Annotated in this window: 52 protein-coding genes, 5 tRNA genes and 1 pseudogene (2 of these 58 cut by a window edge); 38 read left to right on the forward strand and 20 right to left on the reverse strand. The window is 62.8% G+C overall.

All coding sequences use genetic code 11. The features are described from left to right. The 7 genes from ACIPZB_RS16985 to mgtE form a co-directional block, all read left to right on the forward strand. Nucleotides 1–294, forward strand: partial view of an aspartate kinase gene (locus ACIPZB_RS16985; protein ID WP_008098658.1) — the final stretch only. It extends 942 nt beyond the left edge of the window; the window shows 294 of its 1,236 coding nt (coding positions 943–1,236); the start codon falls outside the window, past its left edge; the stop codon is at nt 292–294. Nucleotides 295–462: 168 nt separating this feature from the next. Then, nucleotides 463–651 (forward strand): carbon storage regulator CsrA, encoded by a 189-nt coding sequence (csrA, locus tag ACIPZB_RS16990; RefSeq protein ID WP_003254503.1) that lies wholly within the window; start codon nt 463–465, stop codon nt 649–651. A 72-nt stretch (nt 652–723) separates the two neighbouring features. Further along, nucleotides 724–814, forward strand: a tRNA-Ser gene (locus ACIPZB_RS16995). A 107-nt stretch (nt 815–921) separates the two neighbouring features. Further along, nucleotides 922–998, forward strand: a tRNA-Arg gene (locus tag ACIPZB_RS17000). Nucleotides 999–1,071: 73 nt separating this feature from the next. Next, nucleotides 1,072–1,148, forward strand: a tRNA-Arg gene (locus ACIPZB_RS17005). A 72-nt stretch (nt 1,149–1,220) separates the two neighbouring features. Further along, a tRNA-Arg gene (locus tag ACIPZB_RS17010) sits at nt 1,221–1,297 on the forward strand. A gap of 377 nt (nt 1,298–1,674) precedes the next feature. After that, entirely contained in the window at nt 1,675–3,117 is a 1,443-nt protein-coding gene (gene mgtE / locus ACIPZB_RS17015; RefSeq protein ID WP_008098671.1) for a magnesium transporter, read from the forward strand. Between the two features lie 139 nt (nt 3,118–3,256). Here mgtE and ACIPZB_RS17020 read toward each other — a convergent pair whose 3' ends face one another. Beyond that, complete coding sequence (locus tag ACIPZB_RS17020; RefSeq protein WP_400641747.1) at nt 3,257–3,493, reverse strand: hypothetical protein; 237 nt, start codon at nt 3,491–3,493, stop codon at nt 3,257–3,259. Nucleotides 3,494–3,670: 177 nt separating this feature from the next. Next, nucleotides 3,671–3,997, reverse strand: coding sequence for an Arc family DNA-binding protein (locus ACIPZB_RS17025; RefSeq protein WP_003254499.1), 327 nt, complete (start codon nt 3,995–3,997; stop codon nt 3,671–3,673). A gap of 344 nt (nt 3,998–4,341) precedes the next feature. On the opposite strand from ACIPZB_RS17025, the gene phnN reads away from it, so the two are divergent. Both phnN and ACIPZB_RS17035 read left to right on the forward strand, forming a co-directional pair. Further along, the gene (gene phnN / locus ACIPZB_RS17030; RefSeq protein ID WP_400641748.1) at nt 4,342–4,929 is read left to right on the forward strand and encodes a phosphonate metabolism protein/1,5-bisphosphokinase (PRPP-forming) PhnN; all 588 of its coding nucleotides are present in this window, start codon (nt 4,342–4,344) and stop codon (nt 4,927–4,929) included. A gap of 109 nt (nt 4,930–5,038) precedes the next feature. Beyond that, a tRNA-Arg gene (locus ACIPZB_RS17035) sits at nt 5,039–5,115 on the forward strand. Nucleotides 5,116–5,307: 192 nt separating this feature from the next. Here ACIPZB_RS17035 and ACIPZB_RS17040 read toward each other — a convergent pair. Then, nucleotides 5,308–6,069: a cyclase family protein gene (locus ACIPZB_RS17040; RefSeq protein ID WP_400641749.1), complete on the reverse strand. Its 762-nt coding sequence runs from the start codon at nt 6,067–6,069 to the stop codon at nt 5,308–5,310. 227 nt (nt 6,070–6,296) lie between these two features. Between ACIPZB_RS17040 and ACIPZB_RS17045 the strand changes: the two genes are divergently transcribed. Continuing rightward, nucleotides 6,297–7,613, forward strand: a complete 1,317-nt coding sequence (locus tag ACIPZB_RS17045; RefSeq protein ID WP_400641750.1) for a nitrate/nitrite transporter — start codon at nt 6,297–6,299, stop codon at nt 7,611–7,613. A 110-nt stretch (nt 7,614–7,723) separates the two neighbouring features. On the opposite strand, the gene ACIPZB_RS17050 is transcribed toward ACIPZB_RS17045, so the two are convergent. The 6 genes from ACIPZB_RS17050 to ACIPZB_RS17075 all read right to left on the reverse strand — a co-directional run bounded on the left by ACIPZB_RS17050 (nt 7,724) and on the right by ACIPZB_RS17075 (nt 13,858). Further along, nucleotides 7,724–9,034 (reverse strand): MFS transporter, encoded by a 1,311-nt coding sequence (locus ACIPZB_RS17050; protein ID WP_400641751.1) that lies wholly within the window; start codon nt 9,032–9,034, stop codon nt 7,724–7,726. A 110-nt stretch (nt 9,035–9,144) separates the two neighbouring features. Further along, a complete protein-coding gene (locus ACIPZB_RS17055; RefSeq protein ID WP_400641752.1) occupies nt 9,145–10,125 on the reverse strand; it encodes a transketolase family protein in 981 nt (326 codons plus the stop codon). 2 nt (nt 10,126–10,127) lie between these two features. Continuing rightward, nucleotides 10,128–11,015: a transketolase gene (locus tag ACIPZB_RS17060; RefSeq protein ID WP_400641753.1), complete on the reverse strand. Its 888-nt coding sequence runs from the start codon at nt 11,013–11,015 to the stop codon at nt 10,128–10,130. A gap of 106 nt (nt 11,016–11,121) precedes the next feature. Further along, nucleotides 11,122–12,213: a glycerol dehydrogenase gene (locus tag ACIPZB_RS17065; RefSeq protein ID WP_400641754.1), complete on the reverse strand. Its 1,092-nt coding sequence runs from the start codon at nt 12,211–12,213 to the stop codon at nt 11,122–11,124. A 124-nt stretch (nt 12,214–12,337) separates the two neighbouring features. Further along, nucleotides 12,338–13,030, reverse strand: a complete 693-nt coding sequence (locus ACIPZB_RS17070; protein ID WP_400641755.1) for an SDR family NAD(P)-dependent oxidoreductase — start codon at nt 13,028–13,030, stop codon at nt 12,338–12,340. A 39-nt stretch (nt 13,031–13,069) separates the two neighbouring features. After that, on the reverse strand, nt 13,070–13,858 hold the full coding sequence (locus ACIPZB_RS17075; protein WP_400641756.1) for a shikimate dehydrogenase family protein: 789 nt from the start codon (nt 13,856–13,858) through the stop codon (nt 13,070–13,072). 112 nt (nt 13,859–13,970) lie between these two features. On the opposite strand from ACIPZB_RS17075, the gene ACIPZB_RS17080 reads away from it, so the two are divergent. Then, nucleotides 13,971–14,732 carry a GntR family transcriptional regulator gene (locus tag ACIPZB_RS17080; protein ID WP_400641757.1) on the forward strand — a complete coding sequence of 254 codons (762 nt, stop codon included), beginning with the start codon at nt 13,971–13,973 and terminating at the stop codon, nt 14,730–14,732. Between the two features lie 91 nt (nt 14,733–14,823). Here the strand turns inward: ACIPZB_RS17080 and ACIPZB_RS17085 are convergent. Beyond that, nucleotides 14,824–15,174, reverse strand: a pseudogene (locus tag ACIPZB_RS17085) (type 1 glutamine amidotransferase domain-containing protein); the annotation flags it as partial. 473 nt (nt 15,175–15,647) lie between these two features. Here ACIPZB_RS17085 and ACIPZB_RS17090 point away from each other — a divergent pair. The 10 genes from ACIPZB_RS17090 to ACIPZB_RS17135 all read left to right on the forward strand — a co-directional run bounded on the left by ACIPZB_RS17090 (nt 15,648) and on the right by ACIPZB_RS17135 (nt 28,239). Next, on the forward strand, nt 15,648–16,823 hold the full coding sequence (locus ACIPZB_RS17090) for a glycerol dehydrogenase (RefSeq protein ID WP_400641758.1): 1,176 nt from the start codon (nt 15,648–15,650) through the stop codon (nt 16,821–16,823). Nucleotides 16,824–16,828: 5 nt separating this feature from the next. Continuing rightward, nucleotides 16,829–18,001, forward strand: coding sequence for an iron-containing alcohol dehydrogenase (locus tag ACIPZB_RS17095; RefSeq protein WP_400641759.1), 1,173 nt, complete (start codon nt 16,829–16,831; stop codon nt 17,999–18,001). A gap of 125 nt (nt 18,002–18,126) precedes the next feature. Next, nucleotides 18,127–19,401: a carbohydrate porin gene (locus tag ACIPZB_RS17100; protein WP_400641760.1), complete on the forward strand. Its 1,275-nt coding sequence runs from the start codon at nt 18,127–18,129 to the stop codon at nt 19,399–19,401. Nucleotides 19,402–19,470: 69 nt separating this feature from the next. Beyond that, nucleotides 19,471–20,979 (forward strand): aldehyde dehydrogenase, encoded by a 1,509-nt coding sequence (locus ACIPZB_RS17105; RefSeq protein WP_400641761.1) that lies wholly within the window; start codon nt 19,471–19,473, stop codon nt 20,977–20,979. Nucleotides 20,980–21,010: 31 nt separating this feature from the next. Next, nucleotides 21,011–22,252: a sugar ABC transporter substrate-binding protein gene (locus ACIPZB_RS17110; RefSeq protein ID WP_400641762.1), complete on the forward strand. Its 1,242-nt coding sequence runs from the start codon at nt 21,011–21,013 to the stop codon at nt 22,250–22,252. A 10-nt stretch (nt 22,253–22,262) separates the two neighbouring features. Continuing rightward, nucleotides 22,263–23,774, forward strand: coding sequence for a sugar ABC transporter ATP-binding protein (locus tag ACIPZB_RS17115; protein WP_400641763.1), 1,512 nt, complete (start codon nt 22,263–22,265; stop codon nt 23,772–23,774). After that, nucleotides 23,767–24,807 (forward strand): ABC transporter permease, encoded by a 1,041-nt coding sequence (locus tag ACIPZB_RS17120; protein WP_400641764.1) that lies wholly within the window; start codon nt 23,767–23,769, stop codon nt 24,805–24,807. Before ACIPZB_RS17115 ends, ACIPZB_RS17120 begins: the two co-directional genes overlap by 8 nt. 87 nt (nt 24,808–24,894) lie before the next feature. Next, nucleotides 24,895–25,686 carry an L-iditol 2-dehydrogenase gene (locus ACIPZB_RS17125; RefSeq protein ID WP_400641765.1) on the forward strand — a complete coding sequence of 264 codons (792 nt, stop codon included), beginning with the start codon at nt 24,895–24,897 and terminating at the stop codon, nt 25,684–25,686. Nucleotides 25,687–25,761: 75 nt separating this feature from the next. Beyond that, nucleotides 25,762–26,580: an alpha/beta fold hydrolase gene (locus tag ACIPZB_RS17130; protein ID WP_400641766.1), complete on the forward strand. Its 819-nt coding sequence runs from the start codon at nt 25,762–25,764 to the stop codon at nt 26,578–26,580. A 54-nt stretch (nt 26,581–26,634) separates the two neighbouring features. Beyond that, nucleotides 26,635–28,239 (forward strand): GMC family oxidoreductase, encoded by a 1,605-nt coding sequence (locus ACIPZB_RS17135; protein WP_400641767.1) that lies wholly within the window; start codon nt 26,635–26,637, stop codon nt 28,237–28,239. A gap of 81 nt (nt 28,240–28,320) precedes the next feature. Here the strand turns inward: ACIPZB_RS17135 and ACIPZB_RS17140 are convergent, their stop codons facing one another. Beyond that, nucleotides 28,321–29,310, reverse strand: a complete 990-nt coding sequence (locus ACIPZB_RS17140; RefSeq protein WP_400641768.1) for a zinc-binding dehydrogenase — start codon at nt 29,308–29,310, stop codon at nt 28,321–28,323. A gap of 217 nt (nt 29,311–29,527) precedes the next feature. Then, a complete protein-coding gene (locus ACIPZB_RS17145; RefSeq protein ID WP_400641769.1) occupies nt 29,528–30,499 on the reverse strand; it encodes an endonuclease in 972 nt (323 codons plus the stop codon). A 290-nt stretch (nt 30,500–30,789) separates the two neighbouring features. Between ACIPZB_RS17145 and ACIPZB_RS17150 the strand changes: the two genes are divergently transcribed. Continuing rightward, nucleotides 30,790–31,788, forward strand: a complete 999-nt coding sequence (locus ACIPZB_RS17150; RefSeq protein WP_400641770.1) for a sensor domain-containing diguanylate cyclase — start codon at nt 30,790–30,792, stop codon at nt 31,786–31,788. A gap of 197 nt (nt 31,789–31,985) precedes the next feature. On the opposite strand, the gene lpdA is transcribed toward ACIPZB_RS17150, so the two are convergent. Genes lpdA through ACIPZB_RS17170 form a run of 4 tightly spaced genes read right to left on the reverse strand, consistent with a single transcriptional unit; the run spans nt 31,986 to nt 36,932 of the window. Continuing rightward, entirely contained in the window at nt 31,986–33,365 is a 1,380-nt protein-coding gene (lpdA, locus tag ACIPZB_RS17155) for a dihydrolipoyl dehydrogenase (RefSeq protein WP_400641771.1), read from the reverse strand. 2 nt (nt 33,366–33,367) lie between these two features. Further along, nucleotides 33,368–34,639 (reverse strand): dihydrolipoamide acetyltransferase family protein, encoded by a 1,272-nt coding sequence (locus ACIPZB_RS17160; RefSeq protein ID WP_400641772.1) that lies wholly within the window; start codon nt 34,637–34,639, stop codon nt 33,368–33,370. Next, complete coding sequence (locus tag ACIPZB_RS17165; protein ID WP_008098685.1) at nt 34,640–35,698, reverse strand: alpha-ketoacid dehydrogenase subunit beta; 1,059 nt, start codon at nt 35,696–35,698, stop codon at nt 34,640–34,642. It abuts the gene before it with no gap. A 1-nt stretch (nt 35,699) separates the two neighbouring features. Then, nucleotides 35,700–36,932, reverse strand: coding sequence for a 3-methyl-2-oxobutanoate dehydrogenase (2-methylpropanoyl-transferring) subunit alpha (locus tag ACIPZB_RS17170; protein ID WP_400641773.1), 1,233 nt, complete (start codon nt 36,930–36,932; stop codon nt 35,700–35,702). Between the two features lie 197 nt (nt 36,933–37,129). On the opposite strand from ACIPZB_RS17170, the gene bkdR reads away from it, so the two are divergent. From bkdR to ACIPZB_RS17185, 3 genes are all read left to right on the forward strand, one after another. Continuing rightward, complete coding sequence (gene bkdR, locus ACIPZB_RS17175) at nt 37,130–37,615, forward strand: Bkd operon transcriptional regulator BkdR (protein WP_012315571.1); 486 nt, start codon at nt 37,130–37,132, stop codon at nt 37,613–37,615. 253 nt (nt 37,616–37,868) lie between these two features. Further along, nucleotides 37,869–39,110, forward strand: a complete 1,242-nt coding sequence (locus tag ACIPZB_RS17180; protein WP_400641874.1) for a glutamine synthetase family protein — start codon at nt 37,869–37,871, stop codon at nt 39,108–39,110. 127 nt (nt 39,111–39,237) lie between these two features. Continuing rightward, the gene (locus tag ACIPZB_RS17185) at nt 39,238–40,575 is read left to right on the forward strand and encodes an MFS transporter (RefSeq protein WP_400641774.1); all 1,338 of its coding nucleotides are present in this window, start codon (nt 39,238–39,240) and stop codon (nt 40,573–40,575) included. A 159-nt stretch (nt 40,576–40,734) separates the two neighbouring features. Here the strand turns inward: ACIPZB_RS17185 and ACIPZB_RS17190 are convergent, their stop codons facing one another. From ACIPZB_RS17190 to flgA, 4 genes are all read right to left on the reverse strand, one after another. Beyond that, nucleotides 40,735–41,478 carry a flagellar brake protein gene (locus tag ACIPZB_RS17190; RefSeq protein WP_400641775.1) on the reverse strand — a complete coding sequence of 248 codons (744 nt, stop codon included), beginning with the start codon at nt 41,476–41,478 and terminating at the stop codon, nt 40,735–40,737. An 81-nt stretch (nt 41,479–41,559) separates the two neighbouring features. After that, nucleotides 41,560–42,027 (reverse strand): flagella synthesis protein FlgN, encoded by a 468-nt coding sequence (locus tag ACIPZB_RS17195; protein WP_008098697.1) that lies wholly within the window; start codon nt 42,025–42,027, stop codon nt 41,560–41,562. 49 nt (nt 42,028–42,076) lie between these two features. Beyond that, nucleotides 42,077–42,385: a flagellar biosynthesis anti-sigma factor FlgM gene (gene flgM, locus ACIPZB_RS17200; RefSeq protein WP_008098699.1), complete on the reverse strand. Its 309-nt coding sequence runs from the start codon at nt 42,383–42,385 to the stop codon at nt 42,077–42,079. Nucleotides 42,386–42,535: 150 nt separating this feature from the next. Continuing rightward, complete coding sequence (gene flgA, locus ACIPZB_RS17205) at nt 42,536–43,288, reverse strand: flagellar basal body P-ring formation chaperone FlgA (RefSeq protein WP_400641776.1); 753 nt, start codon at nt 43,286–43,288, stop codon at nt 42,536–42,538. Nucleotides 43,289–43,366: 78 nt separating this feature from the next. Between flgA and ACIPZB_RS17210 the strand changes: the two genes are divergently transcribed. The 13 genes from ACIPZB_RS17210 to flgK form a co-directional block, all read left to right on the forward strand. Next, on the forward strand, nt 43,367–44,296 hold the full coding sequence (locus ACIPZB_RS17210; protein WP_008098703.1) for a chemotaxis protein CheV: 930 nt from the start codon (nt 43,367–43,369) through the stop codon (nt 44,294–44,296). A 51-nt stretch (nt 44,297–44,347) separates the two neighbouring features. Beyond that, nucleotides 44,348–45,175, forward strand: coding sequence for a protein-glutamate O-methyltransferase CheR (cheR, locus tag ACIPZB_RS17215; RefSeq protein WP_008098705.1), 828 nt, complete (start codon nt 44,348–44,350; stop codon nt 45,173–45,175). A 369-nt stretch (nt 45,176–45,544) separates the two neighbouring features. After that, the gene (flgB, locus tag ACIPZB_RS17220; RefSeq protein ID WP_008098707.1) at nt 45,545–45,955 is read left to right on the forward strand and encodes a flagellar basal body rod protein FlgB; all 411 of its coding nucleotides are present in this window, start codon (nt 45,545–45,547) and stop codon (nt 45,953–45,955) included. 2 nt (nt 45,956–45,957) lie between these two features. After that, complete coding sequence (flgC, locus tag ACIPZB_RS17225) at nt 45,958–46,401, forward strand: flagellar basal body rod protein FlgC (protein ID WP_008098709.1); 444 nt, start codon at nt 45,958–45,960, stop codon at nt 46,399–46,401. A gap of 15 nt (nt 46,402–46,416) precedes the next feature. After that, on the forward strand, nt 46,417–47,124 hold the full coding sequence (gene flgD / locus ACIPZB_RS17230) for a flagellar hook assembly protein FlgD (protein WP_400641777.1): 708 nt from the start codon (nt 46,417–46,419) through the stop codon (nt 47,122–47,124). A 30-nt stretch (nt 47,125–47,154) separates the two neighbouring features. After that, the gene (gene flgE / locus ACIPZB_RS17235; RefSeq protein WP_400641778.1) at nt 47,155–48,510 is read left to right on the forward strand and encodes a flagellar hook protein FlgE; all 1,356 of its coding nucleotides are present in this window, start codon (nt 47,155–47,157) and stop codon (nt 48,508–48,510) included. Between the two features lie 72 nt (nt 48,511–48,582). Then, a complete protein-coding gene (locus tag ACIPZB_RS17240) occupies nt 48,583–48,768 on the forward strand; it encodes a hypothetical protein (RefSeq protein WP_400641779.1) in 186 nt (61 codons plus the stop codon). Between the two features lie 291 nt (nt 48,769–49,059). Beyond that, nucleotides 49,060–49,800, forward strand: a complete 741-nt coding sequence (flgF, locus tag ACIPZB_RS17245; protein WP_400641780.1) for a flagellar basal-body rod protein FlgF — start codon at nt 49,060–49,062, stop codon at nt 49,798–49,800. 47 nt (nt 49,801–49,847) lie between these two features. Further along, entirely contained in the window at nt 49,848–50,633 is a 786-nt protein-coding gene (flgG, locus tag ACIPZB_RS17250; protein ID WP_400641781.1) for a flagellar basal-body rod protein FlgG, read from the forward strand. A gap of 41 nt (nt 50,634–50,674) precedes the next feature. Further along, nucleotides 50,675–51,370, forward strand: coding sequence for a flagellar basal body L-ring protein FlgH (gene flgH / locus ACIPZB_RS17255; protein WP_008098722.1), 696 nt, complete (start codon nt 50,675–50,677; stop codon nt 51,368–51,370). 12 nt (nt 51,371–51,382) lie between these two features. Continuing rightward, nucleotides 51,383–52,492 carry a flagellar basal body P-ring protein FlgI gene (locus ACIPZB_RS17260; protein ID WP_008098724.1) on the forward strand — a complete coding sequence of 370 codons (1,110 nt, stop codon included), beginning with the start codon at nt 51,383–51,385 and terminating at the stop codon, nt 52,490–52,492. A gap of 11 nt (nt 52,493–52,503) precedes the next feature. Then, complete coding sequence (gene flgJ / locus ACIPZB_RS17265) at nt 52,504–53,667, forward strand: flagellar assembly peptidoglycan hydrolase FlgJ (RefSeq protein WP_400641782.1); 1,164 nt, start codon at nt 52,504–52,506, stop codon at nt 53,665–53,667. A gap of 12 nt (nt 53,668–53,679) precedes the next feature. Further along, a protein-coding gene (gene flgK / locus ACIPZB_RS17270; RefSeq protein ID WP_400641783.1) for a flagellar hook-associated protein FlgK crosses the window boundary here: on the forward strand, nt 53,680–55,569 show its 5' portion. The gene runs 141 nt beyond the window's last position; only the first 1,890 of its 2,031 coding nucleotides appear in the window; it begins with the start codon at nt 53,680–53,682; the stop codon falls past the right edge of the window.

Raw genomic sequence — 55,569 nt, forward strand, 5'->3', positions numbered from 1 at the left:
TACGAGAAGGCCCACGCCGTGCTGGAAAACACTGCACGTGAAATCGGTGCCCGCGAAGTGGTCGGCGACATCAAGATCGCCAAGGTGTCGATCGTCGGCGTTGGCATGCGCTCCCACGCAGGTGTTGCCAGCCGCATGTTCGAAGCCCTGGCCAAGGAGAGCATCAACATCCAGATGATCTCCACCTCCGAGATCAAGGTTTCGGTAGTGATCGAAGAGAAGTACCTGGAGCTGGCCGTTCGCGCGCTGCACACCGCGTTCGAGCTCGATGCCCCTGCCCGACAGGGTGAGTAAGGCTTTGCCAGAAGGGCGCGGCTAAGCCGCGCCCTTCGCGTTTCTGCTCGCCACGCAGGCCCTGTCCTGTCGGCGTGGCGAGCATCCAGGCCTTGTGCGGTTGTCCGCGGCCAGGGCCTGGCATTCCAAGACTGTTATCCCTGAATTGTTTTGCGTAAGGAGAAAGCTATGTTGATTCTGACTCGTCGGTGCGCCGAGAGCCTGATCATTGGAGACGGCGAGATCACCGTGACGGTGCTCGGCGTAAAAGGCAACCAGGTGCGTATTGGCGTCAGCGCGCCCAAGGAAGTGGCCGTTCACCGCGAGGAAATCTACCTGCGGATCAAGAAAGAGAAGGATGAAGAGCCAAGCCTTTAATTTTTTTGAAGTTTTTTTAAAAAAAAGGGTTGCAAACGAGGAAGAGCCTGTTTAATATTCGCCTCGTGTTGCGGTGAGGTGGCCGAGTGGCCGAAGGCGCTCCCCTGCTAAGGGAGTATACCTCATAAGGGTATCGGGGGTTCGAATCCCCCCTTCACCGCCATTATTCGCTTAGGGCGCTGTAGTCGGTAAGAACGCTAAGTCGTTGAAATTAAACGAAAAAAGTTCTTGCTAAAATGATTTAGCGACCTATAATGCGCGGCAAGACACGGACTCATAGCTCAGCTGGATAGAGTACTCGGCTACGAACCGAGCGGTCGGAGGTTCGAATCCTCCTGAGTCCGCCACTTTTGAAGTGGCTTTGCTTAAGAAGCTGCTTCAAGCCAACCAGTGGTAACCTGGTCTAAAACTACCAACTACGGACTCATAGCTCAGCTGGATAGAGTACTCGGCTACGAACCGAGCGGTCGGAGGTTCGAATCCTCCTGAGTCCGCCACTTTTGAAGTGGCTCTGCTTGCAAAGGCACTTCAACAAACCAGTGGTAATCTGGTCTAAAACTACCAACCACGGACTCATAGCTCAGCTGGATAGAGTACTCGGCTACGAACCGAGCGGTCGCAGGTTCGAATCCTGCTGAGTCCGCCATACATCAAGAAGCCCGCTCATTTGAGCGGGCTTTTTGTTTTCTGATTTCACCGCTTTGTCGGTGATGCCTGACTAGACTGCAAAGAAACCGGTCCGACATTCTTTTGTGCGGCGGATGTGTTCTTTGTTCCGCGCCCGCCGTCGCACTGATGGCTTCGAGCGTTGTCCTAGCTTTATCGCGCAAACGATTGTTCTGGCCAAAATTTTAAGCGATCTGACAGCTTAGGCAGTGTATGATTGCGCCCGTCAGCCCCGCCGGGGCTTGTGGAATACCACCATGGACTTACCCAGTAGTTACTCCTTAACAAGCTACATACAGATTGATCTGACCGATTGATTCTCCCGGCGTGCTCCGCTGCTGGGAGTGGAGTTCGCCTATGACCGAAGTAGAAGTAAAGAAAGCGCAAGAGAGCCTGCAGGATCGCCTGGCCCAGGTGGTCGAACTGCTGCAGCGCCAGCGCGTGGTAGAGGACCTGACCCACCGTCAGGAAGGTCATCACCATGACCTGGTGGAAAACCTCGTCCATCGCCAGAATCTGGTCGAGCTGCAACGCAAGCTCGACGACCTGCACCCTGCAGACATCGCCTACATCCTCGAAGCCTTGCCCCTGGAAGACCGCCTGACGGTCTGGCAGCTGGTGCGCTCGGATCGTGACGGCGACATTCTCCTTGAAGTATCCGACGCCGTTCGCCAATCGCTGATCGCCGACATGGACGATCACGAAATCCTCGCTGCGGCGAAGGAGATGGACGCCGACGAACTGGCCGACCTGGCGCCTGAGCTGCCACGTGATGTGGTTCACGAGCTCATGGAGAGCCTCGACGCCCAGCAGCGTGAGCGTGTTCGCTCGGCGTTGAGCTACGACGAGGAGCAGGTGGGTGCGCTGATGGACTTCGAGATGGTCACCATCCGCGAAGACGTCAGCCTGGAAGTGGTGTTGCGTTACCTGCGCCGCCTGAAAGAGCTGCCCAACCATACCGACAAACTGTTCGTGGTCGACTATGACGGCATTCTCAAGGGCGTGTTGCCGATCAAGCGTCTGCTGGTCAACGACCCGGAGAAGAAGGTGGCGGAGGTCATGGCGACTGACCCTGTGTCCTTCCATCCCGAGGAAGATGCCTACGACGCTGCCCAGGCCTTCGAGCGTTACGACCTGGTCTCGGCGCCGGTAGTGGACAAGAGCGATCGCCTGATCGGTCGTCTGACCATCGACGAGATGGTCGACCTGATCCGTGAGGAAAGCGAGAGCGAAGTTCTCAACATGGCCGGTCTGCGCGAAGAGGAAGATATCTTCGCCTCGGTCTGGCGCTCGCTGCGCAACCGTTGGGCCTGGCTTGCCATCAACCTGATCACGGCCTTTGTCGCATCGCGGGTGATTGGCCTGTTCGAGGGCTCGATCGAGAAATTGGTGGCACTGGCGGCGCTGATGCCGATCGTTGCGGGTATTGGCGGCAACTCCGGCAACCAGACCATCACCATGATCGTTCGCGCCATGGCGCTGGACCAAGTCTCGCCGGGCAATACCAGCCGCCTGATGCGCAAGGAGCTGGCGGTGTCGCTGCTCAATGGCCTGATCTGGGGCGGTGTGATCGGTGCGGTGGCGTTCTGGTTGTATGGCAGCTGGTCGCTGGGCCTGGTGATGACGGCTGCGATGACCTTGAACCTGCTGTTGGCGGCATTGATGGGCGTGTTGATCCCGATGACCCTGACGCGGCTGGGGCGCGACCCGGCGATGGGTTCCAGCGTGATGATCACGGCAGTGACCGACAGTGGCGGCTTCTTCATCTTCCTGGGGTTGGCAACGGTGTTCCTGCTGTAAGCCAGGCCAGGCCAGCTCCCACAGGTATCGAGTTGAGTTCAAGCACGACGCCGTACCTGTGGGAGCCGGCTTGCCGGCGATAGGGTCGGAACAGACAAAACAAAACAGCCAGCTTACGCTGGCTGTTTTGTGTCCGCAGTCACTGGGTAAAGCCAAAGCCAGTAATCATGCGGTCTTTATCGGTGTGGATATACAACTGATAAGTCATTGCTGCAGCGTCGTCAGGACCAATGACATTGTCGATTTCGAAGTGGCTGACGGCAGCAACGGTGTCCTTCACCCCAGTGCTGTATTCAGTGCCAACGAGATGCTGTAGAGCATCGAGAATTTCCTTTTCCCTGGCGAGGGTCGAAGCGTCTTTCTGTAGGTTCTGCATGCTGTTTCTCCTGAGCAACTGTGCGAACGAGTCGTCCATTCTGTTGCCGAGAGAAAAGGCAATGTGGTGCAGGGTTACGGGTGCTGGAAAAAGAAACGCCCGATGCGGGGCATCGGGCGTTTCTTTCAAAGGCCTGCTGCAGGGCAGGGCCTTGGGTGTGCTGGCCGTGAGTTAGCCTCAGGAGGCGTCGGCAGCCATCTCCACATCGTGAGCGATGAGGGCCACCAGTGCGTTCTGCTGTCGATGGGACAACTGGCGGAAGCGCTGCAGCAACTCGCGCTCGTGCAGCGACAGCTCAGGGCTGTCCAGGCGCATGCTCAGCTCGTCACCCAGCGCGCCTTCCTGGATAAGGCTCTGCTCCAGGCGTGCGATGATCTCGGAGTTCATGCTGCGGTGATGGTTGCGCGCTACTTCGGCAATGCGCTCACGCATCCCGTCTGGCAGGCGGACGACGAACTTGTCAGCGGTACGGCTCGAATAAATAGCCTGTTTCATTGGGCGCATATAAATTGACCGGTTTTTGGTTCAGGGGAAGCGGTTCTCAAATTGGCCGCACGGGATGGTGGTACGACCGTGGCGACGACAAAATGTTCAACCGACAGGAAAATTTGGTGCTCATTTTTGCCCATGGTCGCCGTTTCCTTGGCGTCAATTCTGTGACAAATAGTGGGCCGGATACAGGCTTTTTGCCAGTACCAATTATCAGAAATGAGTACTGGTTTGAAAAGTTTTACATATTCCGGCACGCCTACGCGTCAGCCCCTTGCCGTCAAAAACCCGTAAAACACGGCAAAGGGTAGAGAAAACACCTAAAATGCGCGGGTTTCCTTCCATAGAGCATAGTGGCTATGCAACATGACGCAAGCGCCCAAGGCAAAGCCTCAGGCCGCCTGATATTTCTGATAGGACCGTCCGGATCGGGAAAAGATTCCCTGATCGAACAATCGCGTGAGCCACTGGCCGCGGCGGGGGTGGAAATTGCCCGTCGGGTGATCACCCGTTCTGCCGAAGCCAAGGGTGAAGCCGCCCAAGGCGTCACGCCCGAGCGCTTCGAAGCGATGCGTGCAGCCGGCGAATTTGCCATGCATTGGCGGGCCAATGGGTTGGAATACGGCATTCCGGCGCAAGTGGACCAGTGGCTTGCGCAGGGGCATTCGGTGCTGGTCAATGGTTCTCGTGCTTATCTACCCCAGGCGCGCCTGCGTTACCCTGACTTGCTGGCCGTGTGCCTGGTGGTAAAGCCCGAGGTATTGCGCGAACGCCTGCTCGCAAGAGGGCGGGAGACGCCGCAGGAAATCGACGAACGCCTGGCGCGCAGTGCCGGGATGCGGCTTGACCAGGATTCGACGGTACACCTGTTGGACAACTCGGGATCGTTGACTACTGCGGTGACCGGGCTGCTCCAGCTACTGCGTGAGGAAAAGCTGATCGTTTGAAGGGTAGAAAAAACCTACGTGCAAAAGGCCCGATTAAGGCTGACAAACGGCAGCCCGCTGGTTAACATGCTCGCCGTCCTACCGTGCAGCGTTCGCTGCCGGTTCTTGTGTCTCAGTAGCTCAATTGGATAGAGCATCCCCCTCCTAAGGGGAAGGTTGGCAGTTCGAACCTGCCCTGGGACGCCATCTAAACCAAAGGCTCCAGCGATTCAAGCCCGTGTGGTTTGAGTCGATAGTCGAGCCTGGTAATCGCTGGTCACTCCTCCTTACCTGGTTTAAACCGATCGCTTGTCGGCGGTGCGCCGCCGACCTGCAGGTGCGGCGGCCAGACATTGATCTCCTCTACTGGCCGCCACGAAGAAACCCTCGCGAGTCCTTTCAGTGGTTTTCGCCGTCCACCACCGCTATCGCCCGCAAGGGCGAGCCCGACCCGTTCTTGATTTTCAACGGCAATGCCATGAAGTAGAACTCGCCGGGAAGCTGATCCAGTCCATACAACCCCTCCAGAATCAGAATGTCTCGCGGCAGAAAATAAGTGTCGTGCCCGAATGCGCTGAGAATTTTCCCGTCGACTACAGCGATATCGCACCCGGCAGTATCGGTCCCCACCGCAGTCACCTTCTGCTCGGCAAACCAGGCGCAAAGCTCTTCGGTAAAGCCGGGTGCATTGCCTCCCCACCAGGAGCCGACACCCTGCGGGTTGTGTTCAGGGTCCGTCAGGTAGATGTCCCAGCCAAACTGGACCAGCGCGATATCCCCCGGCGTGATGGTGATGCCTTGCTCATCCGCCAGGCGGGTGTATTGGGCCAGGCTCAAGGTCTCGCCGGGTTGCAGGTCGAGCGCTCGGGCATCGACTTTCTTGCCCGGCTTCAATAGCCGGTCGACCGCATAGGTGTCGATGGTGCGATCCATGAGATGGCGATGGACATGGGCTGGCGCATCGACATGGCTGCCGGAGTGTTCAGGCATGACCAGCATTTGCAGGTAGTAACCGTGCTGATCGTGGTTACGTGCGTCCGTAATGATGTTGACGTCGGGATGAGCTGGCCAGCGGTGCATGTGCGAGCAGATCTGTGGGGAAAGGTCGACGAATCGTGCGCGGGACAACAAGCGATCGAGCGAAGCGCTGATTGCACTCATGGAGGCTCCTGTTCTTGTGTTCTGGAGGGGTGAGGTCGAATTGAGTTTAATATCATATATGATATAACACCAGCAGACCTGGTCTGGACAGGCCCGTGTCCCAACCCTGAACAAAAACAACAAGAGCAACGTCTATGTCCTCTAAAAGCGGTGTATTGACGGGTTCGCCCGTCATCGGTGCGGGTTTGGGCAAGGTAGGGCCCATCAACAGATATTCATGGATTGCAATGACCCTGTTGTGGCTGTTGCTGGCCATGAACGACAACATGCGATATTGGACGACCGGCGTGTTGCAGCCTTCGATCATCGGCGAGTTCAAGGTGGGCCCTGAGCTTATCGGGCTCTTCGCCGGCGCCATGACAGTCGCTCAGGGCCTGCTGGCGCTCCCCCTGACGATCTGGTCCGATCGAGCGGGTCACGGCTGGGCCAGAAAGTACCGATACATGATCATCCTCGCGGCCTATACCTTGTTCACGCTGTTGACGGGTATCTCGATATTGACGACCACCTTCGCCGCCTTCTTCGTGTTCCAGGCCTTGAATAAAGTGTTCAGTGGGGCAGGGGAAGCCATTGAAGTCACGGCCGTTGCGGAGTGGTGGCCGATCGAGAAACGCGGGTTCGCCGTGGGCCTGCACCACACCGCTGTGCCGTGGGGCACGTTTCTCGGCGGGCTTGCCGTGGCGGGTGTCTTTACCCTGTTCGGCCCGGAGCAGTGGCGGCTCACGCTGCTGATCCCGGTGATTCTGATCGTGCCGATTGCCCTGGTTTTCTGGAAGTTTTCCACGCGAGAACGCTATGAAAAATTCGAGCATGCCGTCATCGCTGCGGGGCAGACTCCGCCGTTGCTCGAGGGTGGCAAGGTCAAGGCGGCACCAGGCGCCTTTGGCAGGGCCCTGAAAAACCCCAATCTGATGGTCACGCCAGTGCTTGCCGGGCTGGCCCTGGCTGTCTATACCGGCATCTCGTTGTGGCTGCCGCTGTATCTCGCATTCGTCGCGCAATATTCGCTGGCAGAAACCGCTGCCTATGGCGTGCTCTTCACCCTCACCGGTGGAATCGGGCAGATCATCTGGGGCGGTGTGTCGGATCGGATCGGGCGCAAACCCACGTTGGTGATCACGTTCCTTTGGGTAGCCATCGGCGTTTTAATGCTGCAGTTCGTTGGCGGGAATCTGCTTTGGCTGATCCTGGTCCAGTTGTTCCTGGGGCTGGCAACCAATGGCATCTACCCCGTGCTGTACGCCTTGTCCTCCGATTCAAGCGAGCCTGGTGCGATCGGGCTCGGCAACGGTCTCAACATGACGGGGCAGATGATCGGGGGGATCGGCCCCATCGTCATCGGCATGTTGATAGCCGCAGGTGGCGGGTTCTCGGCCGTTGCCGGGTTCCAGTGGAGTCTGTATTTCATGGCCGGCCTGATGTTGCTTGGGGTGGCGATGATTGTATTGCTCACCCGTGAAAGCGTCGGCTCGTTCAAGAAGCATGACTGGGCACTGGTTTCCCGCGATGCCTGTTTGCCCGATCCGCAGATTCGCAACAAATGACCTGACGGTTGGCACGTCGCCGGCAACGCTTACGATTTTCCAGATCTGGAGAATGAATAGGCCCGTACCCGAGAACCGGGACGGGCCTTTCAAGTCAGTGATCGAGAGGGTCAGATTCTGTCGATTGGCACGCCGTGGTTGTTCTTCCACATCAGCACCATGGCACTGGCAATGATGGCCACCACGATCAGGTAGATGTTGAACATCCAGCCGATGTTCTGCGAATACAGCCAGGTCGTCAGGTAGGAGGCCGTGCCGCCGAACACCGCCACACCCAGTGAGATGCAGACACCGAACATGCGGGTGCGATAGCGGGTGGGAATTTGCTCGGAAATCGACGCCGGTTTGCAGCCGGTGATGAAGCCCACCAGCAACAGGCCTGCGGTTTGAGCCGCCATCAAGGTCCAGGGCTCATTGGAAATCAGGTTCCACAACGGGAACAGCGTGGCGGCAATCCCGAGCAGGGAGATCAGGGCGGAAATCTTGCGCCCCCACTGGTCGGAGATCCAGCCCGAGATCGGCAGGAACACAAGGTAGATCACCTGCGCAATGCAGCTCATGGTGAACGCACTACGTGGGTCCATGCCCTGGACGCTGATGGCATAGATCGAGGCCGACGTGACCCAGGTGTAGTAGGTCAGGGTGGCGCCGGCTTCATACAGAAACAGGCGAACGCCATGCCGAATGATCTTGCCGCGGCTCCAGGCCGGTTCCGTCGAGGCTTCTGCGGTGCTCGGGCTGTGCTCGCTCTCCATCATGTTGCGCCGCAGCCATAGGGCAAATACCGCCAGCAGGCCGCCCGTGGCAAAGGGAATGCGCCAACCCCATTCCTGCATTTCGCTCACGGACAACAGGGACGTCAGCAGCGCCAGGTAGAACGTGGCCAACAACGATCCCGAACCGACCGCGAAGAACACGGTGCTCGACCACAGGCCACGACGTTTGGGTGGGGCGATTTCGGCGATGTAGGCATAGGACGTCGTGGTCTCGCCGCCATGGGCAAAACCCTGTACCAGGCGGGCCAGCAACAGCAGCGCCGAGGCCCAGCTGCCAATGCTGTCGTAGGAGGGGATAAACGCAATCAGCAAACTGGCACCGGCCATCAACAGCATGGTGCTGAGCAAAACCGCACGCCGGCCCATCTTGTCCGCCAGGATGCCGAAGCAGATTCCGCCGATGGGCCGTAGCAGAAAGCCTGCGGCAAACACGGCCAGGGTATTGAGCAGGGCAGAGGTGGCGTTGCTTTTATCGAAAAGCGCCGCGGCGATGTAGACCGAGGCGACGGTGTAGATTGTCCAGTCGAACCACTCCAGCAAGTTGCCAATGCCAGTGGCTATCAATGACTTTCTACGCAGCGATACACGGGTTGTCTTGGCCTGTCCGGTGGTGAAGTCGGACAGGGTCTCGGTGATGTTATTCATTGTTGGCTCCGAGATGCTTCATGGGCCACGGGATAGGGTGGCTGGCCATGTCGAACGACGAGCCCGTATGGAGGCGAGCAAACCCGCGCCCACACGGGGGGTGGGGTGCGTCAGGCGTTGAGGTGCGCCAATGCCACTTCCTCGATCCCGGCCGCATCGAGCTTGTAGTGGGCGTACAGGTGAGTCGGCGGGGCGATCAGGCTGTATTCGTCGTAGATACCGTGACGCTTGAGCTTGATGCCAACGCCTTCGTCCGCCAGCACTTCCGCTACCGCCGCGCCCAGTCCACCTAGCACGTTGTGCTCTTCGACCGTCATCATGCGTTTGCTGCGGGCGGCAGCGCGCAGGATGGCGTCCCGGTCGATCGGTTTGATCGAGGCCATGTCGATGACCCCCACCGAGCGACCCTCGGCGTTCATCTTGCGGGCTGCCGCCAAGGCCGGGTGCACGGTGATGCCGCAGGCGATGATGGTCAGCTCTTCGCCCTCGAAGTGCTCATGGGCCTTGCCGAATTCGAACTCGACACCGTTTTCGTAAATGATCGGGTCGCGACCACGGCCGATACGGAAATACACCGGTTTGTCGTAGGTGGCCGAAGCCTTGATGGCGGCGACCAGTTGCGGCCCGTCCGAGGGCGACACGACCGCCAGGTCGGCGATCGAGCGCATGGTGGCGATGTCTTCGGTGGCATGGTGCGAGGTGCCATAGAAGCCCAGGGAGATACCAGTGTGGTGCCCGATCAGGCGCACCGGTTGAGCCGAGTAGGCAACGTCCATGCGGATCTGTTCGCAGCACAGAAGCCCCAGGAAGGAGGCGAAGGTCGCCACGAACGGCATGACCCCACAGGTGGCCAGGCCCGCGGCGGCGGTGACCATGTTCTGTTCCGAGATACCGAACTGGATGTAACGCTCAGGGAATTGGCTGGCGAACTTGTTCAGGCCGTTGGAGTACTGCAGGTCGGCGGAACCGGCCATCACCGGATAACCGGCCTCGGTCAGTTCGATCAGTGCGTCGGACAGATACGACAGGCCTGGGTTGAGGGCATTGAGGCCACGGTACTGCCAGGAGTTCGGTGAAAGAGGGGCGTTCATGTTCAGATCTCCTTGGCTTCAATTTCTGCGATGGCACGTTTGGCGTCTTCCGGGTCGAGGTACCCGAGGTGCCAGCCGGGTTCGGTTTCCATGTAGGAAACGCCTTTGCCCTTGACGGTCTTGGCGATGATGCAGACCGGTTTTTCGCGGCGTTCGTCAGCCTTCACCCGGCGCAGGGTCTCGGTGACTTCGGCGATGTTGTGCCCATCGATGACATGCACTTCCCAGCCGAAAGCCCGCCATTTCTCATCCAGCGGTTCGATGCCGATCACGTCGTCCACCTGGCCGTCGAGCTGGAAGCCGTTGCGGTCGACGATGGCGATCAGGTGCTTGGCGTTATGGTGGGCCGCGCTCATGGCCGCCTCCCAGACCTGGCCTTCCTGCATCTCGCCGTCGCCCAGCATGACGAACACGTCATAGACCTCGCCGGTGAAACGCTGGGCCAGGCACATGCCCAGGCCGCCAGAAAGGGCATGGCCAATGGAGCCTGAAGAGAAGTCGATGCCAGGCACTTTGCGCATGTCCGGGTGATCGCCCAGCGGACTGCCCAGGCGGGTGTAGTCGTCCAGCCATTCGCTGGGGAATACGCCCAGGTCAGCCAGGATCGGGAACTGGCCCACGGCGGCATGGCCCTTGCCCATCAGGAAGCGGTCGCGACCTGGCCATTTCGGTTCTGCGGGGCGGATATTCATCACGTCGTAGTACAGCGCCGAGAACAGCTCGGCGGCGGAAAACACCGAGGTGTAATGGCCGGTCTTGGCGATTTCGATCAGGCGGATGGTTTCAAGGCGAACGAACTTCGCCCTGTCCCGGAGCATCCTGACGGTCTCGGCGCTGGGCACATAGTTGCTGGCTTTCCACTGTTCTAGCGTTTTGCGGGGTGCAGACATCTCTACCTCCAATCACAGGCATGAATTTTCTGGTGTTGAAACTCAGTGGCGGGGGATGAACGTCAACCGGGTGGTTGTCTGCTCAACAGGTGTGCCGGGGGGGCTTTCAATGGGTCCGGTCCTCCAGTGCGCGCATGGCACTGATCAGGTCGTTGCAGGTCAAGGGACCGCCTGAAAGCGAGGCGAAGTTGCGGGCGTGGGGGGCGTTGAGCGTGGGCTCGGCGATTTGCATCAGCACGCCGTCGTCGATGGCGGTTACGCCCAGTTCGGCCAGGCTGCGCGGCAGGCCGATCCGTTGATAGAAGCTCAGCAGGTCGCCCATGAGATCGGCGTCGCGGTCCTCCAGAACCAGTTGCACCAGTAGCCCATAAGCCACCTGGAAACCATGCACCTGTTGCTGGGCACCGGGGACTTTCGACAAGCCACGGGTCATCGCGTGGGCAATGGACAGGCCGCCGCTTTCGAACCCCAGGCCGCTCATCAGCAGCACGGCTTCGACCAACTGATCGAAGGCTGGCGTGACGCTTCCTGAACCTGCCTCAGCCAGCGCCACCTCGGCATGTTGGCGAATGACCTGGTAGCACTCGCGCGCCAGGACCACGCCGCTCAGCGCGGGACGTGCGCCAAACATGTTGACGCCGCCGGACGCGAAGCACTGTTCGGCTTCGAATTTCTTGGTCAGGGCGTCGGCAATGCCTGCCAGCAGAAACTGGCGCGGCGCCTGGGCGATCAGGCCGGTATCCACCAGCACGTAGCGCGGGCTGCTGAGCAGGTGACCGACTTCGCTCAATTGGTGATGGGCGTCGTAGACCACATAGTTTTTCGAGGTGGGGGCATCGTTGGACGCCACGGTCGGCATGGTGATCAGTGCGCGACCGCTGCTGTGGGCGAGGGCTTTGCCGGCATCGATGCACTTGCCGCCACCCACGGCCAGGATCATGTCGAAGTCCACTTGCCCGGCTGCCGCTCTCAGGTCAGCGATGCCGTCGGCGGTGATCTCGCCATCGAAGGTGATGTAGTGCAACTCGACCTCTGACCGGGAGCAGGTGTCGTCGAGTCGCGACTTGATCAGGCCCAGGACATAACTGTCGATGACGACGACGGCCTTACGACCGCAGTGCGCCAGCCAGGTGCCTGCCTGGGCGAGTACTTCAGTGCCTTGGACATAACGGCCGGGTGAGCCGAAAACCAGATTCATGCTGTACCTCACTTCACTGCTTATTGTTGTTCGAGGCCCGGTAGCGAGTGCCGGGATTTCGCGCTATTTGATGCATCATATATCATGCATTTTTACGGTCAAGCACTCTATGGACGGCCGCCGATCAGGCGATCGAATAGCCGCCGTCTACAGGCAAGGTCGTGCCGGTCACATAGCGCGCGTTTTCCGAAACCAGGAAGGCAATCACATTCGCCACGTCCTCGGGCATGCCCCAGGCCTTCATTGGAATGCGCGCCATGATGCCTTGCGAGCGCTCCGGGTCCTCGAATGCGCGGCGCGACAGGTTGGTCAGAATCCAGCCCGGAGCCACCGCATTGACCCTGACCCCATCGGTCGCCCAGGCCACGGCCATGCAACGCGTCAATTCGGCAATGGCCGCCTTGCTCGAAGCGTATGCCGGCGTCTTGGCCGAGCCGAAAATGCTCCACATCGAGGCGAAGTTCACTACTGCACCGCGCGCGGCTTTGAGGCCGGGAAGGGCGGCATTGGTGACGCGCAGTACCGCCGTGAGGTTGACGTCCATGACGCGGCTGAAGCCTTCGGGCTCCCATTCGCGGCTGTGATCAATGATGCCGGCGGCGTTGACGATGGCATCGATGCGCTCGAAGCGGGCGAAGAAGCTGTTCACGGCGTCATCGTCGGTGACGTCCAGTTCTTGATAGTGAATGCCCGCCACCCGCTGCTCGGGTTCGCCCAGGCCCAGGGTGAACACCTCATGGCCATCTGCGTGCAGGCGCTGTGCCGCGGCCAGGCCAATGCCCGAACCGCCACCGGTTACGATTGCAATCTTTTTCATGGTTTTCCTCTGCGGGTTCGAAGGTGCCTGCACGCCCGATCAGGCAAACAGAAACTCGGCCAAAAGATCGATCTGGCCGGTAATCATGTGTGAGCCCTTGTGAATGACACAGCCGCGCTCGGCTGCAGCGCTCAGCAAAGGGGTGATATCCGGATTCATCACCACTTCGCCGACGACCGTGCCGGGTGCCAGGGTTTCGACCGGCAAGGGCAGCGGGTCGTCGGCCTTGAGGCCCAGCGCGGTGCCGTTGATCACGACGTCGAACCCGCTGGCGTCGGCGCTGCCGGCATGGATTTGCCGTGTTGGAAATAGCGGACGCAATTCGGCGACCAGGTCTTCGGCCTTGGCCGGCGTGCGGTTGCTGATCACCAACTCCCGGATGTCTTCAGCCAGCAAGGCATGGGCGATGCCGGTGGCCGCGCCTCCGGCACCGAGCAGCAGCACGCGTCGGTCACGCAGGTCGTGGCCCTGCTTTTTCAAACCGACGACAAAACCGTCGCCATCGAACATGCGCCCGCTGAAGCGTCCGTCAGGCAGGCGTTTGGCGACGTTGCACACATTCAACGAACGGGCGGTGCCTTTGAGCTCATCGCAAAGTTTAGCCACCTCCAGTTTGTGCGGCACGGTGACGATCACGCCGGCCAGGTTTTCAATGCCGCGCAACCCTTCCCAGGCGCTGGCCAGATTGGCGGGTGACACTTCCCAGGGCACCAGGACGCCGTCATGGCCGAGCTGCTCCAGCAGCGGGTTGAAGAATTCAGGCGTGCGCAGGTGTTTGGCGGGGTAACACAGATGAACCACAACCCGTGTTTTACCGGTGATAGGCATGGGCATGTTCCTTGACGTATGCTGTAGTGATGTATGATATATCTTCGTTCGGATCGCACGTCAACAGCCGGATCACGCCTTGATTGCGCTGGCGATGAAAAGGTCGTGATGTATGATGCGTTATCTTCGCCGCCCGGTGCCGTCGTATCAGCCCGCCCGGCGCATCCTTATTGACCCTGGAGACCATGTAACCGTGACCGTGCATAAGCCTATCGACAAAGGCAACTTGAGCGAGCGGGTCTACGCCATCATCCGCACCGCGCTGATGGACGGGCAGTACCAGCCCGGGGACCGTTTGCGGATCAGTGCGCTGGCCGAAGAGTTCGGCGTGTCGATCACTCCCGTGCGTGAAGCGATATTCCGCCTGGTCAGCGACCACGCGCTGGATATGAAGGCCGCGACCTCCATTTATGTCCCGGAGCTGACGGTCAGTCAGTTGCGGGAAATCCAGTTGATCCGGCACCTGCTCGAAGGTGAGGCTGCGGGCATGGCTGCGCTGCGGGTGACCGCGGCGGAGCTGGAAAAGCTTGAAGCCATTCAGGATGCCTTCCAGAAAGCGGTTTCGGTCGACTACAAACAGGCATCGTTGCTCAACAGAGAATTCCACTTCGGCCTGATTTCCGCTGCGCGCATGCCCGTAGTGGCCAAGACCCTGGAGAACATGTGGGTCATCATGGGCCCATTGTTGAGTCGCTTTCACGCAGAAGTCCCCAAGCGCGAGCTCGCCAGCTCCAAGCACAAGCATTTCGAAGTGCTGGAAGCTTTGCGCAACCGCGATTCGGCCAAGGCCAAGGCGGCCATGCAAGCCGACATCGCCTGGGGCGAGCTGATGATCAAATGGCTGGAGGAGAAGGAAAGCCTGGTCGGCGCGTGATCCTTTCGCAGCTTGCGGATAATGCTGACGACGTCGCCCGAACGCCTTGAATGCGTATCGGGCGATTTCGTTTTCCCCCTGCGCAGGCGCGTTACTTCATCCGGCCGAGCAATGCCTTGCCGACCTCGGCGGCCGAGGCCGGGTTCTGGCCTGTGATCAACTCGCGATCAACGACCACATTGGGCGTCCAGTTGCTTGTATTGCTGCTGTACAACCCACCGGCCAGCTCCAACGCGGTTTGCGGGTAGAACTTCATCTGGCCACCGTTGAGCAGGCCTTTGGCGGCCTCTTCTTCCTGGTTGCTGATAACCGTCATCTTGTAGCCCGCATAGATCCAGTCGGCGCTGGCTTTCGCCGGCTTCGCGCTCTGCAGTTGGCGGGTGAAGCCCTCGGCGTCGGGCAGGGTCGACAGCAGGGCGATGGGGCCATGGCAGACGAGTGCTGGTTTTCCCTGTGGGAGCCGGCTTGCCGGCGATAGGGCCCGATCTGGCTACGCAGGGTGAACATGTTGTGTCTGTTCCGGCCCTTCGCCGGCAAGCCGGCTCCCACAGGGTTCGTGCTGGCTTTTGGAGTTTAGGTCGGGCCAACGGTTGTTGCCCTTTGGCTGGACACTCTATGGGCGCCGGAGAAGAAGATTAATTACCTCCCAGGCAAATGATCTTGTGCTGAAAAGCAAAAATGCCGCGTAAGCGTGTGCAGCTGCGGGTTCCATTGCCCTGTGAGCGCTCGCGGAATTCGACGTGCGCGAAAGGGACTTGGAATTGCGCGAACAAACATGATATATGATATGCAATCACGTCGTCAGACCTGATGAAACGTCCTGAAACCGAGAACAAGAAAGCCTTGGAAAGAGGCGAGGATGCCCCCTATGCAAACAGTGCGTCGTGGATTGCGCCAAGGGCCCGGGAGGTGCGAATGACTCAGATCTTCGCGGCTCCCGGCCGTTACATTCAGGGTTACCAGGAACTGGAGCGCCTGTACCAGCATATAGCCTGGTTCGGCCAGCGGTTTCTGGTGATCACCACTCAGGGCCGTCTGGACAGCCTGCGCCAGACCCTGGCCTTGAGCTTCGACAACCCGGAACTGAACCTGCGCTATGCCGTGTTCGAAGGTGAAGTCACACGTGCCGAGGTCCAGCGCCTGTTCCTGCTACAGCAGGATCAGGGTTGCGACGGGGTGATCGGGGTCGGCGGCGGCAAGGTGCTCGATGCCGCCAAGGCGGTGGCCGCCAGGGCGCGGCTACCCTTGTGCATCGTGCCCACGGTGGTGTCCAACGATGCACCCACCAGTGCACTGTCAGTGTTCTACCACGCCGACGGCAGCTACGAAGACGTACTGTTCCACGCGCGCAGCCCCGACGTGGTGGTGGTCGACACCCAGGTGATCGCCCAGGCCCCGGTGCGCCTGCTGGTGGCTGGCATCGGCGATGCCTTGGCCACCTATTACGAGGCCCGCACCTGCGTACAGGGCTATCGCGACAACTTCCTCGGCCTTGGCTCCGCCCAGGGGGGAGGCAAGGCGACCCTCACGTCCATGGCCATCGCTGAGTTGTGCCACCGGGTGCTGCGCGAGGACGCGGTGCAGGCCGTGCGGGCGTGCGAGCAGAACGTCGTGACCAAGGCACTGAACCGGGTAATCGAGGCCAACGCGCTGATGAGCGGCATCGGTTTCGAGAGCAACGGCGTGGCCACCGCCCATGCCGTGTACAGCGGCTTCAGCGAGCTGGGCGAGCGGGCCAGCGCCTACCACGGCGAATACGTGGCCTTCGGCACGCTGGTGATGCTGCTGCTCGAGGGCGCCCCGGCCGCTGAACTGGACGACCTGCTGCACCTGTGCTTGGCGGTAGGGTTGCCGGTATGCCTGGCCGACCTGGCACTGGGCGACATCAGCGCCGAGGAGCTGCACCGGGTGGCGGAGGTGGCGGCTTCTCCGCAGCAGACCAGCCGAGTCGAGCCTTTCGAGGTGACCATTCGGGAAATGCTTGCGGCCCTGCGGGCTGCCAACGACCTCGGCGAATTCTACAAGAAAGGCGGATCGGTCCTGGTCACCTCGGATGATCAGCGTCCGGCATCGGCCATCAGCAAAGGATGAGTGGGATGAAGGATTTTCAGGCAAGTCTGCCCGTCAAACTGGACTTCGAGGTCGGCGGAGTGTTGCGCATAGCCGAGAAAGTGGTGCCCTATGGCAACAAGGTGCTGTTGATGGTCGACCCGTTCCTGGAGGGCAGCTCCTTGGTAGCCAAGGTGCTCGCCAGCTTCGCTGAGCGCGACATCGAGGCGGTCGAGTTCTACGACATCGTGCCCAACCCGCGCCACACCACCATCGACCGCGCCGTAACGCTGGTGCGTGACAACGGTTGCCAGGCGGTGGTGGCCATCGGTGGCGGCAGCGCCATCGACTCGGCCAAGGCGGTGGCCTTGGTGGCCGTGCATGGCGGCAGCTGCTGGGATTACACCGAACGTCTTGGCGAGGCAGTGACCCGCCCGACGACCCGTGGCCTGCCGCTGCTGGTGGTGCCGACCACCTCCGGCACCGGCTCTGAGGCCACGCCGTTCGCGGTGATCAACAATCCCGAACTCGGCCTCAAGTGCGCCATCGTCAACCCCAGTATCTACCCGGATGTGGCGCTGATCGACCCGCAGATCCTGGTCAGCAAACCTGCGCGGCTGACTGCGCTGACCGCTGCGGACGCGTTCTGTCATGCCCTGGAGGCGTTCATCAGCATCCACTCCACACCCTGGGTCGAGATGGTCGCCCTGGAGGCGATCCGCCTGTTCGCCGACAACGCCCTGCGCTGCGTCGAGCACGGCGACGACCTGGAGGCGAGGGCGCGCATGGCGTTGGCTTCGACCCTTGCCGGCATGGCCATCGCCGGTGCCGGGGTCACCGTTTCCCATGCCCTCGGCCAGCCGCTGGGGGCGATGACCGACGCGCCCCATGGCGGCACCGTGGCGGCGAGCACGGCGCAGGTGATTCGCTGGACCCTGCCGGTGGCGCAGGACAAATTCGCCAGGGTCGCGGCGATCCTCGACCCGGCCACCCAGGCCCTGTCGGTGGCCGAACGCGCCGCGCGTCTGCCTGACATCGTCAGCACCCACTTCGCCCGCCTGGGCATCCGCGACACTTTTGGCAGCTATGGCCTCAAGCCTGAACAGGTCGATGCGTTCGCCAAGGTGGTGTGGACCAGTTTCAACCAGGACCTGGCCTGTCACCCCAAACCGATCCGCGACCAGCAGGAGGTGGCCGAAATCGTCAGGCAGTGCCTGTAGCACTGATGTCTGTCTGATCTGACCCCGATGTGGCGAGTCCGGCCTTGGTGAAGAGGCCGGCAGCCCGCTACACCCTGAAAAAACTGAATAACAACCACAAGAACCAGTTTCGGGAACACATCACCATGGCAAGAACCTCCTTGGCCGGGCTCGGCCTGCTGGGCCTCTGCGCCTTGCAAACGGCCCATGCCGATGGCTACTCGCAGAACAACTTCCTGCTCGGCGACTGGAATGGCGAGCGCACCCACTTGCATGAACAGGGCGTGGACTTCCTGTTCACCTACGTCAACGAGCTGGCCTACAACACCCAGGGCGGTGACCCGCACAAAGGCACCTACAGCGACCAGTTGATGGCCGACGCGCAGTTCGACCTGCAACGCTTGCTTGGCTGGGAGGGCGCGGCGTTGCGCGCGACCTTCACCAACCGCAACGGCGAGAGCCTGACCCGTGAGGCCAACACCGGCACACTGCTGGCCGCCCAGGAAATCTACGGCCGCGGTAGCGTCACACGGCTGGTGCAGTTCTATTACCAGCAGGCCCTGTACGCGGACCGCCTGCTGCTGAAAGTCGGTCGGCTGCCCATGAGCGGGGATGTGTTCCCGTTCTCCTGCACCTTCCAGAACCTGACCTTCTGTGGCGCCGTGCCCGGCTACATCACGCCCAACTGGTTCACCTGGCCGGTCAGCCAATGGGGGGCGGCGCTGCAGGCACAGTTGGCGGACGACTGGTGGCTGAACACGGCGATCTACCAGGTGAACCCTCGCTTCACCGAGAATGCCCAGAGCCTGAACTTCGGCAGCCCCTCGGGCACCACCGGCCACCTCGCAGTCGCTGAACTGGCCTGGAAGCCGACCTTGGCCGGCCTGCCCGGCAGCTACCGGGTCGGCGTGTGGCGCAACACCGGGGATTTCGACGATATCTACCTGGACGTCGAGGGCCAGCCCATCGGGCTGACCGGCAACACCCCCGAGCGCCACGACCAGGCCCGCGGCTGGTACGCCATGGCCCAGCAGCGGGTCTACCAGTCGCCGAGCAATCCGGCGCGAGGCCTGACGCTGTTCAGCAACTTCATCCAGTCCGACCGCGATGTCTCCGACATCGAGCGGGTCTGGCACCTGGGCGCCTTCGTCGGCGGCCCGTTCGCGGCACGCCCGCAAGACGAAATCGGCCTGGCCCTGGGGCGCCTGGAGGTCAACCCGCGTTCGGCTCGGCGAGCACAGCAGGCCAGCGGTTCCGAGCAACGCGCAGATGTCGAGTACCCGGTCGAGCTGTATTACGGATTGCAGCTTTCCCCGGCGCTGACCCTGCGGCCGAACGTGCAGTACACCCGCAACCCCGGCGGCTTCGACCACGACCGTAGCGTGGTTGTGTGGGGCTTGAAGACCGTGGTGAGTTTCTAGCAGTGGTGCTCGCCTGCGGGCGACGTGTCGCTCAATTCATGATGCATCATATTTGATAAGGGAAAATCCATGAGCATTGCCAATTTTGTTGATCTCACCGCTGTCCAGAAACGTGTCAGTCAACTCGAACTGCCGGGCCAGGCGTTCATCGACGGACGCTTCGTCGATGCCGTGAGTGGCCAGACCTTTGCCAACGTCTCGCCCCGCGACGCCAGCGTGCTGAACCAGGTCGCCTCCTGCCAGGCCGAGGACGTCGACCTGGCCGTGAAGGCCGCACGTCGGGCATTCGACAGTGGCGTCTGGTCGCGGCGCACGCCCAAGGAGCGCAAACAGGTGCTGCTGCGTTTTGCCGCCTTGTTCGAGCAGCACATGGACGAGCTGGCGCTGCTGGAAACCCTCGACATGGGCAAGCCGATCAGCGAAAGCGCGGGCTTCGACGTGCACGCCGTACTCGACTGCCTGCGCTGGTATGCCGAGAGCTGCGACAAGCTGTATGACGAAGTCGCGCCATCCGGCCCTTCGGCCCTGGGCCTGGTGACCCGCGAGGCCATCGGTGTGGTGGGCGCCGTGACGCCGTGGAACTTCCCCATGCTGATGTCCATGTGGAAGGTCGCCCCGGCGCTGGCCATGGGCAACTCGGTGGTGCTCAAACCTGCAGAGCAATCGCCTCTCACCGCCCTGCGCCTGGCAGGGCTGGCCGCCGAGGCGGGCATCCCGGCCGGGGTGTTCAACGTGCTGCCGGGCTTTGGCCCCACCGCGGGCAAGGCCCTGGGGCTGCACATGGATGTCGACACCCTGGTGTTCACCGGCTCTGGTGAGGTCGGTAAATTGTTCCTGCAGTACTCCGGGCAGTCGAACATGAAGCGGGTCTGGCTGGAGTGCGGCGGCAAGACCCCGAACATCATCCTCGACGACTGCCATGACCTGGAAAAGGCCGCGATCACCGCGGCGCGCTCGATGTTCTTCAACCAGGGCGAAGTCTGTGTAGCGCCGTCGCGGTTGATCGTCGAGGCCGGCATCCGCGGCGAGTTCGTTGCCGAGGTGCTCAAGGTCGCCCGTGGCATCGCTGCCGGCGATCCGCTGGACCCGGCCACGCAGCTGGGTGCCATGGTCGATCAGACCCAGCTTGAACGCGTGCTGGGCTACATCGACAAGGGTGTGCAGGAGGGCGCGCGCTTGATCCTGGGCGGTGAGCGGATCAGCCATGGGCTGGGCGCCAAGGGCTTCTACCTGCCGCCGACGATCTTCGACGAGGTCAGCAACGACATGACCATCGCCCGCGAGGAAATCTTCGGTCCGGTGCTCTCGGTGATCACCGCCCGCGATCACCTCGATGCCCTGCGCATCGCCAACGACACCCCGTACGGTCTGGCCGCCAGCCTGTGGACCTCCGACCTGTCGCGCGCCCACCAGATGGCCCGCAGCCTGCGTGCCGGCAGCGTGTGGGTCAACTGCTTCGACGGTGGCGATATCAGCATGCCGTTCGGCGGCTTCAAGCAGTCCGGCAACGGCCGTGATCGCTCGCTGCACGCGCTGGACAAGTACTCCGAGCTCAAGTCCACCTGGATCGAGCTGTGACCCTTTGCGCTGCAACCTGGAGAACAACAAGATGAAAACCACCGTTGCCCGTTCCGTCTGCGCCACTGCGCTGGCCTTCCTGCTCGCGGCTACCGCCAGCGCCGAAGAGCGTCACCCGCTGTACAAGCTGATCCCCAATACCGCGCTGTCCGGCCTGGTCGATCCGCAGATGCCCGACCGCACGGCCATCGAAAAGGCCCTGCCGCTGAAGAAGAAGGGCCCGCACCTGCGCATCGGCTGGACCGAAATCACCCTCGGCAACCCCTGGTTCGTGACGATGACCCGCGACGCTCGCACCCTCGCCGAACGCTACGGCTACGACCTGCAGGTGCAGGTGGCCGACAGCGACGTGGCGCGCCAGAGCGCCCAGGTCGACAACTTCATCACCCTGGGCGTGGACGTGATCGTCATCGACCCCACCGACACCCTGGGTACCGTCGCCGATGTAGAGCGGTCGGTGGCCGCCGGGATCCCGGTGATCACCGTCGGCACCGCCCCGGATGCCCGGGCCCCGGTGGTGACCACCAGCACCGCCAACCCCTATGGCAGCGGCGTGGAGGCTGGGCGCTACATCGTCGAGCACACCGACCCGGGCAGCCAGATCAACGCCGCCATGGTCATTGGCGTGATGGGTAACTCCACCTCCGAGAGCCGCCTCAACGGCATGATCTCGGGCATCGTCCAAGCCCGTGCCGAGCAGCGCAAGCTGGGCTTGTCGAAGGAGGATGCCTGGCTCAAGGGCTATGAGCTGTTCCAGCAGGTCAAGGCCAAGGGCGGCTTCAACTGGCCCGAAGGCGGTTTCAGCGTGCTGGCCTGGGGCCGTGGCGACTGGACCGAGGAGGGCGGCCTTGCCGCCACCGAGGACATTCTCTCGGCCCATGGCGAGCGCCTGAACCTGATCCTGGCGGAGAACGATTTCATCGCCATCGGCGCGATCAATGCCGTGGACAACGCCGGCAAAGCCGGGCAGGTGCGGGTGGCCTCGGCGTCCGGCACCTTCAAGGTGGCGCTTGAGCTGATCCGCCAGGGCAAGTTGATGGTCAGCGCTACCAACAGCGGTTCGCAGACGGGCATCGCGGCCATCGAACTGATCCACCAGATCGCCGACAAGGGCATGGACGCCAACAACCTGCCACTGGCCTCGTACTTCCCCGTGGAGCTGATCACCCCGGCCAATGTCGAGCAGTTCATCGCCCTGGAGGATGCTCCTGCCAGTACCGAGCGGCTGCCAGCCTTCCACACCGTCGAGCAGCTCAAGGCCGCCTCGCGCTGAGGGCACTGCCATGCAAATAGCCAACAATACGGCCGTGGAGCTGCGCGGCATCCACAAGGCCTTCGGCGGCATCAGTGCCCTCGGTGGTGCCAGTTTCAGTGCGCGCTGCGGCGAAGTGCACGCGCTGATGGGCGAGAACGGCGCGGGCAAGTCGACATTGATGAAGGTCCTCGCCGGCGCCTACGTACGCGATGCCGGCCAGGTGCTGCTGGAAGGGCGCGAGGTGAGCATCGAGCAGCCGGCCGACGCCCTGCGTCTGGGCGTGTCGGTCATCTATCAGGAGTTTGCCCTGGCCCCGCATCTGACGGTGGCCGAGAACATCTGCATCGACGACCTGGGCCGCCGTCGTGGCTGGGTGCGCCAGGCCGCCCTGCGCGACAAGGCGCGGGCGGTGCTGGCGGAGCTTGGCTTCGGCGAGATCGATGTGGCCCAGCCGGTGGGCAACCTGTCGGTGGCCCATCAGCAGGCGGTGGAGATTGCCAAGGCGTTGTCGCGCAATGCCTCGGTGCTGGTGTTCGACGAGCCCACCGCGGTGCTCACCGCCCACGAGTCCGAGCAGCTTTTCCGCATCCTCGAGGAGCTGCGGCGCAAGGGCGTCTGCATTGTCTACGTGTCCCACCGCATGGACGAGATCTTCCGCATCTGCGACCGCGCCACGGTGCTCAAGGACGGGCGCACCGTGGGCACCGTGGCGCTCTCGGAAATCGACGAGCGCGGCCTGGTGCGGATGATGGTCGGCCGCGAACTGAACGATTTGTTCCCACCGCGCCAGGCCACGCTCGGAGAGGTGCGGCTGGAAGTAGAAGGGTTGTGTGCCGGGCCTCTGGTGCGCGAAGTCGGTTTTACCGTGCGCGCTGGCGAGGTGCTGGGCTTTGGGGGCCTGGTGGGCTCGGGGCGTACCGAGACCATGCGCGCGCTGTTCGGCGCCGACCCTGCCAGCGCGGGCAGCATCCGCCTGAACGGCCAAGCACTGCGTAACCGCAGCCCGCGCGAGGCGATCGCAAACGGCATCGGCCTGGTACCTGAGGACCGCAAGCAGCAGGGCGTGCTCCTGGAAATGTCGGTCCGGGTCAACGCTGCCCTGCGGCCAGGATCGCCCTACATCGGACGTGGTGGCTGGATCGACGGCAAGCGCGAGCGCGCCGGGGTCGAGGCGCTGCGCCAGCAGCTGCGCCTGAAAACCGGCTCGATCGAGCAGGCGGTGGGTGACTTGTCGGGCGGCAATCAGCAGAAGGTGGCGCTGATGAAGTGGGTCGATGCCGGGTGCCGGGTACTGATACTCGACGAGCCGACCCGCGGTGTGGATGTGGGGGCGCGAATCGAGATCTACCGCGTGATCAACGAACTAGCGGAGGCAGGGGTGGCGATTTTGCTGGTGTCCTCGGAAATGACCGAACTGATCGGCTTGTGCGACCGGGTGCTGGTGATGCGCGATGGTGCGATCGCCGGCGAACTGAGCGGCGCGGCGATTGATGAACACGCAATGATCTGTCTAGCGATGGGAGTGGAACAACATGCATGACAACCCGAACAAATTGGCCGCCGCTACGCTGCCCGGCGAGCCTGCGCAGGCCAAGGGGCTTGACCTGCGCAGGGCGTTCCTGCAACACAACGCGCTGGTCATGCTGCTGGTGCTGGTGGTGGCCGCCAGCTTCCTGTCGGCGGACTTCTTCACCTGGCAGAACCTGGGCAATCTGCTGCGCCAGCTGACGCCGCTGATGCTGGTAAGCATCGGCATGTTGATCGTCATCCTGACCGCCGGCATCGACCTGTCGGTGGCCTCGGTGGCGGCCGTGGGGGGCATCGTCGTGGCCATGAGCCTGAACCTGCTGCCCTTCGCGGGAGCGGGTGGATTGCTGCTGGCGCTGGCCATCGCGGTGGCCGCAGGGGTGCTGATGGGGCTGGTGACCGGCACCTTCATCGCCTACCTGCGCATGGCACCGTTCATCGCGACCCTGGCGATGATGACCATGGCGCGCGGGTTGGCTTTCATTCTCTCGAACGGCCAGCCGCAACGGCTCGCCGACGATCAGAGTGCCGCCGCGCTGCTGCGCGAGTTCGGGCGCCAGTCCGACCCGCTGCTCGGCGTGCCATGGCCGGTGTGGCTGGCGCTGGTGGTGGTGGTGGGCTTTGCCCTGATCCTGCGCTACAACGCCTTCGGCCGGCTGGTGGTGGCCAGCGGCAGCAACGAGACCGCCGTGCGCCTGGCCGGCATTGCGGTGGAGCGCTACAAGCTTGCTGCCTACGCCATCTGCGGTGGCCTCAGCGCCCTGGCCGGCGTGGTCATCACCTCGCGCTCGGGGGTGGCCACACCCAGCGCGGGACTGGCCCTGGAGCTGGACGCCATCGCGGCCTGCGTGATCGGCGGCGCGTTGCTTTCAGGCGGCAAGGGCAGCCTGTTCTACACGGTAGTGGGCGTGCTGGTGCTGGGGCTGATCGGCAACATCATGAACCTGCTCAGCGTACCGGCCTATCCCCAGCAGATGATCAAGGGCGCCATCATCGTGGTCGCCGTACTGCTGCAGGGCATCGGCCGGCGTGACGCGCGCATCTGACAACCCTCGGCGCGCGTGGGCACGCTGCAGATGCTGGCCTGCGAGTGCCGAGTTGATCCTTACATCCATCAACGACGGGACGAAGAAATGACACACCAAGGACGTTTGAGTGGCCATCACGCTTTGCTGACGGGTACCGGAGGTGGGATCGGCCTTGCGGTGCTGGCTGCCTATCTTCGCGAGGGCGCTATCTGTACCGCCATCGATCTTGCGACCGAACCCAGCGAGGGCATCCAGCAGCTTCTGCAGGCGCACGCGGACCAGCTCGATTATGTGGCGGCGGACGTCTCGAACCATGGGCAGGTTAGAGACGTGATCGAAGCGGCAACGGTGAGGCGCGGCCCGATCGACCGGCTGTTCAACAATGCGGCCATCTTCGATCTCGCGCCGGTAACCGATCCCAGCGAGGCGATGTTCGACCGCCTGTTTGCCGTCAATGTGAAGGGCATGTTCTTCACCATGCAGGCCGTGCTGCAGCAAATGGTCGAGCGCAAGATCAAGGGGGCGGTGATCAACGTGGCTTCGCAGGCCGGTCGCCGGGGCGAACCGCTGGTTGCGCATTACTGCGCCTCGAAAGCCGCCGTGATCAGTTATACGCAGAGCGCTGGCCTGGCGATGGCGCCCCATGGGATTCGCGTGAATGCCATCGCTCCGGGCATCACCGACACACCGATGTGGCAGACCGTCGATCGGCTTTACGCTGACGCCATGGGCGTGTCTCCAGGCGAGCCGACCCGACAATTCGTCAGCGCTGTGCCGATGGGACGGATGGGGCAGCCGCAGGACTTGGCTGGCGCGGCGGTGTTCCTTGCCAGCGACGAGTCCGCCTTCATCACCTGCCAGACACTCAACGTGGACGGTGGCACCGTCATGTCCTGAAGCAGAGGGCACCGCGCGCTCAGGGCCGACCTGTCGAAAAATCATCACAACAATCATTGCCGAACTGGAGACACCATGCCTCGCTCAATCATTCCCGTAAATGGCACGAACCTTTTTGTAGAGGACAGCGCAGAGCCAAACTTGCCCGTCATGCTGTGCCTGCATTCGCTGTTCCTCGATTCAAGGATGTTCGAAGGCCTGGCCGCATTCTTTGCCGGTCAATACCGGGTTGTTCGCCCGGAATTTCGCGGCCAGGGCCGTAGCGACCTTGACGATGTGCCGGTCATCACCATGGACCAGTGTGCCGAAGACATCCTGGCGCTTATCGAAAAGCTCGAACTGACGAACATTCACCTCATCGTTCAATCGATGGGTGGAGACGTCGGCGTACGCATGATTGCCGCACGACCCGAACTGTTCACCACGCTCACCCTGCTCGGTTCCTCCGTCCAGGAAGAGGACCGCGCCAAGATCGAGCGGCTACGGGCGTGGGTTCAGCGCGCGGGTGAAATGGGGTTCATCAACAAGGCGCTCGATGAAACCATGGAGATCATGCTGGGGGCCACGACGCGCAGCGATCCCGGCAAGGCTGCCTTGGTTGCACTCTGGCAGGACCGCATCAGCGCCGTGCCACGCCGACTGCTGCCGGCAATGAAGGGCGTGATCGAGCGTGATGACGCCTTGAACCTGCTGGAAAGGATCAGCATTCCCGCCTTGCTGATCAATGGCGAGGAAGACATTCAGCGCCCGCCGGAGTGGGCGCGGGAATGCGCCGAGCGCTTGAAGGATGCCGAGGTGTTCATCGTCGAAAAAGCCGGGCATAGCCCGCTTCTGGAGGTGCCGGAAGTGGTGCTGCCGAAAGTGCGGGATTTCCTCCACGCGCACCGCTCCTGACGACACGGTGCGTCAGTCTCCATAAAACAATGACTCACAATCCTGGAGAAAAAATTGACTGATTACATCGTCGTCGGCGGAGGATCCGCCGGCAGTACCCTGAGCGGGCGACTTGCCGAGGCGGGTGCGAAGGTTTTGTTGCTGGAGTCGGGTCCGGCGGACTGGAATCCCTTGATCCACATTCCCGCAGGGTTCGTGAAGCTTCTGGACGGCAAGCTGCTCTACCACTACGAAACGGAGGCGCAGCCTGGACTGGGTGGGCGAGCCACGACGCTGCCACAAGGGCATGTGCTGGGCGGAGGTGGCTCGGTCAACGCGACGGTCTATATCCGCGGTCAGCGCGCCGACTACGACGGCTGGGCGGCAGCGGGTGCGCAAGGCTGGGGCTATCGCGACGTGTTGCCCTATTTCATGCGGGCAGAAGATAACGAGCGACTCTCGGATGCCTATCACGGCACAGGCGGCCCACTGGGTGTGTCGGACCTGCGCCACACCAGTGACTTGACCCGCGCTTTTCTGCGCGGCGCTCAGGAAGCGGGTATTCCCTACACGGCGGATTTCAACGGAGCCCGCCAACGCGGGGTGGGCCTGATTCAGACCACCACACGCAACGGCCGGCGCTCCAGTGCAGCCGTCGCCTATCTGCGTTGCGAGAAGACAGAGCGCAATGTGGAAATCCGCACCGGTTGCCTGGTCACACGGATCCTGTTCGAGGGTGACCGAGCCGTCGGTGTGGAGTACCTGCACAAGGGGCGTCTGCTTGAAGCACGTGCCGATGTCGAAGTGATTCTTGCCGCAGGGGCGATCCAGACACCCAAGCTGATGATGCTGTCGGGCATCGGTCCCGAGGAGGCGTTGCGGCGACATGGGATTGCGCGCCGGCATCGACTCGAGGGCGTCGGCAAAAACCTGCAGGACCATTTGGAGTTTCCAGCCATCCGCTTCTGCACGGGACGGTATGGCTACTACGGCGAGGATGCCCCCCTGCGAGCGGCCAAGAACGGCCTTCAGTACCTGCTGTTCAAGTCCGGGCCGGCCATGTCCAACGTGACGGAAGCCTGCGCCTTCCTGAACGTCGATGACATGGAAGCCGAGCCCAATATCCAGATGCATTTCGCGCCGATCGTGTTCATCGACGGCTACCGGAAACAGAAGATCAAGCGCGCGGGCGCGACGGTCAATCCCTGTGTCCTGCGGCCAAAGAGTCGGGGAGAAATACGCCTGCGCTCGGCCGACCCGAACGATGCCCCTGTGGTGGATCCGCGCTATCTATCCGACCCCGACGATATGCGCCTTTCGCTGAAAGCATTGGCGGTGGCCCGTCGTATCCTGGCGCAGCCGGCCTTTGCCGCTTTCGTCGAAACGACCGAAGCATTTCCGGGTGAGGGACTGCGGGATGAGGCCGCACTGGCCGCCTACATTCGTTCTCGCGGTAAAACGGTCTACCATCCCGTCGGTACCTGCCAAATGGGGCTGCACGACATGGCCGTGGTCGACCCGCTGCTTCGGGTGCATGGCCTGCGCAACCTGCGCATCGTCGACAACTCCATCATGCCCAACCTCATCTCTGGCAACACCAATGCTGCCGCGATCATGATCGCGGAAAAGGCATCGGACATCGTGCTAGGACGCCAAGCGCTACCGCCTTCGGTCGTCTGAGCACGGGATCGCTTCGGCGACGGATGAATCGGTCATGTCGGACCGGGTTGATGCGTGAACATCAACCCGGTCCGGTCGTCTTTAGCGGGTCAGCTGTGTGACCCACTTGCCGCTTCGGGCATTGCGTTTCAGTTCACCCAGGGCGGCGGGCAGCGCTTCGAAGTCGAACGCATGCAGTTGCGGAGGTTGCAGACGGCCGGCTGCCAGGTCTTCCAACAGGCGTTCGCCCGCTTGGCGCAGCGCCTGCCAGTCGCTGTCGCTGCCATGGCCGTGAATGCTGTTCAGCGCCACCTCATGGAGTGAAATGGCCGTTGTGAAGGGCGCTAGCGGCGCCTGATCCTGTCGATCCTGGATGCAGACCAAATGGCCGTTGTAACCCAACAGCGATGCCAGAGACGCTGCATGTTGGCCGCTCACGGTGTCGAACACCGCGTGCAGACGGCGTTGGCCGAGCTGTCGCTGCAGGGTCTGGCGCCACTCTGAAGCGTGGTAATCGAACACCTCGACGACGCCCAAGCCACGCAGCGCATCGTGATGGGCCGGCGATGCAGTGGCCCAGACGCGGGCTCCGCGCGCCACCGCCAGTTGTACCAGGTACAGGCCTACCGCGCCGCCCGCGCCTGTGACAAGTACATCCCGAGGTGCTTCCAGGGGCACTTTCTCCAGCGCCTGCCAGGCAGTCAGGCCCGGGCAGGGGAACGCGGCGGCAAACCTGTCGCCCAGCCCGGCCGGCACGCGCAGCAGCGCACGGCTGTCCAGCAGGGCGTACTCGGCGAAACTGCCGTCACGGGCCAACGATTGGTGGTAGGCCACCCGGGTGCCAGGCTCCAGCGTCACGCCAGCCCCGCAGGCGACTATTTCAGCCACCGCATCGACACCGGGTACCTGGCCGTTGCCCCAGTCGGGTCGGCCCCAATCGATCATCTTCCAGTCCACCGGGTTCAGGGCAATGGCACGGTTGGCCACCAAAACCTCGCCCGGGCCCGGTTCGCCCAGCGGCTTGCGGCCCAGTTTCAGTCCGGCGAGACCCTGGCCTGGCGTGAAGCACCAGGCGGCGTAGTCAACGGGCATAGTCAATCTCCTGAGGGGGCGTGGATGCAGCGCTTGGCGACCTTTTCGATCACCACTTACTAGTACTGATCGCTGCGGCGCAGGCGCAGTGTATCCACGCATGTCCCCCTGAAAAACAGGACCGACAGCACAAGACTTTTGATTTCTATTCAGCAATGGACTGCTGAACCACCGAAAGCCACCGCCCATGTGGGGCGGTGGCCGCAGGGCTGATGGGTTACTTGCAGTTGCCTGCCTTGCGATACCCGGCAGCCAGCGCTTGCGCTTCACTGTCAAAGGTTACCTGGTTCTTTTGCGACACCTGGCTGTATCCGGGGCAGCCACTGGCAAGGTGATACACATGGCTGTTGCGGTTGCCGATGATCGCACCCTCGGTCGATGCGCTCGCCAGGGTAGGCTTGGGCACTGGCTTGGCTGCCGATTTCGGGCTTGCGGTGGTGGTTACGTCAGCAGCGCCCGCAGGCTTGTAGCCGAGTGTCCAGTTACGTTCGCCAGTGACGAACGGGTTGGAGTGCCCCATGATCCTGGCAATGCGTTGGTCACGCTCTTTTTCCCAGGCAGACACCGGGTGCTGCTTGTCCCAGGCCATGAGCAGCTGTTGCTGCTGGCGAGACATGCTCAGTCGGTAGCGGTCGAACATGTAGAACGTGGTGCGCGCCACCAGCCCCTTCACTTCGTCACGCGGCTCTGCGGCTTTCTGCTGGAAATCCACCTTGGTCGTGCATTGGCCGTACTGGGGGGCGACACCCGAGACCATGCCATAGTTGAAGTTGCTGCGATCACCGTTCACTTCGCCCACGGAGGGGTAGAGGTTGAACAGGTCGGCTTCCATGGCGCGGAAGGTTGGGTCGGTGTCGACACAGTGCTCGCGCCCGCCGCTCTGCCAGCATTGGCGCTGGTGGCCAAAGGTCCAGGCCGGCACGATGTGCTCCCATTCCGTGCGTTCGGCACGGGTCTGCAGCTTGCGGGTTTCGTAGCCGCAGGACTTGAGGTCGACGCGGCCACCGGACTTGCCGACCCAGGTCCACTTGCAGCCACAGTACAGGTCGCCCATGGCACTGTTGGCCTGGTCGAGGTAGACCTTCTGCTTGGCGATGACTTTGGCTTCGGTAAAGGTCGCGGGGGGAGTGGCGAAGGCGCTGGGTATGGCGGCGAGGGCGAGGGTTACGACGTACAGCAGTTTCTTCATGAGAAAACATCATCGAAGGGGTGGGCGCGCGATTATACGGCTTACCGGTGATGAATGAAGAAACGTCCCACGAACTTCAAGCCATGCACTTACAGCATCCAGTGCCTCAATTGTTGCGCCCCTGGCCGGGTCGGTGCGCGTGGCGGCAGTGGATGAAGCGCTGATGCAGTTGGCGTGAAGGGTTGCCAGGCATATGCTTGCCAGGCAGGGTGCAACCCTGCCGCCTGCGGCGAATAGCGCGTTGCCCGACCGTAGCGTGGTGACTGACTGGACACCAGGGAGAGCGTCCAATGAGTGAGGAATCAAGGCCGATACCTGCCAGCTTCAGCGAAGAGCAGCTGCACATGCTGTTGGAGCTGATCAGCGACGGCATCTGGGACTGGAACGCCAATTCCGGCTACGTCTATCGCAATTCAGGCTGGTACAGCATGCTCGGCTATGCCAGCCATTCCATGGCCAACACCGTGCTGACCTGGGAGGGCGTCATCCACCCGGAAGACTACCCCCGGGTGATGGAGCACTTCGAGGCCTACATCGACCAGCGCGCCGAGCGCTATCTCGTCGAATACCGCTGCCTGTGCCAGGACGGTAGCTACCTTTGGGTCGAGGACCGTGGCTACATCATCGCCCGTAACGACGATGGCACCGTGGCCCGCATGCTCGGCGCCCACCGCAATATCGACGCCGGCAAGCGCCTGGTGGCCGAGCTTCAACTGAAGAACCAGTCGCTGGAAACCCTGGTGGCCGAACACACCCGCGAGCTGTCGTGGGTCAATCAGCAGTTGCAGTGCCAGCTCGACGAGAACCGCGAGCTGGCCGAGCGCGATGCGCTGACTCGGGTCGCTAACCGCTACCGTCTGGAGCAGGCCCTGCAGCAGGCATGCGAGCGCGCCCAGCGTTTTCGCCAGCCGTTGGCCCTGATTGCCATGGATGTGGATGACTTCAAGCCGATCAATGATCGCTATGGCCATGTCCGAGGGGATGCAGCGTTGATGCAGGTGGTGGAAACGCTGCGTGGCTGCCTGCGTGAGCAGGACCTGCTGGCGCGTTGGGGCGGGGACGAGTTCGTCATGGTCCTGCCGCAGACCTCGCTGGCCGAGGCACTCGAAGTGGCGGCACAGCTGCGATGGGCGATGGCGCAGGTCGAGCCTGTGGAGGAATACGCGCTGTCCCTCAGCTATGGGGTGGTCATGCGACAGGATGGGGAGTCCCAGCATGAGCTGCTGGCGCGCGCGGACCAGGCGTTGTACCGGGCCAAGGAGGCCGGCAAGGATGCCATCAGCGAGTGAGTCGACTGGCGCTTTGTGGGGGCTGTTCGGGCCTCATCGCCGGCAAGCCGGCTCCCACACGGGATCTGTGGTGTCCCCGGCCCCTGTGGGAGCCGGCTTGCCGGCGATGAGGCCGGAGCAGACAACAGAGGGCTAAAAAAAGACCCGCGATGCCGGACAGGCAACGCGGGCCAAAATCGGCCACAGCCGCTTCAGTGTCAGATGTGCAAAGCGTGTCCCAGCGCGCGCAGTGCCGCTTCCTGTACCGCCTCGCCCAAGGTTGGATGGGCGTGGATGGTGCCGGCCACATCTTCCAGCCGCGCGCCCATTTCCAGTGACTGGGCAAAGGCCGTGGACAGTTCCGAAACCGCCACGCCCACCGCCTGCCAGCCCACGATCAAGTGGTTATCCCGCCGTGCCACCACCCGCACGAAGCCGCTTTTCGACTCCAGGCTCATGGCCCGGCCATTGGCGGCGAACGGGAACTGCGCAACGATGCAGTCCAGGCCTTGCTGGCTGGCCTGCTCTGGTGTCTGGCCAACCACCACCACCTCGGGGTCGGTAAAGCACACCGCCGCAATGGCGGTCGGCTCGAAGCGCCGGGTCTTGCCGGCGATGATTTCAGCGACCATCTCGCCTTGTGCCATGGCCCGGTGGGCCAGCATCGGCTCGCCGGCGACGTCGCCGATCGCCCAGACGTTGCGCATGCTGGTCTGGCAACGCGGGTCGATGGCGATGGCGGCGCCGTTCATTTTCAAGTCCAGGCATTCCAGGTTGAAGCCCTGGGTACGCGGTCGGCGGCCCACGGCCACCAGCACCTGGTCAGCTTCCAGGCGCAACTGGGCGCCTTGGCCATCGCGGGCCAGCAGGCAACCGTCGGCATAACCTTCGACGCTGTGCCCCAGGTGCAGGGCAATGCCCAGCTTCTTCAACGCGTCGGCCACCGGTGCGGTGAGCTCGCTGTCATAGGTGGGCAGGATGCGCTCGCGCGCTTCCACCACGCTGACCTGCGCGCCCAGCTTGCGGTAGGCAATGCCCAGCTCCAGGCCGATATAACCGCCGCCCACCACCACCAGGTGCTTGGGCAGGGCCTTGGGCGCCAGGGCCTCGGTGGACGAGATGATCGGCCCGCCCAACGGCAACATAGGCAGCGTCACGCTGTTCGAACCGGTGGCCAGCAACAGGTGCTCGCACCGGATGCGTTGCCCGTCGACCTCGACCTGCTTGCCGTCGAGGATCTTCGCCCAGCCATGGATGACCTTGACCCCATGTTTTTTCAACAGGGCCGCCACACCCGTGGTCAGGCGGTCGACGATGCCGTCCTTCCAGGCCACGCTGCGGCCGATGTCCAGGCGCGGCGAAGAGACGCTGATGCCCAGCTCGGACTCGCCGCTGTAGCGCGAGGTCTGGTGGAACTGTTCGGCCACGTGGATCAGTGCCTTGGACGGAATGCAGCCGATGTTCAGGCAGGTACCGCCCAGGGCCTGGCCTTCGACCAGCACGGTGGGAATGCCCAGCTGCCCGGCGCGGATGGCGGCCACGTAGCCGCCAGGGCCGCCACCGATGATCAGCAGGGTGGTTTCGATAGTCTGGTCCATGCTCACTCCACGAACAGGCAGGCGGGTTGTTCGAGCAGGCCACGCACGGCCTGGATGAACAGCGCGGCATCCATGCCATCGACCACCCGGTGGTCGAACGAGCTGGACAGGTTCATCATCTTGCGCACGACGATCTGGCCGTCGATCACCACGGGACGCTCGACCATACGGTTGACGCCGACGATTGCCACTTCCGGGGTGTTGACCACCGGTGTGCTGACGATCCCACCCAGGGCGCCGAGGCTGGTCAGGGTGATGGTCGAACCCGACAGCTCTTCGCGGCTGGCCTTGTTGTTGCGCGCGGCCGTGGCCAGGCGGGTGATCTCGCTGGCGTTGCCCCACAGGCTGCCCGCTTCGGCATGGCGCAGCACCGGCACCATCAGGCCGTTGTCACCCTGGGTGGCGATGCCCACGTGCACCGCGCCGTGGCGGGTGATGACCTGGGCTTCGTCGTCATAGGTGGCGTTGATCTGCGGGAAGTCGCGCAAGGCCACGACCAGTGCGCGTACCAGGAACGGCAGCAGGGTGAGCTTGCCACGGTTGTCGCCGTGCTTGCTGTTGAGCTGCTGGCGCAGGGCCTCCAGCGCGGTGACGTCGATTTCCTCGACATAGCTGAAGTGCGCCACGCGACGTTTGGCATCCTGCATGCGTTGGGCGATCTTGCGGCGCAGGCCGATCACTGGCACCTGCTCGCTGTCCGTGCGTTTGGCGTATCCGCCAGGCGCTTGACCTGCAGTGCTCTGCGGCTTGCTCATGAAGGCATCGAGGTCTTCGTGCTGGATGCGCCCGGCCGGGCCGCTGCCATGCACGTAGCGCAGCTCGATGCCGGCATCCAGGGCGCGCTTGCGCACGGCGGGGGAGGCCAGTGGTTTTTCGTTGGCCTGGCGCGGCACGATAGGCGCTGCGCTGCAAGCCGCGGCGGGTTGGCTGGTCGCAGGTTGCGCTTCGACACGCGATTCCGGTTGGGCGGCGACGGGTGCAGCCTGCGGTTCCACCGGCTTGGCCTGCGGCACGTCCACATGGTTGCCGCTGCCTTCCACTTCGATGCGGATCAGCTCGCTGCCGACCGCCATCACTTCACCTGGCTGGCCGCCCAGGGCCAGCACCTTGCCGCTGACCGGCGAAGGGATTTCCACCGTGGCCTTGTCGGTCATGACATCGGCCACCACCTGGTCTTCGGCGATCACATCGCCGACCTTGACGAACCACTCCACCAGCTCGACTTGCGCGATGCCTTCGCCAATGTCCGGCATCTTGATGACGTGCGTGCCCATTCAGACCTCCATGACCCGTTTCAATGCCGCGCCTACCCGCGATGGACCTGGGAAATACGCCCATTCCTGTGCATGCGGGTAAGGGGTGTCCCAGCCGGTGACGCGCTCGATCGGCGCTTCGAGGTGATGGAAGCAATGCTCTTGCACCAGCGACACCAGTTCGGCACCGAAGCCGCAGGTACGCGTGGCTTCATGCACCACCACGCAGCGGCCGGTCTTCTTCACCGACTCGACGATGGTTTCCAGGTCCAGCGGCCAGAGGCTGCGCAGGTCGATCACTTCGGCATCGACACCGGTTTCCTCGGCGGCCACCTGGGCCACGTAGACGGTGGTGCCGTAGGTCAGCACGGTGACATCGTTGCCGGGGCGGGTAATCGCCGCCTTGTCCAGCGGCACGGTGTAGTAGCCGTCCGGCACTGCGCTTTGCGGGTGCTTGGACCACGGTGTCACCGGGCGGTCGTGGTGGCCATCGAACGGGCCGTTGTACAGGCGCTTGGGCTCCAGGAAGATCACCGGGTCGTCGCATTCGATCGAGGCGATCAGCAGGCCCTTGGCGTCATACGGGTTGGACGGCATCACCGTGCGCAGGCCGCATACCTGGGTGAACATCGCTTCCGGGCTCTGGCTGTGGGTCTGGCCGCCGTAGATGCCGCCGCCACAAGGCATGCGCAGGGTCAGCGGGGCGATGAACTCGCCGGCCGAGCGATAGCGCAGACGGGCCATCTCCGAGACGATCTGGTCGGAGGCCGGGTAGAAGTAGTCGGCGAACTGGATTTCCACCACTGGCCGCAGGCCATAGGCGCCCATGCCCACCGCGGTGCCGACGATGCCGCTCTCGGAGATCGGGGCGTCGAACACGCGCGACTTGCCGTACTTGTTCTGCAAACCTTCGGTGCAGCGGAACACGCCGCCGAAGTAGCCGACGTCCTGGCCGTAGATCACCACGTCGTCGTCGCGCTCAAGCATGACATCCATGGCCGAGCGCAGGGCCTGGATCATGGTCATGGTGGTGGTGGCCATGGCGGTTTCCGGTTTGATGCTGTTGTTGTGGTCGTTCATCTCAAACCCCCAGTTCCTGGCGCTGACGGCGCAGGTGGTCGGGCATGTCCTTGTACACGTCCTCGAACATCGAGGCCGCGCTCGGGATGTGGCCGTTGGCCAGGGTGCCGTATTGTTCGGCTTCCTTCTGCGCGGCAATGACCGCGGCCTCGAACTCGGCGGTGACCGCCTGGTGTTCTTCCTCGGACCACTGGCCGATGTTGATCAGGTGCTGCTTGAGGCGGGCGATCGGGTCGCCCAGCGGGAAGTGGCTCCAGTCATCGGCGGGGCGGTACTTGGACGGGTCATCGGAGGTCGAGTGCGGGCCGGCGCGGTAGGTGACCCACTCGATCAGGCACGGCCCCAGGCCACGGCGGGCGCGTTCGGCAGCCCAGCGCGAGGCGGCGTACACGGCGACGAAGTCGTTGCCGTCGACGCGCAGCGAGGCGATGCCACAGCCCACGCCACGCCCGGCGAAGGTGGTCGACTCACCGCCGGCGATGGCCTGGAAGGTGGAGATCGCCCACTGGTTGTTGACCACGTTGAGGATCACCGGCGCGCGGTACACGTGGGCGAAGGTCAGGGCAGTGTGGAAGTCGGATTCTGCAGTGGCGCCATCGCCGATCCAGGCCGAGGCGATCTTGGTATCGCCCTTGATCGCCGAGGCCATGGCCCAGCCGACCGCCTGCACGAACTGGGTCGCCAGGTTGCCGCTGATGGTGAAGAAGCCGGCCTCGCGCACCGAATACATGATCGGCAGCTGGCGGCCCTTGAGCGGGTCGCGCTCGTTGGACAGCAACTGACAGATCATCTCCACCAGCGACACGTCGCGGGCCATCAGGATGCTCTGCTGGCGGTAGGTGGGGAAGCACATGTCGGTGCGGTTCAGTGCCAGGGCCTGGGCGCTGCCGATGGCTTCCTCGCCCAGGCTCTGCATGTAGAAGGACATTTTCTTCTGGCGCTGGGCGACCACCATGCGGCTGTCGAAGATGCGCGTCTTGAGCATGGCACGCATGCCTTGGCGCAGGATCTGCGGGTCGATGTCTTCGGCCCAGGGGCCCAGGGCATTGCCTTGCTCGTCGAGCACGCGGACCAGGCTCTTGGACAGGTCGGCGGTGTCGGCAGCGTCGACATCGATCGGGGGTTTACGGACTTGACCCGCATCGTTCAGACGCAGGTAGGAGAAATCGGTCTGGCAGCCTGGCCGGCCGGTAGGCTCGGGCACATGCAAACGCAGGGGGGCGTACTCGTTCATGCTTTTTACGCTCGCTCGGGTGTTGTTTTTGTGAGCTCTGAAGCGGTCGCCGCTGAGTACCGGCTTGTGACTGGTAGGTCAGCGTCAGTTACATAGTAGTGACAGCCCGGGAGAATTTTTCTCTCAAGTTGATTGCCTTTAACGCGCACTGCAGATAAACATTCTGAATAAACACAAAAAACCGGTGAATTTGTCTCATGCGCAAACTCGATCGTACCGATATCGGCATTCTCAACAGCCTGCAGGACAACGCTCGCATCACCAACGCGGAGCTGGCGCGTTCGGTGAACCTGTCGCCCACGCCCTGTTTCAACCGGGTCAAGGCCATGGAGGAGTTGGGGGTGATTCGCCAGCAGGTGACCTTGCTGTCGCCAGAAGTGCTGGGGCTGGATGTCAATGTGTTCATCCATGTCAGCCTGGAGAAGCAGGTGGAGCAGGCGCTGCACCGCTTCGAGGAAGAGATCGCCGAGCGGCCGGAAGTGATGGAGTGCTACTTGATGACGGGCGACCCGGACTACTTGCTGCGGGTGTTGCTGCCGAGCATTCAGGCGCTGGAGCGGTTTCTCGACTACCTGACGCGGTTGCCGGGGGTGGCTAATATTCGTTCGAGTTTTGCCTTGAAGCAGGTGCGGTACAAGACGGCGCTGCCGTTGCCTTCGAACGGGATGACGTTGCGGGAATAGCGGGTGGCAGTCGGCTCCCACACTGGATCTGTGGTGTCCCCGGTCCCTGTGGGAGCCGGCTTGCCGGCGATAGGGCCAGTGCAGGCTGCTTGATATTTTAAACACCCCCAGCCTATGTTGTTGCCAGCTGATAACAACAAGGACAAGTGTCATGACCAGCGCCGCCCAACGCCCCCTCGCCGAGTACCTCAAGGGCATCGACCAGATCGAATGCATCACCCCCGACCTCAACGGCGTGCCCCGCGGCAAGGTGATGACCGCCGAAGGCTTCCTCGAAGGCCGGCGCTTGCAGATGGCCCGCGGCGTTCTACTGCAATGCATCATGGGCGGCTACCCGCCGGCGCGCTTCTACGGCAGCGACGATGGCGACCTGGCGCTGGTGGCAGAGCCCACGCAAATCCACCGGTTGCCGTGGAGCGAAGAGGGCCTGGCCCTGGCCATCTGCGATGCCGTCGAACTCGATGGCAGACCTTCGGGGCTGTCCACCCGCGGCCAGCTCAAGGCGGTGATCGCCCGGTACGCGGCCCTTGGCCTGGCGCCGGTGGTGGCGACGGAGCTCGAGTTCTTCGTCTTCGCGCCCAACAGCGACCCGCAGCAACCGTTCCAGCCGCCGCTCGGCAAGGACGGCCGCCGCGAGCTTGGCCACTCGGCCTTCAGCGTCAGCTCCAACAACGGCCTGCGCCCGTTCTTCCAGGAGGTCTACCAGTGCATGGCGGCACTGGGCCTGCCGCGCGATACCTTCATGCACGAGATGGGCGTCAGCCAGTTCGAGATCAACCTGCTGCATGGCGACCCGCTGCTGCTGGCCGACCAGACCTTCCTGTTCAAGCACCTGCTCAAGGAAGTGGCGCTCAAGCATGGCCTGATCGTGGTGTGCATGGCCAAGCCGCTGGCGCACACGCCCGGCAGTTCCATGCACATTCACCAGAGCCTGGTCGATACGGCCAGCGGGCGAAATGTGTTCAACGACGAACACGGGCAAGCGACCGAGACCTTCCATCATTTCATTGGCGGCCTGCAGGCGTGCCTGGCCGACTTCACCGCGTTGTTCGCCCCCAACGTCAACTCGTACCAGCGCCTGTGCCATCCCTATGCCTCGCCGAACAATGCCTGCTGGTCCCATGACAACCGTGCCGCGGGCTTGCGCATTCCGGCCAGCGCCCCGGTGGCGCGGCGCGTGGAGAACCGGCTGCCCGGTGCCGACGCCAACCCCTACCTGGCCATTGCCGCCAGCCTGGCAGCTGGCCTGCACGGTATCGAGCAGCGCCTGCAGCCGGCACCGGCCATCCAGGGCGAGTTCGAGGTGCCGGAGAATCTGAGCCTGCCTTGCACGCTGCACGCCGCGCTGGAACGCCTGAAGCGCAGCGCACTGGCGCAGCAATTGTTCGGCAGCGAATTCATCGAAGGTTACGTGGCCAGCAAGACCCTGGAACTGTCCGACTTCTTCGACGAGATCACGCCCTGGGAGCGGCGGGTGCTGGCGGCACAAGCCTGATCGCGACACGAGCGCTACTGGACGCGCCCCTGGCGAAGTATTTCGCCTTGGGGGGCCTGCGCCACGGCGCATTTGCTTTTATGCTTGCCAGGTCAACGCCACCTGACCAGGGAGCCCGAGGGGACGTATGCGAAACATCTGGAAGCCCTTTCAGTCGCTGTATTTCGCTGCCTTGATGATGCTGATCGGCTCGGGCCTGCTCAGTACCTATCTGGCACTGCGCCTGGCGGCCGACCATGTCGACAGCCTGTGGGTCGGTGCGTTGATGGCGGCCAACTATTTCGGTCTTGCCGTGGGCGGCAAGGTCGGCCACCGGCTCATCGGACGGGTAGGGCACATCCGCGCCTATGCCACCTGCGCCGGTATCGTCGGCGCGGCGGTGCTTGGCCATGGCCTGACCAGCTGGCTACCGGCCTGGGTCGGGCTGCGGATGATCGTCGGCCTGGGGATGATGTGCCAGTACATGGTCATCGAGAGCTGGCTGAACGAGCAGGCCGATGCCAAGCACCGTGGCGCGGTGTTCAGTGGCTACATGATCGCTTCCTACCTGGGGCTGGTGCTCGGCCAGTTGATCCTGGTGGTGCATCCGCAGTTGGGGCCTGAGTTGCTGATGCTGGTCGCCATGTGCTTTGCCCTGTGCCTGGTGCCGGTGGCCATGACTCGGCGCATCCACCCGGCACCGTTGCGCCCGGCGCCGATGGAGCCGAAGTTCTTCATCAAGCGGGTGCCGCAGTCGCTCAGTACGGTGCTGGGTTCGGGGTTGATCGTCGGTTCGTTCTACGGCCTGGCGCCGCTGTATGCCTCCAGCCAAGGATTGACCACCGAGCAGATCGGTCTGTTCATGGGCTGCTGCATCTTCGCCGGCCTGGTGGTGCAGTGGCCGCTGGGCTGGCTGTCCGATCGCTACGACCGGGCGCTGCTGATCCGCAGTGTGGCGGTGGGGCTGGCGCTGGCCTCGGCACCGCTGGCATTCCTGCCCAGCGTGCCGCTGGAGCTGCTGTTCGGCATCGGCTTTGTGGTCTCGTTGCTGCAGTTCTGCCTGTATCCGCTGGCGGTGGCTTTTTCCAATGACCATGTGGAAAGCGAGCGACGGGTGTCGCTGACCGCCATGTTGCTGGTGACCTATGGCGTGGGCGCTTGTATCGGGCCGCTGGCGGCAGGTGTGTTGATGAAGGTGCTGGGTGCGCAGATGCTCTATGCCTTCTTCGCGTTCTTCGCCCTGGTGCTGGTGTGGCGCATTCGGCCCAAGGCGGTTACCGGGCTTCATCAGGTGCAGGACGCGCCGCTGGGGCACGTGGCGATGCCGGCGGCGGGTTCGCCTTTGTCGGCAGCGCTTGACCCTCGGGTGGATGAGCAGACCGTGCAGGATGTGATGCAGACGCCGGTGGCGGCCGAGGATACCGAGGTGGAGGAGAAGGCTGAGCCGGCAGAGGCTGCAGAGTCGGTCGAGCTGAATCGAAACTAGGGTTGCCTGTACCGGCCCTATCGCCGGCAAGCCGGCTCCCACAGGAATCGGGGGCACCACAGATCCAGTGTGGGAGCCGGCTTGCCGGCGATAGGGCCACTACAGACACAAACAAAAACGCCACCCCATGGGTGGCGATTTTTTACATCCAGCAGCCGATCAATAATCGTCTTTATCGAACCGCCGCGCCTCACGCTGCAGCTGGTACACGAAGCTCTCGATCTTGCGTTGCGCCTGGCCACTGAGGTTGTGAAAACGCACGCCCGCGAAGGTAGTATTGATGCGCTCTTCATAATGCAGGTGACGCAGCTCGACCATGCAGTCCACCAGGCCCAGCGGGCTACCCGCCTTGAAACGCTCGTACACCTGGCCCAGCTGCAGGCGCTCTTCGACATTGCCGTCAAAGCGCAGCTTGCAGCCGGTGGCGGAGATGTCCAGCAGCTTGCCACGCATGGCGCCGTTGCCCTTGAGGTGGCTGCCGTCGAGAATGATGTCGACCAGTTGCGACAGCTTCAGCGCGGCGCGAAAGGCATTGCGGCGCTGGTGGTAGGTCACTTCTTCCGGCAGGGCGCCCCGGTACGAGCGGTGGCCGTCGACCTCGGTGATCTTCAGTTCGTGGTTGCATTCCCAGGCGATGCGCACGCCATCGTGGAAGCCTTCGACACGGAACGCTTCACCGTTCTCGATGAATTTTTCACCATCGCGCGGAATCATTTCGTCCAGCGCCAGGGTGTTGCTCTCGCGGTCCACGTGCACCACATAGCTCTGGAACCGCTGGCTGCGCTCGTGGAAGGTGATGATCAAGGGATCATGGCTCTCCTGCAACTGGCGCAGGTTGGCGGCGATCTCCATAGGAGTGTTCAGCACCTTGGGCGGCTGCGGAGCATCGGTTTCATTGAACACGGGTTTTCAATCTCCAGGCAAAAACGACACACGCAAGTAACGGCATTTTGCCAGTATGTTCTGTGCCTTGAATAGGAATAATCAAACTTGGCTGAGCGCCCGGGGCTTGGCCAGTGGCGAGGTGGCGCCACGGTTGTCGTAGAGCGACGGAGAATCGCCGCCCATGAGGATTCTGACCTGGTTGGCCGTGACGTGCTGTTGCACCTGGATGATCCGGCCATTGGTCTCGTTGACCTTCTGGCAGGCATCCATCAGCTGGGTGAGCACATTGAGCTGTTGCATGATCACGTCGCCGTTTGGCGACTGCGCGGCCACCGCTTGCACCCCGGCTCGATCGGCGCTGAGGCCGAGGCTGGCGAGCAGGTTGTTGCGGCGCAGGCCTTGCTGCTCGAGCAGAACGATCAGCGACTGCTTGCGGGCCAGGATGCCTTCCAGCGGCGCCAGGTCACGACTGTGCAGGGCCACGGCCTCTTTTTGCAGGAGGTCGAGCAGTTCCTGGGTCGGGGCGAGGTCGTCTTCGATCAGTTGCAGCAAAGTGATGTCGTGCATGGCTAACTCTTGGCTTTTATAGCGTCCGTGAAGTCAGCGCGCCGAACGGTCAGCGCTGAGCTTCGAAATCGAGCAGTTTGCTGGCGACCCGGCCGGCATCGACCTTGTAGCTGCCATCGGCGATCGCCTGCTTCAACTGTGCCACGCGGGCACTGTCGACAACGGGCTGGTCGCGCAGCTTGTCGCTGATCTTCTGCAACTGCTGGGCCTCTTGACTGAGGTGTACCGCTTCTCCGCTGGCGCTTTTCGGCGCTTCGACCGGCTCGCCAGCCTTGTCGGCAGTGCCCGGCGCGGCATTGCCGCGAACGCCGCCGGTGACCGACGGAGAGTTATTCAAACGACTGAAGTCGATGACCATGATCAGAAACCTCTGGGTATTTGGACGCTTGCCTTGTTTTCGGCCAACCCGAATAAAACTTTAGGCACAAATGCACAGCCGCCTGTCGGCAAGCCCGTGTACCCGTTTCCGACACAGTTTAGGAAAACCGCCCGCGCACCGCCAGCCCATTTACATGGCCACCTCGACCTGGCCGGGGCCGGTGACGCGTGCCTTGACCACCCGTTTGGAATTGAGATTGCGCACCCGAATCTGCTCGCCCTGGCCGCCCTTGGCCAGCGCCTCGCCCGGCATGCGCACGCTGAGGCTGCCGCTGCGGGCGGTGATGACCACGTGATCGCCCTTGCGCACCACCTCGGCCTGTTCAAGGTGCTGTGGGGTGAGCACCTGGTCGATCACCGTGGAGCGCACCATCTTCATGCCCACCGCCTGGTCGAGGTCGTTGAGAAAGCCCTGGGTCAAGGTGCCCACATCGCGCTCGCGCAGGGCCACGTCGCCTTCACCGATCACGTTGTCACGCTTGAGCGGGCGGGTAACCACGACCACATCGCGAAACAGTCGCACCGTCGCCGGTACGAACAGTGTCCAGGGTGCGCCGCCATCGCAACGCACCCGCACGGTCACTCGGCCCACCGGTTGCGACGGGCTTTCCAGCGAGGCGTCCAGCTGCTGGCTGCACAGCGGCATGCGCAGGCGAGGGTCGAGCGGGCTGACCTGGATTTCGTAGCGTCCGGCCGTCTGGGTGGTGGCCAGGTAGTCCTCGACGGCAAATTCAAGAAACCCTTGGGTGACGCCGATAAGCTGTTCAGGCAAGGTAACCGCGTCCGCTAGCGTGCGAACGCCGGGTGCCAGCAGGCACAATGCGGCCAGCGCAGCGCTCAGCAGCGGCGTCAGTCGTCGGAAAATTGTCGTTTTCATGTACATGGCGCTCAAAAAAGCAAAGCCCGTGCCGACTCGCTGATCGAGTCGCTACCAACAGGCAGAAAACAGAAGGAGTCAGGCATGGCGGGGGTAATGGATTCAGTCAACCAGCGCACGCAGCTGGTTGGGCAGAATCGCCTGGAATTGCTGTTGTTCCGCCTCAATGGCCAGCAGCTCTACGGCATCAACGTGTTCAAGGTTCGCGAAGTGCTGCAGTGTCCGGCCCTGACCGTGCTGCCCAAATCGCACCCGGTGGTGCGCGGCGTGGCCAATATTCGCGGGGCGACCATTCCGATCCTTGACCTGTCGATGGCCACCGGCCTGCCAGGGCTGCAGGAAGAAACGCGCAACAGTTTCGTGATCATCACCGAGTACAACACCAAGACCCAGGGCTTTCTGGTGCATTCGGTCGAGCGCATCGTCAACATGAACTGGGAAGAGATCCATCCGCCACCCAAGGGCACCGGCCGCGACCACTACCTGACGGCGGTCACCCGGGTGGACAACCGCATGGTCGAGATCATCGACGTGGAGAAGGTGCTGGCCGAGGTGGCGCCGTCTTCCGAGCAGGTGTCTGCGGGTGTGGTGGATGCCGAGGTGCAGGACAAGGCCGTGCTGTTGCGGGTGCTGACCGTCGACGATTCGTCGGTGGCACGCAAGCAGGTCAGCCGCTGCCTGCAGACGGTGGGCGTGGAAGTGGTGGCGCTCAACGACGGTCGCCAGGCACTGAACTACCTGCGCAAGTTGGTGGAGGAGGGCAAGCGGCCGGAAGAAGAGTTCCTGATGATGATCTCGGACATTGAAATGCCAGAAATGGACGGCTATACGCTGACCGCGGAGATCCGCAACGATCCGCGCATGCAAAAATTGCACATCTGCCTGCATACTTCCCTGTCCGGGGTATTCAACCAGGCGATGGTCAAGAAGGTCGGTGCCGATGACTTCCTGGCCAAGTTCAAGCCGGACGACCTGGCCCAACGCGTGGTCGACCGGATCAAGGCGGCGCATTGAAGCAGCCGGGGGCGCGCTCCCGGCACCAGAGATTGAAAAGAGGCGGCAGTAGTGTCTACGGGTAATTTGGAGTTCGAACAGTTCCGGGTCTTCCTGGAGAAAGCCTGTGGCATCCTGCTGGGGGAGAATAAGCAGTACTTGGTTTCCAGCCGTCTCAACAAGCTGATGGAACAACAAGGTATCAAGAGCCTGGGCGAACTGGTGCAGCGCATCCAGACCCAGCCGCGTGGCGGCTTGCGCGAGCAGGTGGTCGACGCCATGACCACCAACGAGACCCTGTGGTTTCGCGACAGCTACCCATTCGAAGTGCTGAAGAACAAGGTCATTCCCGAGTTCATCAGGAACAATCCCGGCCAGCGCCTGCGCATGTGGTCGGCGGCCTGCTCGTCGGGCCAGGAGCCGTATTCCATTTCGATGGCCATCGATGAGTTCGAGCGCAGCAACCTGGGCCAGTTGAAGATGGGCGCGCAGATCGTCGCTACCGATCTCTCCGGTTCGATGCTGAACAACTGCAAGACCGGTGAGTACGACAGCCTGGCGATTGCCCGCGGCTTGTCCCAGGAGCGCCTGCAGCGCTACTTCGACCCCAAGGGCCCGGGGCGCTGGGCGGTGAAGCCGGCGATTCGCAGCCGGGTCGAGTTCCGCTCGTTCAACCTGCTCGACAGCTACGCGGCGCTGGGCAAGTTCGACATCGTGTTCTGCCGCAATGTGCTGATCTACTTCTCGGCGCAGGTGAAGAAGGACATTCTGTTGCGGATTCACAGCACGCTGAAGCCTGGGGGGTATCTGTTCCTCGGGGCGTCCGAGGCGCTCAATGGGTTGCCGGACCATTACCAGATGGTGCAGTGCAGCCCGGGGATTATCTACCAGGCCAAGTAAGACAAGAGGCCGGCAGAGAAAGTTGCCGGCCTTTTTGTTGTCTGCACTGGCCTCATCGCCGGCAAGCCGGCTCCCACAGGTGCCCCGCTGGGTTTGAAGTTGCGGTGTAGCTGTGGGAGCCGGCTTGCCGGCGATGTCCGCGAAGCGGACCCCATCGCAGTTGACGTCAATTTTTTGTTTTGCCGCTTTTGCCACCCGGCAATTGCCGCTTTCCCATGGCCAGGCGGAAGCACTTTGCCGCTTTTCTGGCATGACCCTCGCTCACACCGCTCCCGCGGCCCCGCATTCACGGGCTTTCAAAACCTTGGCACAGCCCTTGCTATACCTTCGCCAACGACATTCCGGTCAACCTTCGAAGGTTTCCCCGACATGAGCATCAGTTTCGACAAGGCACTTGGTATCCACGAAAAAGCCCTGGGCTTTCGCGCCCAGCGTGCCGAGGTACTGGCCAACAATATCGCCAACGCCGACACGCCCAACTACAAGGCGCGTGACATGGACTTCTCCTCGGTGCTCGCCGCCGAAAGCCAGAAGCAGCAAAGCGGTGGCCGCTTCGCCATGGACCGTACCAACAGCCGCCACATCGAGGCCGAAGGCCTGGCGATGAACGACGAGACCCTGCAGTACCGCACCCCGACGCAGCCGTCGATCGACCAGAACACCGTGGACGCGCACATCGAGCAATCGAACTACACCGAAAACGCCATCGGTTTCCAGGCCAGCTTCACCTTGCTCAACAGTAAATTCAAAGGGCTGGTTTCGGCCCTGCGCGGAGAATAAGCATGTCCCTTGCCAGTGTCTTCAACATCGCCGGTAGCGGCATGAGTGCGCAGAACACCCGCCTCAATACCGTGGCCTCCAACATCGCCAACGCCGAGACCGTGTCGTCGAGCATCGACCAGACCTATCGCGCCCGTCACCCGGTGTTCGCCACCACCTTCCAGGACGCCCAGGCGGGCAGCAGCCAGTCGCTGTTCGAAGATCAGGGCGAGGCCGGGCAGGGCGTGCAGGTCAAAGGCATCGTCGAAGACCAGAGCAACCTCGAAGCGCGCTACGAGCCGAACCACCCGGCGGCGAACAAGGACGGCTACGTCTATTACCCGAACGTCAACGTGGTCGAGGAGATGGCCGACATGATCTCCGCCAGCCGCGCGTTCCAGACCAACGCCGAGCTGATGAACACCGCCAAGAACATGATGCAGAAAGTCCTGACCCTGGGTCAGTGATAAGGAATCCAGACCATGGCAGTCGATAGCACCAGCGGTGTAAACCTCAACGAAGTCATCACGGCATCGGGTGTCGGTACGCCCACCAAGAAAAACACCGATACCGTTTCCAAGACCGGTAACGACACCCTCGGCAAGGACGCGTTCCTGCAGTTGCTGGTTACCCAGATGCAGAACCAGAACCCGCTCGATCCCCAGGACAACAGCGAGTTCGTCGCCCAGCTGGCGCAGTTCAGCAGCCTCGAAGGCATCACCAACCTGAACGACTCGGTCTCCACCATCACCAATGCCCTGGCGTCGTCCCAGGCCCTGCAGGCCTCGTCGCTGGTCGGCCGTTCGGTGATCGTGCAGAACGACAAGGCAGTGGTCGATACCGCTGAAAGCTTCAACGGCCAGATCATCGTGCCGCAGGCGATCGGTGAGGCGAAGGTCACCATCAAGGACAAGGACGGCAATACCGTCAAGACCATCGAACTTGGCGAACAGAAAGCCGGCTATGCCGACTTCATCTGGGACGGCACCAATTCCAGCGGCGAGAAAGTCGAGCCGGGCACCTACACCTTCACCGCCAGCACCACCGTCGATGGCCAGGCGGTACAGATGAACACCCTGCTGCCGGCCAAGGTGACCAGCGTCAGCTTCAACGCCACCGGCGAAATGGTGCTCAACCTCGCAGGTGTCGGCAAGGTTTCCCTCTCCGACGTACAAACCATCGGTATCTAAGGCCCGCTAGCGCGGCACAGGAGCGAATTCATGTCTTTCAATATCGGCCTTAGCGGGCTCTACGCAGCTGAAAAGCAGCTGGACGTTACCGGCAACAACATCGCCAACGTCAACACCACCGGTTTCAAGTCGTCGCGCGCCGAGTTCGCCGACGTCTATGCCGGCGCCAACCGCCTGGGCGTGGGCAAGAACCAGGTGGGCGCCGGTGTGCGCCTGTCGTCGGTTTCGCAGCAGTTCACCCAGGGTGATATCAACACCACCGGCAACGTGCTGGACATGGGCATCCAGGGCCAGGGTTTCTTCGTGCTGTCCGACAACGGTTCGCAGGTGTATACCCGCGCCGGTTCCTTCCAGGCCGACAAGGACAACTACGTGGTCACCTCGGATGGCCTGCGCCTGCAAGGCTATCCCGCCGACTCCAGCGGCAAGATCCAGAAGGGCGGACTGTCCGATCTGCGGATCGACACCTCGGCGCTGCAGCCCAAGGCCACCAGCCTGATCGACCAGGGCATCAACCTGAACTCCTCGGCCGCCGACATCCCGCTGCTGGTCGACGACGGCACCGGCAACATGGTGCCGAACAAGGCATTCGACCCGACTGACGAATCCACCTATACCAAATCGTTCCCGACCAAGGTGTACGACAGTCAGGGCAACGAGCACACCATGGAGCAGTACTACCGCAAGACCGGTACCAACGAGTGGACCTCGTACACCCTGATCGATGGCCGCAACCCGTTCGACCCGTCTTCGACCACTCCGCTCAGCGGCACCATCAGCTTCAACAGCGATGGCTCGGTTGCCAGCATGACGGCCAATAACACGGGCCTGCCGCCGGGTGCCTCGTACACGGTGAAGGACAATACGTTCACCATGACCGGCTGGGTGCCTGCGGTAGAGGATTCTGCGGGCAACTGGGCGAGCAATGGTGCTGTCGGCAACGCCGAGGGCATGAAGCTGTCGATGAACAGCACCACCTCCTACAACACCGAGACCGCGCGCATGTCGCAGTCCCAGGATGGTTATGCCACCGGCATCCTGTCGAACCTGAGCATCGACTCGACTGGTGTGCTGTTCGCCAGCTTCAGCAACCAGCAGTCGCGCGCCATCGGCCAGGTGGCCCTGGCCAGCTTCGCCAATGAGCAGGGCTTGCAGCAGATTGGCGGTACGCGCTGGACCGAGACCTACACCTCGGGCATTCCGGGCATCGATGCGCCGAAGACCGGTACCCTGGGTGGCGTCGAGTCCAACGCACTGGAAGGCTCCAACGTCAACCTGACCCAGGAGCTGGTCGAGCTGATCAAGGCGCAGAGCAACTACCAGGCGAACGCCAAGACCATCTCCACTGAAAGCACCGTCATGCAGACCATCATTCAGATGACCTGATGGTCGTTGCTTGAGGGTGTGTGGACGAACCCCTTTGTCGTGAAGGGGTTCGTCGTTTTTGCAGGAGGGCGCATGGAAAAGTGGGTTGTCGCACTGCTTGCTGCTTTTTGCCTGTACCAGGCGCAGGCAGGTACTGCGCCGTGGTGGCGCTGGGAGAGCCAGGTGGATGGGCGGCTGGTGTGCTCGCAATGGTCGCCGGGGGAGGGCTGGAAGCGTTTTGCCGGGCCCTACAACAATGGTGGTTGCCGGGATCGGTGATGACTGTGCGGCCCTATCGCCGGCAAGCCGGCTCCCACAGGTTGCAGTGGCGCCGCAAAACCCCTGTGGGAGCCGGCTTGCCGGCGATAGGGCCAATACAGGCACCCCGCATTGCCGCCACCGGCAACTACGCGCCGGATAACCGTCGTTCTCCTCTCGGCCAAAACCCCCAAAAGCCCGTATTCACGGGCTTTTTCTCGCTTTCAGGAAGTTGGTTCGGAACTTGCTTTAGTGAGTGCCAACACAGCAACGGCAAGCGGCAAACGCTCGCCAGTGCAGCGGAGGATGACTGTGGACAAGATGCTTTACGTGGCCATGACCGGCGCCAGCCAGAACGCGCTCGCGCAGAAGGCCCATGCCAACAACCTGGCGAACATTTCCACCAACGGCTTCCAGCGCGACCTGGAACAGGCGCGCTCGATGCCGGTGTTTGGTGACAGCTTTCCGTCACGTGCGTTCGCCATGACCGAGCGCCCGGCCACCGACTTCAGCGAAGGGCCGATGGTCGAAACCGGGCGTGAGCTGGATGTGGCCGTGGCCGGGCAGGGCTTCATCGCCGTGCAGGCACCCGATGGCAGCGAAGCCTACGTGCGTACCGGCAGCCTGAACATCGATGCCCTCGGCGTGCTGCGCGCCGGCAACGGCATGCCGGTGATCGGCAACGGTGGCCCGATCGCCATTCCGCCGGAGCAGAAAGTCGAGGTCGGCGCCGATGGCACCATCAGCATCCGCTCCATGGGCGAAGACCCGCGGGTGATGGCCGAAGTCGACCGCATCAAGCTGGTCAATCCCGACATCCAGGGCCTGAACAAGGGCCTGGACGGGCTGATCCACACCAAGGATGGCCAGCCGGCCGCTGCCGACGTCAACGTGCGGGTGGTCTCGGGCTTCCTGGAGGGCAGCAACGTCAACGCCGTGGAAGAAATGAGCTCGGTGCTGGCGCTGTCCCGCCAGTTCGAACTGCACGTCAAGATGATGAACGCGGCCAAGGAAGGCGACGAAGCCATGGCGCGTGTCTTGCAACTCGGCTAACCACATTTGAACGGGTGCCGTAAAACAGGCGCACGAGGAGAAAACTGATGCTTCCGGCTCTTTGGGTCGCTAAAACCGGCCTGTCCGCCCAGGACACCAACCTCACGGTCATTTCCAACAACCTGGCCAACGTTTCGACCACCGGCTACAAGCGTGATCGCGCCGAGTTCCAGGACCTTCTGTACCAGATCAAGCGCCAGCCTGGTGCCCAGTCCACCCAGGACAGCGAGCTGCCTTCGGGCCTGCAGGTCGGTACCGGTGTGCGCATCGTCGGCACCCAGAAAAACTTCCAGACCGGCAGCCTGCAGACCACCGAAAACCCCCTGGACATGGCCGTCAACGGCCGTGGCTTCTTCCAGGTGCTGCAGCCGGACGGCACCGTCTCGTACACCCGTGACGGTACCTTCCACCTGAACTCCGACGGCCAGATCGTCACTGCCAACGGCTTTGCCCTCGAGCCTGCGATCGTGGTGCCGAACGACGCCCAGACCTTCACCGTCGGCCAGGACGGCACCGTGTCGATCACCACCCCCGGCAACCCGGCCGCGCAGGTACTGGGCAACATCCAGACCGCCGACTTCATCAACCCGGCCGGCCTGCAGGCGATTGGCGACAACCTGTTCCTGGAAACCGCCGCCAGCGGCGCCCCGCAGGTCGGTACCCCGGGCCTGAACGGCTTCGGCACCACCCTGCAGCAGACCCTGGAAAACTCCAACGTCAGCACCGTCGAGGAGCTGGTGAACATGATCACCACTCAGCGTGCCTACGAGATGAACTCCAAGGTCATCTCCACCGCCGACCAGATGCTGTCGTTCGTCACCCAGCAGCTGTAAGCCCAAGGTCCTAGTCCCTGTTACACCGTGAGGAAAGCGTCATGAAACGTTCGTTGTCCGTCTTCGCCCTGGGGGGGGCGGTGTTGCTGGCTGGTTGCGTCGCGCCGACGCCCAAGCCCAACGACCCGTACTATGCGCCGGTTCTGCCGCGCACCCCGTTGCCGGCGGCGGCCAACAACGGTTCGATCTACCAAGCCGGTTTCGAGCAGAGCCTGTACACCGACCGCAAGGCCTTCCGGGTCGGTGACATCATCACCATCACGCTCAACGAGAAGACCTCGGCGAGCAAGAACGCCGGCTCGCAGATCCAGAAGAACAGCAAGGCGGACATCGGCCTGACCTCGCTGTTCGGCACCACCCCGAGCACCAACAACCCGTTCGGCAGCGGTGACCTCAGCCTCGAAGCCGGCTACAGCGGTGACCGCGCCACCAAGGGCGACAGCAAGGCGACCCAGGGCAACACCCTGACCGGCTCGATCACCGTCACCGTCGCCGAGGTGCTGCCCAACGGCATCATCGCCGTGCGCGGCGAAAAATGGCTGACCCTGAACACCGGCGAAGAGCTGGTGCGCATTGCCGGCATGGTGCGGGCCGACGACATCGCCACCGACAACACCGTGCCCTCGACCCGGGTGGCCGATGCACGCATCACTTATTCGGGCACCGGCTCGTTCGCCGACGCCAGCCAGCCGGGCTGGCTGGACCGCTTCTTCATCAGCCCGCTCTGGCCTTTCTGAGTACGGATGAACATGTTCAACCTAAGGCAGCTGATTGCCGCAACCTTGCTCCTGTCCTGCGCGTTCGGCGCCCATGCCGAGCGCCTGAAGGACATCGCCAGCATTTCTGGCGTGCGTTCCAACCAGTTGATCGGTTACGGCCTGGTGGTGGGGCTCAATGGCACGGGTGACCAGACCACCCAGACGCCGTTCACCCTGCAGACCTTCAACAACATGCTGTCGCAGTTCGGCATCAAGGTGCCGCCGGGCTCGGGCAACGTGCAGTTGAAGAACGTCGCCGCGGTGTCGGTGCATGCCGACCTGCCTCCCTTCGCCAAGCCGGGCCAGGTGGTGGACATCACCGTCTCGTCGATCGGCAACTCCAAGAGCCTGCGTGGCGGCAGCCTGCTGATGACGCCGCTCAAGGGTATCGACGGCAACGTCTATGCCATCGCCCAGGGCAACCTAGTGGTCGGTGGCTTCGACGCCGAGGGTCGCGATGGTTCGAAGATCACCGTCAACGTTCCGTCGGCGGGTCGCATTCCTGGCGGTGCCTCGGTCGAACGCGCGGTGCCGAGCGGTTTCAACCAGGGCAATACCCTGACCCTGAACCTGAACCGCCCGGACTTCACCACCGCCAAGCGCATCGTCGACAAGGTCAACGACCTGCTCGGCCCCGGTGTGGCACAGGCCGTGGATGGTGGTTCGGTAAGGGTCAGCGCGCCAATGGACCCGAGCCAGCGCGTCGACTACCTGTCGATCCTGGAAAACCTGGAGATCGACCCGGGCCAGGCGGTCGCCAAGGTCATCATCAACTCGCGTACCGGCACCATCGTGATTGGCCAGAACGTCAAGGTCTCGCCTGCGGCGGTGACCCACGGCAGCCTCACCGTGACCATCACCGAAGACCCAATCGTCAGCCAGCCGGGGCCGTTCTCCAATGGCCAGACCGCCGTGGTGCCACGCTCGCGGGTCAATGCCGAACAGGAAGCCAAGCCCATGTTCAAGTTCGGCCCGGGCACCACGCTGGATGAGATCGTCCGTGCGGTGAACCAGGTCGGCGCCGCGCCGAGCGACCTGATGGCCATCCTCGAGGCCCTGAAGCAGGCCGGCGCCTTGCAAGCCGACCTGATCGTGATCTGAGGACGTTGCCGATGAACGCCAAGAGCCTGGTATCCAGCACTGCCGACAGTGGCGCCTATACCGACCTCAATCGCCTGAGCTCGCTCAAGCACGGCGATCGCGACAGCGATGCCAACGTGCGCAAGGTGGCCCAGGAGTTCGAGTCGCTGTTCATCAGCGAGATGCTCAAGGCCTCGCGCAAGGCCAGCGATGTGCTGGCCGACGACAACCCGATGAACAGCGCGACGGTCAAGCAGTACCGCGACATGTACGACCAGCAGCTGGCCGTGAGCATGTCCCGCGAAGGCGGCGGTATCGGTCTGCAGGACGTGCTGGTACGCCAGCTGTCGAAGAACAAGAGCGCCCCGGTCAACACCAGCCCGTTCCCGCGGATCGAGGGCAATGCCCCGACACTGTGGGGCAACAAGGTGGCCGAGCCGGTGCATGCCGCGCAGTCGGCCTCGCGCAACGACGTGGCCGCGCTCAATTCGCGGCGCCTGGCCTTGCCCAGCAAGCTCACCGACCGCCTGCTGGCCGGCATCGTGCCGTCGGCGGGTAACCCGGCAGCGGCCACCAACAGCGCCGCCGTGCCGGTCCGTGACGGCCAGCAAGTGGCGAAAACCTTTGCCGTGCCAGAGCGTGGCCTGCGTATCACCGGCCGCGCCGTGGCCCAGCCGCCGTTGGCGCCGAACAAAGCCTTCACCGACAGCGACGCGTTCGTGGCCACCATGCTGCCAATGGCCGAACAGGCCGCCAAGCGCATCGGCGTCGACCCGCGCTACCTGGTGGCCCAGGCGGCGCTGGAAACCGGTTGGGGCAAGTCGGTCATGCGCAACAGCGATGGCAGCAGCAGCCACAACCTGTTCGGCATCAAGGCCACCGGCAACTGGGAAGGCGATTCGGCGCGGGCGATCACCAGCGAGTTTCGCGACGGCCAGTTCGTCAAGGAGACGGCGCGGTTCCGTTCCTACGATTCCTATCAGGACAGTTTCCACGACCTGGTCAGCCTGCTGCAGAACAACAGCCGCTATCAAGATGCGGTGAAGTCGGCCGATAAACCAGAACAGTTCGTGCAAGAGTTGCAAAAGGCCGGGTACGCCACTGACCCGAATTACGCCAGCAAGATCTCGCAGATCGCAAGACAGATGAAGTCGTACGAGCAATACGCAGCGCTCGGTACCACAACGAAACTTTAAGGGTATGGAACCATGGCGAGTCTGATCAACATTGGCATGTCGGGGCTTGGCGCCGCGCAGTCGGGGATGTACACCCTCGGCAACAACATCGCCAACGCCGACGTCGAGAGCTACTCGCGCCAGCAGAACGTGCAGAAGACCAAGGGCGGCCAGCAGGTCGGCCAGGTCTTCATGGGCAGCGGCACCACGCTGGCCGATGTGCGCCGGGTGTACAACTCGTTCCTCGAGAACCAGTTGCGCACCACGACCTCGCTGAGCAGCGACGCGTCCTCGTACCTGGAGCAGATCACGCCGCTGGATACCGCCCTGTCTGGCAGCGACACCGGCATCACCGCCGCGCTGCAGAGCTTCTTCAGCGCCATGCAGGACGCCGCGGCCAAGCCCACCGAGGACGCCTCGCGCCAGCTGCTGCTGACCAGCGCCCAGTCCCTGAGCAAGCGCTTCAATACCCTGTCGGCGCAGCTCAACCAGCAGAACAGCAACATCAACGCCAACATGGCGTCGCTGGCCAATCAGGTGAACAACCTGACCAAGACCATCGCCGAGCTCAATGACCAGATCTCCCGGGTCAGCACCGTGACCGGCCAGCCCAACGACCTGCTCGACCAGCGCGATGGTGCAGTGCGCGAGTTGAACAAGCTGATCGGCACCGACGTGGTCGAGCGCGACGGCAACTACGACATCTACCTGAAGAACGGCCAGTCCCTGGTGCTGGGCAAGACCACCCAGACCCTGGGTGTGGCCCCGAGCGCGAACGACCCTACGCGCATGAGCCTGATCCTCAATCGTGGCTCGACCAAGATGGACATCACCAGCAGCGCCACCGGTGGCGAGCTGGGTGGCCTGATTCGCTACCGCAGTGAGACCCTGGACCCTGCGCTCAACGAGCTGGGCCGAGTCGCCCTGGTGGTGGCCGACGCGATCAACAGCCAGCTGGCCCAGGGCATCGACAAGAACGGTGACTTCGGTGCCGCGCTGTTCGGCGACATCAACAGCGCCAAGGCCATCAGCGAGCGCAGCATCGCCAAGGGCAGCAACAGCGCCGGGTCGGGCAACCTCGACGTGACCATCAAGGACACCGGCAAGCTGACCACCAGCGACTACCAGGTGACCTTCACCAGCGCCACCGGCTACAACGTGCGCAAGCTGCCCGAAGGCACCGACATGGGCACCTTCGACCTCAGCGACAACCCGCCGCCGGTGATCGATGGTTTCACCCTGTCGCTCAACGGCGGTGGCCTGAGCGCCGGTGACAGCTTCAAGATCACCCCGACGCGCAATGCCGCGGCCAACATCGAAACCACCCTGACCGACCCCAAGCGTCTGGCCATGGCAGGGGCGTTGACCGGTACCAGCGCTTCGGGCAACAAAGGCACCGGCACCATCACCCAGCCGAACCTGACGTCGAAGCTGGACATCTACGATTCGACCCAGCGCTCGCAGATGCAGGCCGGCCTGAAATACTCCACGCCGGTCAAGCTGGTGTTTGGTGACGACACCAGCTCGCCCCAGGCCTACAAGATGTACGACGCCAAGGGCACCGAGATCGGCAGCGGCACCATCGTGCCGGGCCAGGACAACACCTTGCAGCTGTCGGTGCCGATGGTCGATGCCAACGGCAACTCGCTGGGCAGCAGTTTCACCTTCGAGATGAACGTTTCCGGCGCACCGAAGAACGGCGACAGCTTCACCGTCGGGATGACCGCTGCCGGTTCCGCCGACAACCGCAACGCGCAGTCGGTGATCGACCTGCAGACCAAGCCAACCGTGGACGTCGGTGCCGACGGCAGCGGCATCAGCTTCACCGATGCCTACGCCAAGCTGGTGTCCAACGTTGGCGGCAAGGCTGGCCAGGCGCAGATGGACAGCGATGCCACCACGGCGCTGCACACCTCGGCGCTG

This window comes from Pseudomonas sp. NPDC089396, assembly GCF_044749545.1.
Classification (GTDB): Bacteria; Pseudomonadota; Gammaproteobacteria; order Pseudomonadales; family Pseudomonadaceae; genus Aquipseudomonas.

Bases quoted from the DNA above. Each gene is read 5' to 3' on its own strand.
- flgG (WP_400641781.1), top strand. From the start codon at position 49,848: ATGCTTCCGGCTCTTTGGGTCGCTAAAACCGGCCTGTCCGCCCAGGAC.
- ACIPZB_RS17110 (WP_400641762.1), top strand. From the start codon at position 21,011: ATGAAAACCACCGTTGCCCGTTCCGTCTGCGCCACTGCGCTGGCCTTC.
- ACIPZB_RS17165 (WP_008098685.1), bottom strand. From the start codon at position 35,698: ATGAACGACCACAACAACAGCATCAAACCGGAAACCGCCATGGCCACC.
- flgJ (WP_400641782.1), top strand. From the start codon at position 52,504: ATGAACGCCAAGAGCCTGGTATCCAGCACTGCCGACAGTGGCGCCTAT.
- ACIPZB_RS17080 (WP_400641757.1), top strand. From the start codon at position 13,971: ATGATGCGTTATCTTCGCCGCCCGGTGCCGTCGTATCAGCCCGCCCGG.
- ACIPZB_RS17145 (WP_400641769.1), bottom strand. From the start codon at position 30,499: ATGAAGAAACTGCTGTACGTCGTAACCCTCGCCCTCGCCGCCATACCC.
- ACIPZB_RS17240 (WP_400641779.1), top strand. From the start codon at position 48,583: ATGGAAAAGTGGGTTGTCGCACTGCTTGCTGCTTTTTGCCTGTACCAG.
- ACIPZB_RS17130 (WP_400641766.1), top strand. From the start codon at position 25,762: ATGCCTCGCTCAATCATTCCCGTAAATGGCACGAACCTTTTTGTAGAG.
- ACIPZB_RS17210 (WP_008098703.1), top strand. From the start codon at position 43,367: ATGGCGGGGGTAATGGATTCAGTCAACCAGCGCACGCAGCTGGTTGGG.
- ACIPZB_RS17095 (WP_400641759.1), top strand. From the start codon at position 16,829: ATGAAGGATTTTCAGGCAAGTCTGCCCGTCAAACTGGACTTCGAGGTC.
- phnN (WP_400641748.1), top strand. From the start codon at position 4,342: ATGCAACATGACGCAAGCGCCCAAGGCAAAGCCTCAGGCCGCCTGATA.
- ACIPZB_RS17170 (WP_400641773.1), bottom strand. From the start codon at position 36,932: ATGAACGAGTACGCCCCCCTGCGTTTGCATGTGCCCGAGCCTACCGGC.
- ACIPZB_RS17050 (WP_400641751.1), bottom strand. From the start codon at position 9,034: ATGAATAACATCACCGAGACCCTGTCCGACTTCACCACCGGACAGGCC.
- flgE (WP_400641778.1), top strand. From the start codon at position 47,155: ATGTCTTTCAATATCGGCCTTAGCGGGCTCTACGCAGCTGAAAAGCAG.
- csrA (WP_003254503.1), top strand. From the start codon at position 463: ATGTTGATTCTGACTCGTCGGTGCGCCGAGAGCCTGATCATTGGAGAC.
- ACIPZB_RS17020 (WP_400641747.1), bottom strand. From the start codon at position 3,493: ATGCAGAACCTACAGAAAGACGCTTCGACCCTCGCCAGGGAAAAGGAA.
- flgB (WP_008098707.1), top strand. From the start codon at position 45,545: ATGAGCATCAGTTTCGACAAGGCACTTGGTATCCACGAAAAAGCCCTG.
- ACIPZB_RS17160 (WP_400641772.1), bottom strand. From the start codon at position 34,639: ATGGGCACGCACGTCATCAAGATGCCGGACATTGGCGAAGGCATCGCG.
- ACIPZB_RS17115 (WP_400641763.1), top strand. From the start codon at position 22,263: ATGCAAATAGCCAACAATACGGCCGTGGAGCTGCGCGGCATCCACAAG.
- flgA (WP_400641776.1), bottom strand. From the start codon at position 43,288: ATGTACATGAAAACGACAATTTTCCGACGACTGACGCCGCTGCTGAGC.
- flgC (WP_008098709.1), top strand. From the start codon at position 45,958: ATGTCCCTTGCCAGTGTCTTCAACATCGCCGGTAGCGGCATGAGTGCG.
- lpdA (WP_400641771.1), bottom strand. From the start codon at position 33,365: ATGGACCAGACTATCGAAACCACCCTGCTGATCATCGGTGGCGGCCCT.
- flgM (WP_008098699.1), bottom strand. From the start codon at position 42,385: ATGGTCATCGACTTCAGTCGTTTGAATAACTCTCCGTCGGTCACCGGC.
- mgtE (WP_008098671.1), top strand. From the start codon at position 1,675: ATGACCGAAGTAGAAGTAAAGAAAGCGCAAGAGAGCCTGCAGGATCGC.
- ACIPZB_RS17180 (WP_400641874.1), top strand. From the start codon at position 37,869: ATGACCGCCGAAGGCTTCCTCGAAGGCCGGCGCTTGCAGATGGCCCGC.
- flgH (WP_008098722.1), top strand. From the start codon at position 50,675: ATGAAACGTTCGTTGTCCGTCTTCGCCCTGGGGGGGGCGGTGTTGCTG.
- ACIPZB_RS17070 (WP_400641755.1), bottom strand. From the start codon at position 13,030: ATGAAAAAGATTGCAATCGTAACCGGTGGCGGTTCGGGCATTGGCCTG.
- ACIPZB_RS17105 (WP_400641761.1), top strand. From the start codon at position 19,471: ATGAGCATTGCCAATTTTGTTGATCTCACCGCTGTCCAGAAACGTGTC.
- ACIPZB_RS17045 (WP_400641750.1), top strand. From the start codon at position 6,297: ATGACCCTGTTGTGGCTGTTGCTGGCCATGAACGACAACATGCGATAT.
- ACIPZB_RS17055 (WP_400641752.1), bottom strand. From the start codon at position 10,125: ATGAACGCCCCTCTTTCACCGAACTCCTGGCAGTACCGTGGCCTCAAT.
- ACIPZB_RS17065 (WP_400641754.1), bottom strand. From the start codon at position 12,213: ATGAATCTGGTTTTCGGCTCACCCGGCCGTTATGTCCAAGGCACTGAA.
- ACIPZB_RS17125 (WP_400641765.1), top strand. From the start codon at position 24,895: ATGACACACCAAGGACGTTTGAGTGGCCATCACGCTTTGCTGACGGGT.
- ACIPZB_RS17260 (WP_008098724.1), top strand. From the start codon at position 51,383: ATGTTCAACCTAAGGCAGCTGATTGCCGCAACCTTGCTCCTGTCCTGC.
- ACIPZB_RS17025 (WP_003254499.1), bottom strand. From the start codon at position 3,997: ATGCGCCCAATGAAACAGGCTATTTATTCGAGCCGTACCGCTGACAAG.
- ACIPZB_RS17185 (WP_400641774.1), top strand. From the start codon at position 39,238: ATGCGAAACATCTGGAAGCCCTTTCAGTCGCTGTATTTCGCTGCCTTG.
- bkdR (WP_012315571.1), top strand. From the start codon at position 37,130: ATGCGCAAACTCGATCGTACCGATATCGGCATTCTCAACAGCCTGCAG.
- ACIPZB_RS17140 (WP_400641768.1), bottom strand. From the start codon at position 29,310: ATGCCCGTTGACTACGCCGCCTGGTGCTTCACGCCAGGCCAGGGTCTC.
- ACIPZB_RS17195 (WP_008098697.1), bottom strand. From the start codon at position 42,027: ATGCACGACATCACTTTGCTGCAACTGATCGAAGACGACCTCGCCCCG.
- ACIPZB_RS17060 (WP_400641753.1), bottom strand. From the start codon at position 11,015: ATGTCTGCACCCCGCAAAACGCTAGAACAGTGGAAAGCCAGCAACTAT.
- ACIPZB_RS17150 (WP_400641770.1), top strand. From the start codon at position 30,790: ATGAGTGAGGAATCAAGGCCGATACCTGCCAGCTTCAGCGAAGAGCAG.
- ACIPZB_RS17120 (WP_400641764.1), top strand. From the start codon at position 23,767: ATGCATGACAACCCGAACAAATTGGCCGCCGCTACGCTGCCCGGCGAG.
- ACIPZB_RS17090 (WP_400641758.1), top strand. From the start codon at position 15,648: ATGACTCAGATCTTCGCGGCTCCCGGCCGTTACATTCAGGGTTACCAG.
- ACIPZB_RS17040 (WP_400641749.1), bottom strand. From the start codon at position 6,069: ATGAGTGCAATCAGCGCTTCGCTCGATCGCTTGTTGTCCCGCGCACGA.
- ACIPZB_RS17075 (WP_400641756.1), bottom strand. From the start codon at position 13,858: ATGCCTATCACCGGTAAAACACGGGTTGTGGTTCATCTGTGTTACCCC.
- flgD (WP_400641777.1), top strand. From the start codon at position 46,417: ATGGCAGTCGATAGCACCAGCGGTGTAAACCTCAACGAAGTCATCACG.
- ACIPZB_RS17100 (WP_400641760.1), top strand. From the start codon at position 18,127: ATGGCAAGAACCTCCTTGGCCGGGCTCGGCCTGCTGGGCCTCTGCGCC.